The organism is Cellvibrio sp. UBA7671 (assembly GCA_002483145.1).
In the GTDB taxonomy this organism is placed as follows: domain Bacteria; phylum Pseudomonadota; class Gammaproteobacteria; order Pseudomonadales; family Cellvibrionaceae; genus Cellvibrio; species Cellvibrio fibrivorans.
Genome location: DLHJ01000001.1, coordinates 1 through 57,671, shown reverse-complemented (window position 1 = coordinate 57,671; position 57,671 = coordinate 1). Strand labels below are relative to the sequence as shown.

Below are 57,671 nucleotides of genomic sequence, written 5' to 3'. Positions count from 1 at the left end.
ACCTGCATCCAGTACGCCCGCGTCCAGTTCATTGGCGTCCAGCTCGGTAGCACCGGCTCTGGTTCCGCCCGTTGTCTTGGTCGATAGCCAAATCAATGCCGCTGACGGCGATTATTTTGTCGCGAGTGGCGACGTATTAGTCGGCATGCCGGAAGGTGGCGGCAACACCAGCTTTACCGGCCAGTTGCTCAATCGCACCGGATTCGCCCTCTACACCTTTGCCAATGACACCGCCGGTGTATCCAACTGCAGCGGCAACTGCCTGGTGAACTGGCCACCGCTGTTGGCCAACCCGGGTGATCAAGCAAGCGCACCCTATTCGATAATCACCCGCAGCATGGGCACTGCCGGTACTGCATTGCAGTGGGCCTATCACGGCAAGCCACTCTACTTTTTCAAAAATGACACAGTTGCTGGCCAAACTGCCGGTAAAGCCATAGCCAACTGGTTACTCGCACGGCCGATGCCCACACAAATAGTGGCCAACGCCACCCTCGGTAGTCATCTCGCGGCTGCAGGCAGTGTGAAACTGGCGATGCCGGTTAACGGCGCCGAGCAGACCAGTACCGCCGAGCGCAATGGTTTTACCCTCTACACATTTGATAATGACACCGCCGGCGTCAGCAATTGTTCTGGTACCTGCCTCACCAACTGGCCGGCCTTGATTGCCCATGCCGGTGCTGTTGCGACTGCTCCTTACAGCTTGGTGCAACGCGCCAGTGGTGAAATGCAGTGGGCGCTGAATGGTATGCCGCTCTACTTTTTTGCGGGCGATACCCAAGCTGGCCAAACCAACGGCGAAGCGATTGGCAATAACTGGTTTGTCGCGCGCACACCAGCGGTTGCGGTAAACAACCATCCAACCAAAAACCGTCTGTTAGTTGCGCACGGCAATATCCTCAATGCCGCCGGTGCTGCCGATAATTCACGCCTCGATTTCACCCTCTACACCTTTGATGACGATACGCCCGGCGTCACTACCTGCTTCGGCGGTTGCCTGGCTGCCTGGCCCGCACTTTATGCTCCCGCAGATGCACAAGCCTTTGGTGATTTCAGCGTAATTACCCGCGATGCCACCACCAAACAATGGGCTTACAAAGGTTTGCCACTCTACTTCTATGTTGGCGATTCAAAGCCTGGTGATGTTGCCGGTGAATACACCGACTGGACCATCGCGCGGCCATAAAAAATCCGGGCGCTGCAGATGGTTTGCAGTGCCCGCTTTTCATTTCCGTTTTTATTTACGACGCAGATCAACAAAAAAGATGAGAGGACTGCATCATGAAAAGTTTTTTTTTATTACTGGCAATCACCGGCTTAACCGCCTGTGGTGCCGGTTCCGGTAAAGGATTAAATGATCAGGGTTTGCCCACTTCCAGCAGCAAGGGAAACAGCAGCGCAAGCAGCAGTAGCGCGTCAGAAAATGCGGTAACACTCGCACAATTACAGCAGAATATTTTTGGGGCCATTTGCACCAACTGCCACACAGGTGCCAATGCACCGCGTGGTTTGCGGTTGGATTCCGAAGAAAATTCCTATGCATTTTTAGTCAATCGCACAGCCGATGAAATTCCCACGCTTATGCGCGTCAATCCCGGGAAACCGGATAAGAGTTATTTGATAAAAAAATTGGAAGGCACTGCAGATATTGTCGGTGCGCGTATGCCACTCGGTGGCCCCTATTTATCGCAAGAGCAAATTGACCAGGTCCGCACTTGGATCGCCAATGGTGCACCGCGCAATGGCACAGGCTCAGCGACAACAAAAGTCGCGCGCGCCAGTGCGCAAAAAAGTGATTCACAAGTAACGGTGGATTTGCATTTCAGTCGCCCGCTGCAATTTGAAACACTTTCACCTGAAAGTATCGGCGTGTTTTATAACAACCTGGATGGACAAAAAACGGCAGCGGATTTTTCACTCTTGCTGATCGACCAGATTCTCTACATCACCGTCAGTGATATTCCACTACAGGCGATACAACTGGAAGTGCTGATCAACAACAGCGACTTATATCCACTGCTCGATCAGGAGCAACGTGTATTTGACGGCGACAGCGACGAAAACCAGGGCGGAGGCTACAGCTATGTTTATCCACTGTAAAAATTATTTTGTATTTTTAACTTGTGTGATGGGGCTGTTATTAATAAACACCGCTCACGCAGAACCCTATCTGGCGATAAAAAATAATACCCAATGCTCCACCTGCCATGTCAATCCTGCCGGTGGTGGAGCGCGCACGACTTACGGTGCCTACTACGGCACCCATGTATTGCCGCAAACCGCAGGTAGCCTGGATTTATTTGATGCCGGAAAATTCGGCGAGACTTTACGCATAGGTGCAGACTTGCGCACCAATTATTACCAGTCGGATCGCGATGAAGGTGAAGACACGCGCGGATTTGAAACCCAATCCGGCCAACTCTATGTAGTATTGCAACCCAAAGACTCGCGTTTTTCACTGTATATTGATGAGCAGATCGCACCCGGCGGTGCGTTAAATCGCGAAACATTTATTCTCACCAAACTTAACGGCAACCATTTTTTAAAAGCGGGGCGCATTATGTTGCCCTATGGTATTCGCCTGGAAGATGACAGCGCGTTTATCCGGCAGACAAGTGGATTTAATTTTGATACCGGCGACAACGGTGTGGAGTTAGGTTTGCAGTACACCAAAACCCTGTTTAATTTTGCGCTTAGCAATGGCAGCAGTGGCCTCAACAATGACGATAAGAACTTACAATTTTTATCGCGCGCGGAATATCTCGGTAACAACTGGCGTATTGGCGCAACTGCACTTTACAACGATGCCGAAGCTGGAGAGCGCACGCAAGCCAATCTATTTGGCGGTTTTGTGTGGCAGGGATTTGTTTTTCTTGCCGAGGCAGATCTGATTGAAGATGAGTCCATTGAAAACATTCCTGATGAATATCAAGAACAGCGAGTCGCGCTGCTGGAAGTGAATCGCGAAATCAGCAAAGGTTACAACATCAAACTCACGACTGAATATTTAGATCCAGATACAAATATCGATGAAAACCAGCGCGTGCGTCATTCATTGTTATTGGAATACACGCCCTTCGCCAATTTACAAATTCGCGGCGGTTTGCGTAAAGGCGATGATATTCCACAGCGGGATGCGGGCAATTACCTGGATTTTTTTGCTCAGTTGCATTTTTATTACTGAATGAAAACTTGTGTGTATACTCGTTCGCAAGCTCCGCTTGCAAACGAGTATACGGGGATAGCAGTGCAAAATTATCTATATTCGGGTTTGCGTCTGTTGCAATGGAAATGCCTGCGCTCCAATTCAACATTAACATGCCGGGCGAGCCCAAGATGTTGGGCAAACGTTATTACACCAAATCCAGCAAGACGCAACAACCGCACGATTATCCCTACAAATCCCACCGCGGTTAACAAGACTCCAACAATCATCACAATAAACGCCGTGAGCATTTGGTGTAGCGCTTCATGTTGACCGGACCTTAAAGGTTCGTCACTAAACCGGCTAAAAATTCGTTTAATTTCCAGATTATCCTTATCCATGATCCATCCTCGCAATTAAGAAAATGAAACCCGCAACTGCCTGCGAAATTCTCCATCCCGGGAGAAGCCCTATTAAGCTCAAGATCAATTTACGCCTGTAACAAGGGTTGCGTCTGTGAGAAATTACCAGCCATTTGTGTAGGATTTTTCCCCTTCAGTTACAGGAAAATGAATCTACACGACACTCAGGCTGGTTGGGTATGAAAGGACAATTGGAAATAGTAAACAGGAATTACAAATTAAACGAATAATCCAGATATACCTTGCGCACCGAACCTGAATTCCCTTCTGGTTCAAAATTGGCGAGGCGCAATGAGATGCTGTGTTTGCGCGCAGGTTTGTACACAAAATCCAGATCAAACTCGCGGCCGATATTAGTGCCGTCCAGATCATCTTTAAAAAAGTGATAGGAAGTTTCTACCCGCAGCGGCGACGCGCGCCATAACAATCCTAATGAAAAATTGCGTACACCAGTATCGGGGGTGTTGCCAATTTCATCCGCCCAGCCTTCAAAATCGTGATTGGAACCTAGTGGCGTTACAAATGCCGCGCCATCGTTTGCGCCAAGAATTTCATAGCGGGTACTGAGTTCCCAGGTGCTGATACCAAAACCGAGATCAACCAGATAATAAGGCAAGCTTTCCGCATTGAGTTCAAAACGATTTTGACGCGCCGCTTCAAGTTGTAGGCGATATTTTACAACGCTGGCTTTGTAGTTGAGTGTGTAGCTAGCACCAAACGTATTATTGGATACACTCGGCATATCGCGATTATCAATTCGATATCCATAGCCGACAACGCGGGTGTAATCCCATTCATTCCACTCGAGCCGCGCGAGATGGGAATGATGTTTGTGGTCACCAAGAAATGCAGCAGGGCGCCATGCATTTTCATAATCGTGCTCGCGCCCCGAATTATTTTCATCCGCATCATCGCCATAAATTCGGTTGGCATTGGCGATATAGCCGTAAGTCATATTGGAATTGCTCGCGAGTTTGAATTTAGCGAGCACTGCATCAAAGGTCTGTTCGTTTTGCCAAAAACCATTGCCGCCGATAAAACGCTGGTTGTCAAAATTGATGCGCTGGCGACCGAGATGGATATTGGCTGCATCCAGATCGAGCGATAAAAAAGCCTGATTGATTTCAACGCCTTGCGGGTCGGGAATTAATGATTCATCATTAAAACGCTCACCATCGCTGTGATCATCTTTTAAGGCTGTTCCGATTGCATCGACTTCCAGTGTCGAATTCAATAACTCGCTCCAGGCAGACTCAACATTCGCGCGCAACAATAATGATGCTGCCTGGCCAGAGTTGTCGGCATCTACATGGGCATAGCGTGCGCGGCTGCCCCAATCAAATTCGTGTTCACCGAGCGCAAGTGTGCAGGGCGATAATGTGAGCGCTGTTAAACCCGCTGCTAATAATTTCACGTGTTTCCAATCCTTTTTTATTGCCAGTCTTCGGCATTGCCGTCATGTAAAAAAGTTACGCCTTTGAGTTTGTCCATTTCTTCATAGAGTGGATCAGGCATAGGGTTTTGGCGCGCGTCCATGTAAGTCATGGCGGGCAGGTGGTAAATATCCACATGTTCCATCACATTATTAAACATGTAGATTTTTTCCAGCGCGGGTAAATCCTTATAAGTGAACTGCACAATCTGGTTGTCGTTAATTTTGAGCAGTTTGAGTTTGGGTAAACCGGCCAACTCCAGTGCCGTCATTTTATTGCCAAAAATATACAACTCTTCCAGTGTCGGTAATTCACTGAAGGCAACTTTGGTGATTTTATTTTTAGCGAGATTGATATGGCGGAGGTTCGGTAATTTTCCGATGCTCGCTCCAGTGAGCTGGTTATTGTAGAGCGATAGTTTTTGCAGCTGCGGGAATTGGTCAATACCTTCAAGCGAAGCGATATTTTTTGAGTGGCATTCGACAGCGGTGATATCGGCAAGGCTCTGCCAATTTTTTTTCGCTGCCAATTCCTGCACGCATTGTTTGAAATTGGCATCTTGCAAAGGAATCTCCAGCGCTTGGGTAACAGCGCTGGCGAGCAACAACAGTAAACCGCAACAGAGTTTTTTCGTCATGGCATAGGTTCGCAGGTGAGATGGATGCGGCGCATTATATGGCCTTCTTCACCTGTGCGAGGAGAACGCAAACACCTTTTGCCAAGACGACGTCACTGGGTTCATCCAAAGGTGAACCTCCTACGTCTTCCTCCGTCAGGATCAAATGTGAGGAATCTTTAATCAGCCGCCACTGTGGGACTGTGAGTGGCAATTGCTGGATATCGGTTTGCGCAAATACGCCGAGCGGCCGGATTTGGCCATCGCGTTTGGAAACCGCCCAGAGCTGCAGGTTTTTATCATCCGCAATCTCCACCGCCTCCCATTTCAACCAAAGCTGCGCGCCGCCAGTAGCGGTGAGTACAGTCAGTTGTGGCGCACCTGTGTCGTCAGTAAGTACGGCTACATAATCGGCATTGGGTTGTTGCAGTGGGTCGCGCGCCATCAGTAGCCAAATACACACTGCGAGCATCACAGTCGCAAATGCGGAGACACTGGGCCAGAGCCAGGTAAATCTGGATGGCCTCGTATCAGCCGGGCGCGTTTGCTGTTGTAGACGCGCCTCAATACCGCGCCAGACTTCCGGGTCGGGTTTGATGCCTTGTTGTTCATCGCTAAGGCTCATGAGCTGCTCTTCCCAGAAGCTGACCTCTGCCTGCAGAGCGGTATCGCTGCGCAGGCGCTGTTCGCATTGCTCGCGTTCGGCACCGCGCAGTACGCCGGTGACATAGTCGAACGCGAGGCTCTTGTTGTCCAAAGGTGGCTCTGGTGTTTGGCTTCCAGACGCACTTATTTGCTTTCTAGGCATAGTCTCAACCTTTCAGCGCCGCGATGCAGCCAGGATTTAACGGTGTTGGTATTGGTGGCAAATTGCTGCGCGATCTCTTCGCGCGAGTAGCCATATAAATAGGCTAGCTCGATACTGCGTTTGATGTTGTCGCCCAGAGTGGTCAAACACTGGTGTAAGTGGAACCGCAGCTGGCTGGCGCCAACACTGTGCTCGGGTTCATCGCCGCCGGGTATATCTTCTATCCCATCAGGATGGGCGATAAATTTAGCGCTAATCCGCTGCTCTAATGCGAGCCGATCCAGCGCCCGGTAGCGCGCAATGCTGGCCATCCAGGTCAGCGGCTTGGCGAGGTGCGGCCGGTAGCTGGCCGCGTTATTCCAGATCTGCAAAAACGCTTCCTGCAATACCTCGTTAGTCAGCTCTTTGGATTTCAGGATGCGCCAGGCGATAGCATTCAGGTAGGGGCTCACCCGCTCAAACAGCGTTTTGAGCGCGGCTTGATCGCGTAGCGCGCAACGGGCGATGAGGTTGATCAGCTCATCGTCCTGATTTTCAATCGGGCTAGTCATCTCGGGATTCTTTCCTTATTCGGGGTGTTTGATCCCATCTACGGTTCAAGGGTCAAAAAGTTGCAGGTGTCATATCAAACTTTAAGTGCCACTTCAGGTTTTCTGCACGCCATTTTAGGTTTAGTGCGCACCACTTCAGGTTTTCTGCTCAAACTGGTGCGACCAAGTTTGGCAATTTGGGGAGTATAAGCTCGTGGCAGGCCGCAGTCGCCACGGTCTACTACAGACAAAAGCGTTTTTAATAATTGCCTCTAATAATTAATGATAAAGGTATTCGCTATGTTCAAACTCAGTCGCTATACCGGCGTGCTCTTTGCGTTCGCCACCCTGATCGGTTTCACTGCTACCAGCCCTGCCGCCGCCAAACCTTATAAAGCTGCGGAAATCTACTCGAAGCAAACCTACAAATACGGCCGCTATGAAATGCGTATGCGTGTCGCCAAGGGCAGCGGTGTGTTGTCCACTTTCTTCACTTACAAAAATGGCTCCGAGCAACCGGGCGTATTTTGGGAGGAGATCGATATCGAGATCTTCGGTAAGAACAATGCCACCCAATGGCAGAGCAATGTGATTATCGGCACCAACCGCCCCACCACCAAAACCGAAGGCGTACATACCACTCCCTTCTCCATGGGCGACGGCTACCACACCTATGTGCTGGAATGGACGCCTAATTACATCGCCTGGTATGTAGATGGCACCCAAACTCGGCGCATTACTGGCGGACAATTTGTCACCAGCCTGACTAGTCCGCAAGACCTGCGCTTTAACCTTTGGGCAGCAAATATCGCTGAGTGGGTTGGCCCTTGGAATGACAGCATCCTGCCGGTGTACCAATTCGTAAACTATATTGAATACAAACCTTATGTGGCGGCGACCAACAGTTTCGGCACCGGTTGGCGCGATGACTTCAACAGTTTTGACACCAACCGCTGGAACAAAGCCAACTGGACCTTCGGTGAAAACCTCGCCGATTTCGATCCAAATAACGTGGTAGTGAAAAACGGCACGCTGGTTCTCGCACTGACACGCGAAGGCCAGACCGGTTATACCGGCACTCCTCCAGTCGATGGCGGCACGAGTGGTGGTGGCAGTAGCAGCAGTGCGCCCGCGACCTCTATCACCATCCAGGCAGAAAGTTTTAATGAAGTGGGCGGCAGCGTCACCGTCTCTGGTGGCACCGTGGGTTATATCGATGCGGGTGAATGGTTCAAATACAACAATGTGAATATTCCGCAAACCGGCACTTACAAAGTGGAATACCGCGTGGCCTCAGCGCTCACAACAGCGCAATTTACCTTGGATCGCAACGGCGTAGGTTTGGGCACCATCAGTGTACCCAACACCGGCGGCTGGGGTACCTACCAGACGATCAGCCACAATATTTACCTGAACGCCGGTGTACAAAGTTTGGCGATTTACGCCAACAGCGGTGGCTTTAATATTGATTGGATCAAGTTAACTAAAATTTAAAATATTCGTCACTACTGCGAACGCAGGAGTACAGCGGGTTGTTGTGGATCCCGCGTTCGCGGGGATGACGACTGAGATGTTTCAGCCTTTGGGGGTTGCGGGTACCTTGCCTGCACTCCCGTTTTTATTTTTTCTCGTCTATTTATTTTTACTACTTTTTAAAACTGTTTTTGTCACTGAGGTAAAAGTTATGCGTCGTTTGTTGTGTGTATTCACTGCGATCACTCTGGGATTGGTTGCCCAGTTTGTTAATGCCAAAGCCTACAAAGGCGCGGAAATTTATTCCAGCGACAGCTATTTATATGGCCGCTATGAAATACGCATGCGCGTGGCCAATGCCAGCGGTGTGTTATCGACTTTCTTTACTTACAAAAATGGTTCGGAAGTGGGCAATACCTTTTGGGAAGAAATTGATATTGAAGTATTTGGAAAAGAAAATGCGACCAAGTGGCAGAGCAATATTATTCTCGGCAGCTCGCGCCCGACCATTCACACCGAACAAGTTCATACTGCCCCGGCGTCGCTCGCGGATGCTTACCACACTTATGTCGTTGAGTGGACGCCAGATTACGTCGCCTGGTTTGTGGATGGCGTAGAAGCGCGTCGCATTACCGGTACCAGCACAGTGACTAGCCTCACTAATCCACAATCATTGCGTTTTAATATCTGGTCATCCGAATCAGTGCCTTGGGTAGGCGCCTGGGACGATGCAGTATTACCAGTTTATCAATTTGTAAATTACATCGACTACAAAGCTTACAATGCAACTACCAAAACATTTGAGGGTGGCTGGCGCGATGATTTCAACAATTTTGATAGCGCTCGCTGGGGCAAAGCCAATTGGAGTTTTGATACCAACCGCGTGGATTTTGCACCAGAGAACGTAGTAGTAAAAGATGGCATTTTGGTTCTCGCATTAACCAAAGAAAACGCCACCGGCTTTAGTGGTACACCACCAGCGGATGCGCCTGGCAGCAGTTCAAGTGCGAGTTCCGTTGCGGTTTCAAGTTCAGCGGCAAGCTCGATAGCCGCTTCAAGTGCTGCGCCTAGTTCAATCGCCGCGAGCAGCATTGCAGCGGCGAGTTCTACTGCAGTAGCAATGTCATCAGTAGCAACTTCCAAAGCAACTAGCGGGGGTGGTTCGGGTGGTGGCGGTGCGGTGAATTTATTATGGTTAGTATTACTAGGTGGATTGGCACTCGTAGGTCGCAACAATAAATAAACATCTGGACTCCTGCGTTCAGGAGTGACGAAACATTTGCCATTCAACTGTATTTTTTGTCATACCCGCGAACGCGGGTATCCATATTTATTCGGCAGCGGATGTTTGTTTTCTAAACTCCGCCGCTGACATCCCGGTATAGCGTTTAAAAAACCGGTGAAATGACGACTTACTGTTAAACCCGGACTCCAGCAAAATATCCAGGATCGTCATCTCTGCATATTGCGGATCAACCAGCATCTGCTTGGCGCGATTCACGCGATACTCATTCACAAATTCAAAAAAATTCGTATTGAATTCTTTATTGATGATGCTGGATACCTCGCGAAAATGAATGCCCACCTGCCGCGCAAAGTCTTCAATATTCAAATTCTGTTTCAAATACAGCTGTTGCTTCTCCATGGTATTGCGAATGCGCGCAATGGCATCGGGCGATATTTCTGCCGGCGCAACTACTTCTTTTTCTTTGAGCTTTTCTTTGGTTTCCAGTAATTGATGTGCATACAACAAACTGTACACAAACAGTGCGTTCACCAACACAAAGGTAATGTAGTTGTCGAAAATGCCAAAACTATCGGCGATAGAAAAACTCACTGTCTGCCCGAGCAAATGCACGACGAGCGACCAGAACCAATTGAGTGCAAAACCCAATGTCAGTAGTAGCAACCAATAGGGACCTTGCAAACTCAAACTGGAATAAAATTGTTTTAGCTGCTGTTTGTAGCGATAAATTTCCAGCGCTGCCGCAAAGGCATACACCACCGGTAAAATTTTCAGGTAATGCCATAAGTAATTCGTAAGTTGAATGGAATATTCTGTGTGACTAGCAGACTGAAAGCGCAAACGGTCGCTATCCAAACCACCCCATAGCACCCATCCGACAACCGCGAATAAATTCAATAAATGCAGTGCATCTTTTGCACGCAACGAAAAGTTCGCCCGCGTAATCGCCACCACATACAAATACAGACACACACTTTTACCGACAACCGCCGTCACCAATCCCAGTGACAGCGCCATTTTAGCCATGTCGCTGTGCAAGCCAATATAGTCGTTCCACAACAACAAATTACACAGCGCACTGGCGCCCACGCACACAAAAAATCCCGACAACAACTGCGAGGCAATCGCCTTTTGTTTGGATAACAGCCACTGGAAAATCACCAGCAGCACGCAGACTGCCAGAGTGAGTACGAGGATAAGGTCGTGGATATTGAAGATGGGGGTTTTCATGGGTTGGTGCGGGTCTTTTTTATTGTAGGAAGGTAAAGTCTAGCAGAGAACCGGTTTCCATTTGGGACGGGGACTCTTATTCCGAAATCATCGCCCCGCCAACAACTTCAACCCGATAATCCCCGCAATAATCAGCACAAAACACAACAGTCGCAAAATGCTCGCATCTTCATTCAATGCAATGATGCCGTAAGCCGCTGTGCCGACCGCACCTATACCAACCCAAATCGCGTAGGCAGTTCCTATCGGTAAAGTGCGTACCGACAGGGATAACAAATACATACTGGCAGCGATAAATAGCAAGCAAAACAGGCTCGGCCAGAGCTTGGTAAAACCGTCCGTTTTTGGCATAGCAGCTGCGTAAAAAATCTCACACAAACCCGCGGCCAACAAATAAATCCAGCCCATTAATTCCCCCTCGAAAACATGTCAGGCGTCCCACTTCAAGAAACCGGGGTGGGACTTATATCCAAAACAGAGCACTTATTACCTAAATCGCAAATTGGCAGGATTTCTATAGTAAATAAGTTTAATTTGGCGCCAAAATAATGAAAATTGCGCCTATTTATTACCCAAAAGCGTGCCTATGATTGTTTTACGCGCTTTGTGATACCCGCCCCACCTCACAAAAGCGAAACAGGATGTGAACAAAAAATCTAATAAAGCTCTACATTCCCATGAGGATAACAACTATGCGTCACGCTTTTTCACTGCTTATAAAACAATCCAAACTTCCGCTACTCAGCTCAGCCTTGCTAGGGCTGTGTGCATTACCGGCGCAAGCGGTCGTATTCCAAGCGGAAGATTACAGTAGCTACTACGACACGTCTGCAGGTAACTCAGGCGGTAAATATCGCTCCGATAACGTCGATATTGAAAACACAAACGATACTACCGGCGGCACTTATAACGTTGGTTGGATAGAGCCAAACGAGTGGCTCGCTTACTCCAATCTGGTGATTCCCACTACTGGCAGCTACACCATCAAGATGCGCGTTGTGAGCCCCGCAGGTGCAACCGCAGCGGTCGACTTGAACGGCGGCAGCATCCCCTTGGGTGACATGGTTATTCCAGCCGCAGGTAACTGGACCAATTGGACCACTGTCACCAAAACAGTAAATCTCAATGCAGGCACCTACAGCCTGGGTGTTTTTTCCAAATCAACGGGGTGGAATTTTAATTGGATTGAAGTGGTGGCCAACAGCGCGCCACCTTCAAACTTACCTACCGCTTACCCGGGCTACACCGGAGTTTATTCTGGCTATACCCTGAAGTTGGATGAACGTTTTAATAGTCTGAACACGGCCATTTGGGCCAAAGGTGATGGCGCTGTTGGTGGCGAATCCATCTGCCGCTTCCAACCCCAAGGTGTGCAAGTCGTTAACGGGAATCTGGAATTGGTCATCCGCAATCAATATGTGGCAGGTAGCTATTCATACGACCACAAAGCTGAAAAAGGTGCTTACAACTATTCCTGTGGCGAATTACGCACAGTTCCATCGAAACGAATCAAATATGGTCGCATTGAAACACGTATGAAGGCGCCGGCGAGAAATGTTGCTACTGGCTACATCTCTTCGCTCTTCACCTACAAACACGAGGGCTCGCCCAGAGAGTGGGAAGAGATTGATGTTGAATTGGAAGGTGGTCGTCCCGATAAATTCCAAGCCAACTTAATTTACGGTGTGAACGTTGTCGATTGGAATGGCACTCGTCAATGGGGTGCATGGGAACATAAAATCGACATAGCACCTGCTGACCAATGGCGAGTCTATGCCATTGAATGGACGCCTTCTGCAATTAAATGGTATGTGGATGGTGTGTTGCTGAAAACCCTGGATCAAAACTGGATTGACTGTAATCCATCCTGTGTAGCGCCCCAAGTGTCTTACACGCCGATCCCGGACAATTTGACTGAATTGATGATGAATTTCTGGATCCCGAATGACGGCATTCAAAACGTTTTCGGTGGAAACAAATACGGCAACGTTTATCCAATGGTAACGCAATACGACTGGATTAGAATTTATCAGTTGAACACCCATCCGCTAACCAACTGGTAGCATTCACGTTTGGTAAAAACTGCACCTAAAAACCACCAGCGATGGTGGTTTTTTTATGGACCACGGTTTATTTGCCGCCTCCCACACATGTCTTTTTGCTCAATAAAAGACTTGCCCACTCTATGAACAATACATACACTTATCCATATATATGTAATTTCATATGTAGACGTCTGGAGACTAGTCGCGTTATGAATCCCGCTGAATTTAGCAAAGCTATAGCTGACCCCACCCGCGCGCGCATTGCACTGTTGGTCACGCGCGAAAAAGAGCTATGCGTTTGCGAACTCACCTGCGCGCTCGATGAAATCCAACCCAAAATTTCCCGCCATTTGGCGCTGCTGCGTGAATCCGGTTTACTGGCAGATCGCCGCAAAGGGCAGTGGGTGTATTACCGTTTGCACCCGGAATTACCCGTGTGGGTGACTAAAACCCTGAAGACAATGCTTGATGCCAATCAGGATTGGCTGGAGGAAAATCACCAGCGTTTGTGTGCGATGGAAGACCGGCCCAATCGTTGTTGTTAAACAATTAATATCAAATAAATTTTTTTGCGAGAAAGAACATGAAAAAAATCAAAATCGGTATCAATGGTTTTGGCCGTATTGGTCGCCTGGCATTGCGCGCGAGTTGGCACTGGCCGGAATTTGAATTTGTACATATTAATGATCCAGCAGGTGATGCAGCCACTTTTGCACATTTGCTTAAATTCGATTCCGTACAAGGCCAATGGGCGCCAGACACGAGCGCGGTTGAAAATGTAATTTATATTGATGGTAAATCCATTGCATTTAGTCGCAACAAAACAATTGCAGAAACCGATTGGAGCGGTTGCGATCTGGTGATTGAAGCCAGTGGAAAAATGCGCGAGGTAAAATTGCTGCAAGCCTATCTGGATCAGGGTGTAAAACGCGTGGTAGTGAGTGCGCCAGTAAAAGAGCCGGGTGTATTAAATGTGGTGATGGGTGTTAATCAGCATTTATTTGATCCAGCTGCGCACCGGATTGTTACAGCAGCCTCTTGCACCACAAATTGCCTCGCACCAGTCGTTAAAGTCATTCACGAGAATCTCGGAATCAAACACGGTGCTATTACTACAATTCACGACTTAACCAATACCCAATCAATCCTCGACCAACCGCATAAAGATTTGCGCCGCGCACGGGCATCCCATTCCAATTTAATTCCCACCAGCACCGGTTCTGCGACTGCTATTGCTGAAATATTTCCCGAACTGCGCGGCAAATTAAATGGGCATGCGGTGCGCGTGCCATTGGCCACAGGTTCACTCACCGATTGCGTATTTGAAGTGGAGCGCACCACCACAGTTGATGAAGTAAATGCACTGTTAAAAACCGCGAGCGAAACTTACCTGAAAGATATTCTTGGCTATGAGACTCGTCCGTTAGTCTCCAGTGATTTTTGTGGCAATCCACTGTCATCGATTATCGATGCACTTTCTACTATGGTGGTTAACGGCAGCTTGGTAAAAATTTATGCCTGGTATGACAATGAATGGGGCTATGCGAATCGCACGGCGGAGTTAGCAAAATTGGTTGGTTTGGAAAATTAACTTTATCGTTTGCAATGAGATTGCGTGTTGGGCATCGCTGCGCTCAGCCTACGCGGCCCGGCCCAACCTACGGAGCACCTTGTGAGCTAGCATGAATCAATCATCGGCAATAAAACAATACGCAATTGTCACTGGCAATTATTGGGCATTTACGCTCACTGACGGCGCGCTGCGTATGCTGGTGGTGTTGCACTTTCACCAACTCGGTTACAGCCCGTTGCAAATTGCAGCGCTGTTTTTGTTTTATGAGATTTTCGGGATAGTCACTAATTTATTCGGTGGTTATCTGGGTGCGCGGATTGGTTTGAATCGCACAATGAATATCGGCTTGGGGTTGCAGGTTATTGCGCTGGCAATGCTCACTGTACCCACACATTGGCTCAGCGTGCCGTTAGTGATGGGCGCGCAGGCGCTATCAGGTGTCGCCAAAGATTTAAATAAAATGAGTGCCAAAAGTGCGATTAAATTATTGGTACCGGGTGACCAGCAGGGAAGATTATTTAAATGGATTGCGTTGCTAACGGGTTCTAAAAACGCTTTAAAAGGTGTGGGATTTTTTCTCGGCGGTGCGCTACTTGCACTTTTGAGCTTTAAAGGCGCAGTATTAGCGATGGCTGCTGCGCTAGCCTTGGTATGGATTGCCAGCGTGATCTTACTAAAACAGGATTTAGGTAAAACCAAAAACAAACCGAAATTCAATGAGTTATTTTCCAAAAGTCGTGCGATTAATATTTTATCGGCTGCGCGGCTATTTTTATTCGGTGCGCGCGATGTCTGGTTTGTGGTGGCACTGCCGGTTTTTTTAAGCAGTCAGTTAGGTTGGAATTTTTGGTGGGTAGGTGGCTTTCTCGCCAGCTGGGTAATTGGTTACGGTATCGTGCAATCTTTTGCCCCCAAGATTATTGGCACCTTCTCTTCTAGTAAATCGGAAGCAGCTCCGGGCGGTAGCGCAGCGCTCGCTTGGGCAATAGTGCTAACCTTGGTTACAGCGCTTATGGCATTCGCATTTTCAGCACCTTTACCTGTAGCAAAGGTATTAATCATCGGGCTGCTAGTTTTTGGTGTGGTATTTGCGATTAACTCATCGCTGCACAGCTATCTGATTGTTAGCTATGCTAAAGATGACGGTGTTTCACTTGATGTTGGCTTTTATTATATGGCCAACGCCATGGGGCGATTAGTCGGCACTTTATTATCAGGTTATGTCTATCAAACCGGTGGCATGATTGCGTGCCTTTGGGTAACTACCGGATTTTTAGCCATCGTCTGTGTGATCTCGCTGTTGCTACCAAAAACACATTCGCGTACTTCATAGGCGACATTCTATTTTCATTTTTCGCAGGCAATCGACCCAACCATGTTGTTATCCATATTATCGATCCTGTTTTTAGTCACTACCGCCGTGCTTATTCATTTTGAAGCATTGAATTTATTAACGGGTACAATTTCTAAAATCAAAGCCTCGCCCCGCTTGAGTATTTTAATCGGTATATTGGGTTGTCTTTGTGCGCATCTGTTGGAAGTTACACTGTTTGCTGGTGGTTTTTATTTTTTAATTCAACAGGAATCGCTTGGTAGTTTATTGGGCGGCGATATTCAGGGCCACGGCTTATTTGGTACACCCAGCACCGGTTTTATAGATAGCCTTTATTTTTCTCTTACCTGTTATACCTCGCTCGGTTTTGGTGACCTGGCGCCCACCGGATGGCTGCGTTTTTTGGCCGGCATTGAAGCCCTGACGGGCTTGTTACTGATTGCCTGGACTGCGTCCTTTATGTATTTGGAAATGCAGAAACACTGGAAAGTAAAATAATAGAGGAAGGTAAAATAAAGTGAACGATAAAAAGGTTTGCAAGACAAATTGCGACTCCGCCGCTGATCTATTAAATCGTGCCTGCTTTTGCAAAACCCTGAATCGCGCTGAACTGCTGGTGAGTTTGCAGGCGCAGGCATTGCCAGCTGAAGTATTGCAGCACCTTGAACAATTATTTTCCCACACGGCAGTATTTATCTCCCCTACACAATGGCAGCAACTGCAGCGGCTGGTGCATGCAATAACGCGCGTTACTTCCTTGAGTGCTTACCAACAAGCGGCATTAGCCAAGGCTCCCGCCATCGCTCAACGTGCATCACTCGTCTCTGGCGTATTTATGGGCTTTGATTTTCATTTAAATGAAAGCGGGCCACAGGTTATTGAAATCAATACCAACGCTGGTGGTGGTTTTTTAAATGCGATATTGCTCAGTGCACAAACTGCTTGTTGCAATGCGGCGGGAACTTTTCCACAGCTTCTGCAGCCGCAAGTTGAGTCTGAATTTGTAGCCATGTTTAAACGCGAATGGCAGTTGGCGCGTGGTGATCAAACGCTGCGCTGCATTGCACTGGTAGACGAAAATCCCAGCGCCCAATTTCTCTATCCGGAATTTTTATTGGCGCAAAGTGTATTTGAGCGCGCGGGAATTAAAACCCTGATTGTCGATCCGCGCGAACTCAGCTTGGTTGATGGCAAGTTGTTTTATCAACAACAAATGATTGATCTGGTTTACAACCGTCTCACAGATTTTTCTCTTACACAGCCGGGCAACGCCGTGTTGCGGTCTGCTTATGAAAACAATGCCATAGTGCTTACCCCCAACCCGCGTCACCACGCACTTTATGCCGACAAACGCAATTTGGTTTTGCTCAGTGATGAAAAAAATCTCAGGGAGTTCGGCACAAGTGATGACGATATCAAAACCCTGCTCGCCGGAATTCCCCGCACCCAATTAGTCAGTGCCGATAATGCCGAACATTTATGGCAGGAGCGCAAACACTTATTTTTTAAACCTGCGACTGGCTATGGCAGCAAAGCGGCCTATCGCGGCGACAAAATTACCAAACGCGTATGGGATGAAATCCTGCAGGGTGATTATGTCGCCCAACAACAAGTCCCACCAAGCGAGCGCGGAATTTTGGTGGATGAACAAGAGATCGCCTTAAAGATGGATATTCGCGCCTACGTTTATGCCGGTGAAATTCAATTATTGGCAGCGCGTTTGTATCAAGGCCAGACGACGAATTTCCGTACGCAAGGTGGAGGCTTTGCGCCGGTGTTTGTGGCGGAGTAGTTATTTTTTAAGCAGACCGTTATGCTTGCATCAATTTCATCCCAAACCTAAACCAAAAAACGGCCATGCCCAAACTCTCCCCCCATTATGCCTTTCTGGCACTAGCCTTCTGGTTGCTTAGCAACTGGGCGGGAGCACATGGGCATTTTTGTTTTGATGGGCAGGAGCCGCCGGTGTCGGTGCATATGCATTTGGATGGCCATGAGGTGCATGATCATCACCCGGATGAAGTGCATCAGGATGCTGATATTGAGTTGACCCAGTCAGCATTGGCGAAGCTGAGCAAAATTGATTTGGGATTGATATTGCTGGCTGCGTTAGCGCTGGCGTTATTGATCCTGCCTACACCCGTTTATACCAGCGCTTACCGCTCGTTTTATCCCCGCGTTTTCCTCTATTGGCGACCTTTACTGCGCGCACCGCCCGTTCCTGTCTGAGTGTTTGATCGTATTGGGCGCGTGTGACTGCGCCTTGATAAAACCTCTGTGCCCCTTGGGCACATTTGACAGGATCTACCATGAACAAATTTTCGTTTGCGCTGCCTTTGTTGGTCAGTGCTTTGGCATGCACCGCAGTAGCGGACGGCATTAGCCTGCAAGATGCACTCAGCGCCAGCTTGCAATACAACCCGCAATTGGCGGGCTACCAATTTCGCCGCGCTGCCTTGGCTGGTGAACAAGCTACCGCCGCATTGCGACCGGAGATGCGCCTGCATTCTGAATTGGAAAATGTCGCCGGTTCGGGTGATTTTTCCGGTGCAGATGGCGCCGAGCTGACGCTCTCGTTTGCTTCGGTAATCGAGTTGGGCGACCAGCGCGATGCACGCCTAGGTGTCGTCACCGCACGTCAACAGCAACTGGCGACCGAGCAGCGGGTGGCGGTATTGGATCTGGTCGCGGCGGTGAATTACCGTTTTATCGCCCTGATTGCGGCGCAAGAGCAAGTGCAAGTGCAAAAGCAGGCGCAGCAACTTGCCCAGTCATTAGTGACCAGCTTAAGCAAACGTGTCCAAGCCGGTCGTGCACCACAGGAGGAGTTGTTGCGCGCCCGTGCCGCGCAAGCCAAAGCGGCGCTGGATGTCGATCGAGCCCGCCAGAAAATTCAACTGGAAGCACTAAAACTCAGCGCTTACTGGGCGGATAGCACGCCGGATTTTACCCGCGCCGAGGGTGATTTGTTTGCGCTTACTAACGTCGAACCCCTTGCCGATTGGCAAACTCGCCTCGCGCAAAACCCAGATTTGCTCTTGCTCGCCGAGGAGACACGCCTGCGCGCCGCGGAGTTGCGCAAAGCGGAAGCCGAAGGGCAAATGACCTTGGGATGGAGTGCCGGCGTGCGCCAGTTGCAGATGAGTGAGGATACCGCGCTGGTCGCGGGCATCAATATTCCACTCGCCAGCGGCAAACGCGCGAGCGGCGCGATCAGTAAAGCGCGCGCCGAGCAAGATGCCGCCACATTCGCTGCCGATAGCGCCAAAGTCCAACTGGAAGCCCGCTTAAACCAAACTTACAGCGCCCATACCCAAGCGCTTGCCGAGCTGCACAGCCTGCGCGACCAAATCCTGCCGTTGCTGCAAGACGCCAACCGCGCTACCGCCGCCGCTTTCGACCAGGGGCGCTACAGCTCACTCGAACTGGCACTCGCCCAGCGCGAATTGCTTGAAGCCCGCGCCGCCTTGATCGACGCCGCCCTGCGCGCCCATGAAACCCGCATTGAACTGGAGCGGCTCACCGCATCAGCCCCTGAAACGGAGATTGCCCAATGAATTCTTTTATCAAAACCCTGTTATTAATTGCGAGCCTCGGCCTGTCAGCAAACCTATTGGCATCGGGCGATCATGACCACGGCCACGATGAACATGACGAACACCACGAAGAGGAGCCGCAAAAGGGTGTCCATAACGGCCGCTTGCTGGAAGACGGTGACTTTGTGGTCGAGCTGGCGATTTTTGAACAAGACGTACCGCCTGAATATCGCGCCTGGGCAAGTATGGATGGCAAACCCTTAAAGTCTGGCGACTGGAAACTGGAAGTACAGCTCACCCGCTTGGGCGGTGAAGTAAATACATTTGCGTTCAAGGCCGAACAGGATTTTCTGCGCGGCCAGGGTGTAGTGGAAGAACCCCACTCATTTGATGTGAAAGTCACCGCAACCTACCAAAACCAACAGCACCAGTGGACTTATCCCTCCTACGAAGGGCGCGTCACCATGGAAGACGAAGTTGCAGCAGCCTCGGGTTTAACCAAGGCCATTGCGGGAGAGGGCGTGTTGCAGGAGCGCATCAAACTTTACGGCACCATAGTCGCCGACCCGCTGCGCGTGAGCCACATTCAAGCGCGTTACCCCGGTTTGATCCGCTCGGTAAAACCGACCATAGGCGCGCGCGTAAAAGCGGGCGATGTATTGGCGACAGTTGAATCCAACGAGAGCCTGCGCGAATATCCGCTGCTGGCGCCGATTGATGGGGTGGTAGTCGAACGCCATTCCAATGCAGGTGAATTCACCGCTGATCGCGTGTTATTTACCTTGCTGGATGAGCGCGTATTAGAGCTGCATTTGCAGGCGTTCCCGACCGATGCCAGCAAAATCAAAACCGGCCAAGCCATCACTATCAACGCTAACGGCCAACAAGCGCATACTAAAACGGAATACATCACTCCGCGCCATGGCGAAACTCCCACCCTGGAAGTCCACGCGCCAGTCGATAACAGCAACAATCTTTGGGTGCCCAATCAAGCGGTGGAAGGCTGGGTTGATATCGCCCAAACTCCAGTGCCGCTTATGGTCGATAACCGCGCCCTGCAATCCTTCCGCGATTGGCAGGTGGTGTTTATCCAAATTGGCGAGACTTACGAAATCCGCCCGCTCGAATTGGGGCGCACTGATGGCCAATTCACTGAAGTGCTCAGCGGTTTAAACGCGGGCGATAGCTACGTGGTGGAAAACTCCTTTTTGCTCAAGGCTGATCTGGAGAAATCCGGCGCCTCTCACGATCACTAAGGGGCGGCATCATGATTGAATCGATTTTACGCGCGGCGATCACGCGCCGCTGGCTGGTGCTCGCCGCTGTGCTCGCACTGATTATCCTCGGCCTGTGGAATTACCAGCGGCTGCCAATTGATGCAGTGCCCGATATCACCAACGTGCAGGTACAAATCAATACCGAAGCATCCGGTTACTCGCCGCTGGAAACCGAACAGCGCATCACCTATCCGGTAGAAACCGCGCTCGCCGGTTTGCCCAAACTCGCTTACACCCGCTCAATTTCGCGCTACGGTTTATCGCAAGTCACCGTGGTATTTGATGAAGGTACGGATATTTATTTTGCGCGCAATTTAATTAATGAGCGCCTCGGCCAAATTAAAAGTGCACTGCCCGACGAGATAGAACCGGTGATGGGTCCTATCGCCACCGGTCTCGGCGAAATTTTTATGTATACGGTCGAAGCAAGCGATCCTGCGCAATTTGATGCAATGGCATTGCGTGAATTGCAGGATTGGGTAATCCGCCCGCAATTAATGCAAGTCAAAGGCGTGGTAGAAATAAACGCGATTGGCGGCTACACGCGGCAATATCACATCACCCCCGAGCCAACGAAATTGATGCAGTTTGGGCTGACCATGGAGGACCTGGCCGTCGCACTGAAAAACAATAACGACAATCGCGGCGCCGGTTATCTGGAACGCAGCGGCCAACAATTATTGGTACGCACACCAGGGCAATTAACCAGCATTGCGGATATCGAAAATTTAATTGTGAGCAACCCCAAAGGCGTCGCGGTGCGCATTAGTGATCTCGCGCAAGTGGCGATCGGCAAAGAATTGCGCACCGGTGCGGCAACACAAAACGGGCGTGAAACGGTGCTCGGCACTGCGCTAATGTTAAAAGGTGAAAACTCACGCACTGTTGCACGTGCGCTGGCGATTAAATTGGAAGAGATTAATCGCTCACTTCCTGAAGGTGTAAAGGCAGTTGCGGTTTATGACCGTACACAACTGGTCGATAAAACCATCAGCACCGTACAAAAAAATCTGCTTGAAGGCGCATTACTGGTAATCGCCGTTTTATTTTTATTGCTCGGCAATTTGCGCGCAGCATTAATTACCGCGGCGGTAATTCCCATCACCATGTTGATGACGATTACCGGTATGGTGGAAGCCGGTGTGTCTGCCAACCTGATGAGTTTGGGCGCGTTGGATTTTGGTTTAATTGTGGACGGCGCCGTGATTATTGTAGAGAACTGCATTCGCCGGTTGGGCGAAGCACAACGAAACGGCAACCTTGAATTAAAAGAGCGTTTGCAACTCACCTATGAAGCCACCAGCGAAGTGATTCGCCCGAGCTTATTTGGTGTGGGCATTATTACGCTGGTGTACTTACCGATTTTTACGCTCACCGGTGTGGAGGGGAAAATGTTTCACCCTATGGCGATCACTGTAGTGATTGCCTTAACCGCCGCGTTAATTCTGTCACTCACTTTTGTGCCAGCTGCAATTGCATTAATCATGAACGGCAAAATCGCCGAACATGAAAACCGTTTTATGCAAGCGGCAAAAAAACTCTATCAACCACTATTGCTGGGCGCCTTTAGACAACGCAGCCTGGTATTGGGTGGTTCTGTTGTGTTGGTGATATTCAGCATCTGGCTTTCCACGCGTTTGGGTTCGGAATTTATTCCGCAACTGGATGAAGGTGATATCGCCCTGCATGCACTGCGCATTCCCGGTACCGGTTTGGATCAAGCCGTGGGTATGCAAACCTTGCTCGAAGCGCGCATCAAACAATTTCCGGAAGTGGATAAAGTCTTTGCCAAGATCGGCACCGCCGATATCGCCACTGACCCCATGCCACCTTCGGTTGCCGATAACTATGTGATTTTTAAACCGCGCAGTGAATGGCCTAACCCGAGTCGCGAAAAATCAGATTTGGTGGAAGCGATTGAAACTGCCGTGCGCGAATTGCCCGGCAATAATTACGAATTCACGCAGCCGATCCAGATGCGTTTTAACGAACTCATTTCCGGTGTGCGTTCGGATTTAGGTATCAAAGTGATTGGCGATGATTTGGAGCAACTGCAAACATCTGCAGCGGAAATTTTGGAAGTGCTGGAAAAAATTCCCGGCGCAGCCGATGCACGGATGGAACAGGTGACTGGCTTGCCCGTATTAACCGTCACACCAAAGCGCGACCAACTTGCCGCCTATGGATTATCCGTTAATGAATTGCAGGATTTAGTCGCCACTGCAATTGCCGGTGAAAGCGCAGGATTAATTTACGAAGGCGACCGCCGTTTTGAATTAGTTGTACGCTTGCCAGAAAAATTGCGCAACGATTTATCGGCATTGGAACGCTTACCTGTTCCGATAAAAACCGAACCGGGTTTTGTTCCTCTAAATGAAGTCGCCAGCATTGAACTTGTATCCGCACCCAATCAAGTTAGCCGGGAAAATGGCAAACGGCTAGTCATCGTCACCGCCAATGTACGCGGCCGCGATTTGGGTTCTTTTGTGAACGAAGTGCAAACGCGCATCGCAAGCGAGGTGAAATTACCCGCCGGTTATTGGCTGGATTACGGCGGCACCTTTGAGCAATTAGAATCCGCAAGCAAACGTTTAGCGATTGTCGTACCACTCACATTGTTAATGGTGATCGCATTATTAGTGATGGCATTTGGTTCGATTAAAGACGCACTGATTATTTTCACCGGCGTCCCGCTCGCACTTACCGGTGGCGTACTCGCACTCTGGCTGCGCGATATGCCCATGTCCATGTCCGCCGGTGTCGGCTTTATTGCACTGTCCGGCATAGCAGTCTTAAATGGTTTGGTAATGCTCGCATTTATCCGCCAGCTTTATCTTGAACATGGCGATTTAATGAGTGCGATAATTCACGGTGCACTCACACGATTGCGTCCCGTATTAATGACCGCATTAGTTGCCAGTTTGGGCTTTGTGCCTATGGCATTTAACGTGGGAATTGGAGCGGAAGTGCAGCGGCCATTGGCGACTGTTGTAATAGGCGGGATTATTTCATCGACGTTGCTCACGTTGTTGGTATTGCCGGTACTGTATGGTTTAGTGCACGGTAAAAAAAAATAAATGAATAGGAGTTGGGGCGCGCGTTTCGCTTTCTGAGCTGGTGAGCTCCAACTCCATATTCACAACACTGCCCCAGATGTACCAGTCACTAGTCGTTTTTAATCCGGACTAGTGACTGGCGGATAAACAATTGTGCATGCCGCTTGTTTTTTCATAAAACTAACAAAATCTTCCGGGGAAATCGGTTTACTAAAGTAGTAGCCTTGGGATTGGTCGCAGTTGTGATCACGTAAAAACGCTTCCTGCTCTTTGGTTTCCACGCCTTCTGCAATAACGGTCAAACTCAAAGTTCTGCCCATGGCGATAATCGCTTCAGTAATGGCGCGATCTTCGCGGTTTTGGGGGATATCGCGGATAAAAGAGCTGTCCACTTTTAAGGTATCAATAGGGAAGCGTTTTATTTGTGCGAGCGATGAATAACCCACACCAAAATCATCAATTGCCAAGCGCACACCCAATGCTTTGATTGCGGTGAGGATGCGAATTGCGCGCTCTGCATCCTGCATCACCATACCTTCGGTAATTTCCATTTCCAGCAATGCTGGCTGCATGCCCGATTCGTTTAAGGCATCGGCAACATCCTGAATTAAATGCTCATCGAAAAACTGCCGCACGGATAAATTCACGGCCATGCACAGCGGCGGTAAGCCTTGTTTTAACCAGGCGACATTTTGTGCGCAGGCAGTTTTTAATACCCAGCGGCCGATTAATACAATCAAACCGGTTTCTTCCGCTAGCGGGATAAATTGTGCGGGCGAAATGACACCAAGGTCTGGATGTTGCCAGCGCACTAATGCCTCAACTCCCGCAATTTCGCCGGTTTGCAAATTGCGTTTTGCCTGGTAGTGCAAGAAAAATTCATTGCGCTCAAGCGCCATGCGCAAATTATTTTCCAGCACCAAACGCTCCAATGAGCGGGCTTCTATATCGGGGGAATAGAATTGGTAATTGTTTTTGCCTTCTTCTTTCGCGCGGTACATGGCGATGTCGGCATTTTTCATCAGGGTTTGTTCGTCTCTTCCATCATCCGGATAAACACAAATGCCGATGCTGGCAGTCACGCGACATTCCTGGCCATTGATATCCATGGGCTCAAGTGATGCAGACAAAATTTTCTGTGCAACAGTGGCTATTTGCTCGGCATTTTCCGGTTCAGGCAACATAACGACAAATTCGTCGCCACCGAGACGCCCGACGACATCACTGGCACGCAAACATTGCTTCAGGCGTGCTGCCATTTCGCACAGTAAAAAGTCACCCGCTTCATGGCCAAGTGTGTCATTAATATTTTTGAACCTGTCCAGATCAATAAAAAATACAGCGAGTTTGCGATGATAGCGGTGCGCTGACTCAATCGCTAAATTCAATATCTGGCTAAACATAAAACGATTGGGCAGCGAGGTTAAACTATCGTGCGTAGCCAAAAAGTGAATGTGTTGTTCGGAGCGTTTGCGATCGCTGATGTCGCGCCCAATGCCGCGATAGCCACGAAAATTTCCGTCCTCATCGAAGGCGGGCAGACCAGTCAAACTAATGAAATACGTTTTGCCGTTGTCCGCCACGCGCCGCAGTTCCAAATCGCGAAACGGCTTGCGCTCGGCTACGTGGTCGTCGTATTCAATCCAGGATTCGGATAGGAGTGCAGTGCCGGGTAACTCCTTTAAACTTTTGCCGAGAACTTCATCGCGCGTGTAACTGGATTTGTTGTTCGGGTCTTCGATATCAGTAAACTGCAAATCGGCATCTTGTTCCCAATACCAATCAGACGATAATTCGATCAGGCTGCGGAACCGTTCTTCACTTTCGCGCATTGCGCGCTCTGCGCGGCGGCGTAAGGTGATGTCGCGGCCGATACCGACCAGCGCGACGGTTTCGCCTTTGTCGTTGCGTACAGGCAGCTTGGTGGTGAGAAACCAGCGCATATTGCCGGTCTCTTTGTTGACGGCCAGCTCCTCCCGGTTAACCAATCCTTCACCGGTGCGAACAATGGTTTGTTCATCGTCAAAAAAATTCTGCGCCATCTCTTGAGGGAAAAAATCAAAATCATCTTTGCCAATCAAATTTTCCGGCGTAGTGCCCATGCCTCTGGCAACCGCTTCATTTGCTAACAAAAATTTGCTGTTAAGGTCTTTGGCAAAAATACTGTCGGGTACTGCATCAACCAGTGTGCGCATCAGGTTGCGCTCTTGCTCAAGGGTAGCGCTGATCGTGCTCAGCTCGGCGGTGCGCTCGGCCACCCGATTTTCCAATTCAGCATTCAGATCACGCGCATTGAACTCGGCTTGTTTAATTTGGGTAATATCGCGTGTAATACCGATAATTCCGATAATCTCGCCGTTATCATCGCGCAGTGGAACCTTGGTTGTAGAATGCCAGCGCGACTCACCGGTTTTAAAGTTTGTCAGCAGTTCCTCGCGCCCCACCAGTGGTTGGCCTGAGCGCATCACCAATTGATCATCGTCGGAATAGGCTTGCGCAGCCGCCGGTGGGTTAAGATCGAAATCGGTTTTGCCTAAAATACTGTCTGCAGATTCCGCACCGGTCATATTGACCAAGGCCAAATTGGCATAGATAAACCGGCCTTGTTCGTCCTTGGCATAGATGAGATCGAGCATGTTGTCGCCGAGGGTGCGAAGTAAAAAGCGTTCCATAGGAAAGTCTTATATTGTTGGTGGAGGTCTTGCTTATGGCGCAGGTTTCATTAGAGGTCAGTATAGGCGGCGGTTGAAGCTGACGAGAAAAATAACACTAATAAACATTGGCTGCGGTCGCATTTGTCGGCTTATTGACGACCGCAGGGGGATCCTGTGGGCGGGTGTTCATGCAGCGGTTTTTTTGGCGACGGATCGCTAAGTGTTATTTGGCAAGCATCTTCATTGGAAAACTTCACGTTGAAATATTCAGGAGCAAATGATGGGCGCCCATTGCTGTAACCACGATCATCAACAACCCGCCAAACCCAATCCCAAATACCGCCGCATTTTGTGGATCGCGTTAGTCGTCAACTTCGCTATGTTTGCGATTGAAATTATTTTCAGCCTGCAGTCCAAATCGGTTTCGCTACTCGCCGACTCCATCGACTTTCTCGGCGACTCTGCCAACTACGCCATCAGCCTTTGGGTATTGGCGATGAGCGTGCAAACCCGCGCAAAGGCATCATTATTTAAAGCCGCATCAATGGCATTATTTGGCGTTGTTGTTTTAGTGCATGCAATTTGGAATGCAATTACCGGTGTGATTCCCGATGCAGAAACCATGAGTCTGGTTGGCCTGCTGGCACTCGTGGCCAATTTGAGCGTGGCATGGCTGCTCTATGCCTATCGCAATGGCGACAGCAATATGCGCAGTGTGTGGTTGTGTACACGCAATGATGCATTGGGGAATATCGCGGTGATCGTTGCGGCTATCGGTGTATTTGGAACGGGCACTGCGTGGCCGGATTTAATTGTGGCAAGCATCATGGCGTCACTGGCATTGACGGCGGCTTGGCAGGTGGCGAAACAAGCTCAGCGCGAGCTGGCCCAGTAAAAGTATTAATTTCATATATAAAAATAATTCCATGTTTCAAAATGAAACAGCTTCCCAATTGTATTGCCAGGAGTAACTTCTGCCTGTTTCCAAATCACTCATTAAATCCTATTTGTAATATTTTAATGGTCTTTTAGTCAAAGCAACCCTTAGTATTTCTTCAGCCGCTTGCGCGGCCGGTGCTGACCGCTTTGAGCTCGCACTCTCCCCCCTTGGGCGAGTTCCTGGCGGTTGCGCCTCTCATCCTGACTTAGGCTTCGGGCAACCGGAGAGACGTATCACCTGCAGTAGTGTCAGAGCACATCAATCCCTAAGGAAATAATAAAGATGAAATCCTTTTTCTCTTCCATCGTTCTATTACTCGCGTTTTGTATTGCGCCTTTTTCCCAGGCACAAAGCTGTGGCAGCGGCGGCGGTGCGACTGTCTGTTTGACGGCCACCGGCACTGCCAACAATATCGGCCTGAGCTGGACGGTTAGCGGCACCATCAGTAGCGTGCAGGTTTACCGCGATACCGACAGCAACCCGAGCGGCCGCATCCGCATTGCGACCGTTAGTGCATCCACCAAAACCTATACCGACTCCACCGCCGTAGCGGGAACGCCATACTGGTATTGGATTAAATTTACCGCAGCCGGCACCAGCTACAGCTCCAATGTCGCATCAGCGACACGTACTGCGTCTACCGCTGCAATGCGCAATCTCACCAGCGTACAACTGGCAGCCCTAATGGGCGCAGGTTGGAATTTGGGTAACTCGCTCGAAGCGATTGGCAGTGAAACCGCCTGGGGCAACCCTGCTACCACCCAAACCATGATCAATGCCGTGAAGGCGGCCGGTTTCAAAACCATCCGTATCCCTGTGTCCTGGAGTCAATACGCCGATGCCAATTACAACATCAGCAGCACCTGGATGGCCCGCGTTAAACAAGTGGTTGATTATTCAAAAAGCGCCGGCCTCTATGTGATCATCAATATCCACTGGGATGGCGGTTGGATGCAGCCCAAGTACGCCAATCAAACAGCCGTGAATAGCCGCATCACCAAATTGTGGACGCAAATCGCCAATCAATTTAAAAACTATGACGATTACTTATTATTTGCGGGCACCAACGAGGTGATGGTGGATGGAGATTACGGTACGCCCACCACGGAATACTACACGGTGCAAAACAGTTTTAATCAGACGTTCGTCAACGCGGTGCGCGCAACCGGTGGCAACAATGCGGTGCGTCATTTGATCGTGCAGGGTTTCAATACCAATATCGATCACACCATCAGCTTCGCCACTATTCCGAGCGATTCAGCGAGCAAACGTTTGATGATGGAGGTGCACTTTTACGATCCCTACAATTTCACGCTCAATGAAAACAGTGTTATCTGGCAGTGGGGTAAAAATGCGACCAGTGCGGCAAATGTGGAAGCCTGGGCAAACGAAGCTTATGTTGATGCGCAATTCCAACGCATGAAAACCAAATTTGTCGATAACGGCGTGGCGGTTATTCTGGGTGAGTTCGGTGCAATTTCACGCACCAATATTCCCGCCGCAGAAAGTTATCGTGTCTATTGGAATCAATACATTACCCGCGCGGCGTACACACGCGGATTGGTACCCATCTATTGGGACAACGGCTACACCGCCAACGGCGGCATGGGTCTATTTGATCGCTACAGTGGCAATCAGGTTTATCCAACGCTGATTAGCACAATCGTGAATGCGGCCAAATAAGCTTGAGGTGCGATGATCCAAACAAAAACGCCCTGCAAATGCAGGGCGTTTTTGTATCGCACTGGCTGCACCAGGCAGCCCAGGCAATTATGCCGCCTTACGACGACGAGTCAGACCCAGACCCAACAGACCCAGACCCAACAACATCAGAGAAGAGGTCTCTGGAACGTCGGTAGTGCCATTGAAGGTGAAGTCATCCAGAGCCCAGTGACTACCGTTGTTGAAGATTTGGATAGAGTCAATACCAGCCCAATCCAGGCTGATCCAGAGCGGAGTTTGGTTATTGATGGTGTAGCTGCTGCTAGTAAAAATTTGCACGCCATCGTTGAAACCGGCAAAGCTTACGTTCTGGGTAGAATCCCAGGCAGCAGTCAAATAAGCACCGTTAAAGGTGAAGGTGTCAGTGCCCAACCAGTTAATCTTGGCACCTGAAGTACCGTAGTAGTTAAAAATGGTATTGCCTGGAGACACAGTGCCGTTGTCGTAGCCAGAGCCAGGGTGGAAGCCTTCACCAATAGCACCCAGGTTGGTAGAACCTGCCTGCCAGTCAAAGCCGCCGTAACCGAATGGAACTTGTTCGGTACCGCCAGCCAAATCATCAAAATTCAATACAGTTGCAGAAACAGAAGAAGCTGCGAAAGCCAAAGTAGCAGCCAACATGAAACGTTTCATAATCGATCCTTAGGTAGGGTAATGAGAAATTATTTTTTTGTTGCATATAAGAATAAGCAAAAGGTGATCCAGTTCTCTTTTTTTAAGTAAAATCAATGATTTGCGCGCCAAGCACAATTCTGAATTGTAAATTTTTTCGACATTGATCGACTTTAGGCCTGGCAGTATGCTGACCCATCCTTATTATTCACAAGCTTGATAAATATGACCGATCCTTTCCAGGCTGCCGCGCTGGACGAATACCAAAAGGCCACCGCCCAACTGGAGTCGAGAAGAGACCCGGCGACGGCGCTGCAAAAATCTTACACCCGCTACGACACTCTCATCGCGCGCGCGATGGAGGCATCGCCGATCAAACCGGCGTGCAAAGCGGGCTGCGCATTTTGTTGTCACTACAAGGTGGAAGTGCGTGCGCATGAAATATTGCTGATCAAAGATTACATGAACAAAACATGGAGTGAAGAAAAAATCACGGCGGTGCTGGCCGACGTGGAAGCCAATGCGGCGATCATTCGCACTCTCTCACCCGAGCAGCATCTGGTGACTAATATCCAGTGCGCTTTGCTACAGGACAACCAGTGCAGTATTTATCCCGTGCGCCCGTTTCGCTGCCGCAATTTTCATTCGACCGATGCAAATGCTTGCGAGCAATCCCACGGTGACCCGGGCAATATGGATATTGCTACGGGTATGATTGAGGACATCGCCATGCTCGCCGATGCTCATACGCAAGGGTTTGAAGCTGCAGCCGAACATACGGGTCGCGACAACCGGGTTTACGATTTCAGTACCGCACTGCTGGAGGCGTTCAGCGACAAGAGCGCGACCAAACGCCACCAGCGTGGTAAAAAGACCTTTCAACAGGCAATCGAAGTGATTCTGTGAAATAGCCAATCCCCTATTCCCAAATTTGCTACGTCACCAGGTCTACAACAGATCAAGTGCTATAGTGAAGCTGTCTTTTGTGTCTAACGACGGGAATCCCTTATGTCTGAGGCTGTGCCCCTTTTATTTCGTCGCCCGCGCGCGCTAGCGCTGCTGGTGCTGGCGATTTGCCTCAGCCTATCGACAGTGGTGATTTGGCAATTGGAGCAAAATCAGCGCCATGCCAAACGCGCCGATGTGGAAAACCTCGCGCAAAACCACACTTTTTTGGTGCGCGATAGCCTTGATCAGGCGCTGACACTCAATTATTCCTTCGCTGCGATGGTGCGTTTGGGGCAAGGATCCACCGGCCGCTTTGAAGATGCTGCCCGTGAACTATTGCCCTACTTTGACAGTGTTTCTCACGTGAGCCTCGCCCCCGGCGGTATTATCACGCGGGTGTATCCTTTGGAGGGCAATGAAAAATCCGTCGGTCTCAATTTGCTGGAGGACTCCTTCCAAAACAAAGAAGCCCTGCGTGCGCGCGATACCGGCAAGCTGACCCTCGCTGGCCCGGTCAATCTGGTGCAAGGTGGTTTGGGTGCGGTGGCGCGTTTGCCCGTATTTTTGGAAGATCAGGGCGGTCGTCATTTTTGGGGTTTTACGCTGGTGGTGATCCGTATCAATCGCCTGCTGGAAACCGCCAACCTGACCCAGCTTAATGATCAAGGAATGGCTTACCAACTTTGGCGCACAAATCCTGATACCGGTGTGAAGGACACTATCGCGGCCAACGCTCCTGAACAGCTGAACAACCCGGTGCACAAGTCCTTTGCAGTACCTAACGGCACCTGGACACTCAGTGTCGCGCCCATCGAGGGCTGGATTAACGGTTGGCGGCTGTGCGGTGAAGCACTGGTGGCGTTGATACTCAGCCTGCTGCTCGCGTATCTGGCCCGATTGATGGTTATGCTGCAAAGGCAGCACCTGAGTTTGCAGGATGCGGTTAGTGAGCAAACGCGCGAATTACTGGTTGCGCGCGCACACTTGCAAGCCACGCTTGATGCGATCCCGGATCTCTTGTTTGATATAGACCTGAACGGCATTATTCACAGCTATCACACCAACCAACCTGATTTGCTCACGGTTCCACCCACTAAGTTTTTGGGTAAAAGTTTCCATCTGTTTTTGCCTGAGGACGCCTGCATCGCTGTTCACGAAGCATTGGATGAAGCCTTGGAAAAAGGTGTGTCCTCGGGTAAGTGCTATTCGATTATGATCCCGCGTGGCCCAGCTACGTTTGAGCTGTCGGTATCGCGCAAAGCGGATGACCACTCTGGCGTTCCGCGTTTTTTAGTGCTCAGCCGCGACATCACCCAGCGCAAGGAAAACGAAGCGCGGATTAACAATCTGGCGTTTTTTGATTCGCTCACGCAATTGCCCAATCGTCGCCTGCTGTACGAGCGTCTTGGGCATGCAATTGCCACCAGCCGACACCAACAGAGTTTGGGGGCGCTTTTGTTTATTGATCTCGACGATTTCAAAACGCTCAACGACAACCGCGGTCACCACATTGGCGATTTATTATTGATTGCTGTCGCTGAGCGCTTGAAGCAGGCCCTGCGCCGCCAGGACACAGTCGCGCGTCTGGGCGGAGATGAGTTTCTGGTGGTGCTTGAAGGGCTTGATCAGGAGCGCAATTCCGCCGCCTCACAAGCGCAACAAATTGCCGAAAAAATTCTCGCCAGTCTTAACAACGCCTATCAATTGGAAGGCCAGGATTATTTCAATTCGCCCAGTATCGGCCTGTGCTTGTTTGGCGATCAGGATGTAGCGATTGATGATTTGCTCAAACAAGCTGACCAAGCCATGTACCACGCCAAGGCTGCGGGACGGAATACCTTACGTTTTTTCGATCCGGAAATGCAGGCAGTTACCGCACAGCGTTTTGCGCTGCAAAATGAAATTCGCGAAGCACTGCAACAGCGCCAATTCCAGCTTTACTATCAGCCGCAAATGAATCATGTCGGAAAAGTGGTGGGCGCAGAGGCATTAATTCGCTGGATACATCCGCAGCGCGGCATGATCCCCCCACTGGACTTTATTCCGCTGGCAGAAGAGTCCGGATTAATCCTTGCGCTCGGCAACTGGATTTTTGCCACCGCTTGCGCGCAATTGGTTGAGTGGAGCAAATCAACAGTAACGGCGGATATTGTGCTCTCGGTCAATGTCAGTGCACGGCAATTTCAACACCCGGATTTTGTTGCGCAACTGCTATTAATTATCCATGGCAGCGGAATTAATCCGCACAGACTTAAGCTCGAACTCACCGAAAGCATGCTGGTGGCCAACCAGCACGACATCATCACTAAAATGGATGCGCTCAAAACCCACGGCATTAAATTTTCACTCGACGATTTTGGCACCGGTTATTCGTCGCTTTCCTATTTAAAACGTCTGCCGATTAGCGAATTGAAAATCGATAAATCCTTCGTCAACGACATATTGTCCGATACTAATGGTGCCGCTATCGCGCGCATGATTATTCGCCTCGCACAAAGCATGGAATTAACGGTAATCGCGGAAGGGGTAGAAACCAAAGCGCAGCGCGATTGGCTGGAAAGTGAGGGCTGCTTTAGATATCAGGGTTATTATTTTGGTAGGCCAGTGGCTATTGAGAATTTTCCATTGCCTACTGAATAAATTTTGGTGGTACATAAGCCCTGCAATTGCAGGGCTGAGTCTTTTATTCCGCTGGAATCAATCCTAAATTTTTCACAATTTGCGCGGTCGGTTCGGTCTGGTTCATTGTGTAAAAGTGCAGGCCGGGCGCTTCGTTTTCCAGCATGACTTCGCACAGCTCTGTTACCAACTCTATGCCGAACGATTTTAAGCTGGCTTCATCGTCGCCGTAATTTTCCAATGCTTTGCGCAACCAGCGCGGAATTTCTGCGCCACAAGCATCGGAGAAGCGGGTCAAATTTTTGTAATTGATGATCGGCATAATACCGGGATAAATTGGCTGGGTAATTCCCGCTTTCTGGCATTGATCAACAAAATAAAAATACGAATCTGGATTAAAAAAGTATTGGGTGATGGCGCTGTTAGCACCCGCATCAAATTTACCTTTCAAGTAACCCACATCGTCGCTGTAGCTTTTGGCTTGCGGATGAATTTCCGGATAGGCTGCCACTTCCAAATGAAAGTGATCGCCAAAGTGTTTGCGAATAAACGCCACTAATTCATTGGCGTAAACCAACTGATAAGCGCCGCCTACACCGGAAGGCATATCGCCACGCAAGGCAACGATGCGATCGACACCCGCGTTCTTGTATTCCTGAATTAAGGTTTTAATGGTTTCTTCATCGTCGCCACCAAAAGACAAATGCGGCGCTATGCTGACGCCATCGGCTTTGAATTGGGTGACTATGCCTTTGGTGTTGTCGCGGGTTGAACCACCAGCACCGTAGGTGACGGAGAAAAAATCCGGCGCAAAGGCATTTAATTGGTCGCGTACTTTGATGAGTTTTTCTTTCCCTTCAGTGGTTTTTGGTGGAAAGAATTCAAAACTTAAACGCGGTTGTGAGTCGTTCATGATATTTCCTGATGTCGCGGGCGATATGCTTATCGCCCGCGCAAATAAAATTAATATTTGTAAGATTCCGGCTTGAATGGGCCTTCTACTTCCACGCCAATATATTCAGCTTGTTGTGAGGTAAGTTTGGTAATCACACCACCGAAGCCTTCCACCATATCTTTAGCGACTTCTTCGTCGAGTTTTTTCGGCAGTACACGCACGTACAAATGTTCTGCTTTTTGCTCTGCTGGCAAATCGGCAAATTTGCGCTCGTACAAATACATTTGCGCGAGAACCTGGTTGGCGAAAGAGCCATCCATAATGCGCGATGGGTGACCGGTTGCGTTGCCCAAATTTACCAGGCGGCCTTCCGACAAAATAATCAAATGATCGTTGGTGGCTTTATCGCGATACACTTTATGCACTTGTGGTTTAACTTCTTCCCATTCCCAATTTTTGCGCATAAATGCAGTGTCAATTTCGCTGTCAAAGTGGCCGATATTACACACCACTGCATTGCGTTTTAAGGCGCGCAACATGGCTGAGTCACAAACATTGACGTTGCCAGTGGTGGTGACTACCAAATCGGTAGTGCCGAGCACGATGTGATTAATGTCTTCGTATTTGCCGGTGTTGATGCCATCGTTGTAAGGCGATACAACTTCAAAACCATCCATGCACGCTTGCATGGCACAGATAGGATCGATTTCAGTAATTTTTACAATCATACCTTCCTGGCGCAGTGACGCGGCAGAACCTTTACCCACATCGCCGTACCCCACTACCAATGCTTTTTTACCCATCAGCAAATGGTCAGTCCCGCGTTTAATTGCATCGCTCAAGCTGTGACGGCAACCATATTTGTTGTCGTTTTTGCTTTTGGTCACTGCGTCGTTCACGTTGATGGCGGGCACTTTTAATTGGCCTTTTTTCAACATGTCGAGCAGGCGGTGAACACCGGTGGTGGTCTCTTCTGAAATGCCGTGGATTTTATCGAGCATCTGCGGATACTTTTCATGCACTATCTGTGTTACATCGCCGCCGTCATCGAGAATCATATTGGCCGCCCATGGCTTGCCATCTTTGTTGATGGTTTGCTCGATGCACCACCAGAATTCTTCTTCAGTTTCACCTTTCCACGCAAATACCGGAATGCCGGCAGCCGCGATTGCAGCTGCAGCGTGATCTTGCGTGGAGAAAATATTGCACGATGACCAGCGCACTTCTGCACCCAGATCCACCAATGTTTCAATTAATACTGCGGTTTGGATGGTCATATGGATACAGCCAATAATTTTTGCATCGGCCAGTGGCTTACTCGCTGCATATTTGCGGCGCAGTGCCATCAATGCGGGCATTTCACCTTCGGCGATTTCAATTTCTTTGCGGCCCCAGTTTGCGAGGGACATATCGGCAACTTTGTAGTCGGTGAAGCTCATAATAAATTCCTGATTAATCAACAAATGGTTGATATTTTATTCCGTCATTCCTGCGAACGCAGGAATCCATTTTTACAAGAGCTGGATCCCCGCGTGTGCGGGGATGACGATGGGTTATAAATCAATTTTTACAGCGCTTTCTTCAATGCATCCGCTTTATCGGTTTTCTCCCAAGTAAAATCGGGCAGCTCGCGACCGAAGTGACCGTAGGCCGCAGTCTGGCGATAAATCGGGCGTTTCAAATCGAGCATTTGGATCAGGCCGCGCGGACGCAAATCAAAATGTTCGCGGATTAAATCAATAATTGCGCTGTCGGCAATTTTGCCAGTACCAAAGGTGTTAATTGAAATTGACGTGGGTTCTGCAACACCAATCGCATAACTCACTTGAATTTCACATTTGTCCGCCAACCCAGCGGCGACAATATTTTTAGCAACATAGCGGCCAGCATAAGCAGCAGAGCGATCAACTTTTGATGGATCTTTACCAGAGAAAGCGCCGCCACCGTGACGAGCCATGCCGCCGTAGGAATCCACAATAATTTTGCGCCCTGTCAAACCGCAATCACCTACTGGGCCGCCGATAATAAATTGACCGGTAGGGTTGATGTGGTATTGCGTATCTTTGTGCAACCATTCAGCAGGTAATACGTGCGCAATAATTAATTCGCGCACAGCTTCGTGAATTTCTGATTGTTTTACACTGGGGCTGTGTTGGGTTGAGAGAACCACTGCATCAACTGCAACGGGTTTACCATTCTCATAACGCAATGTTACCTGGCTTTTTGCATCGGGGCGCAACCAAGGCAACACGCCGCTCTTGCGCAGTTGTGCTTGTTTTTCTACCAAGCGGTGCGCATAAAAAATCGGTGCGGGCATTAATACTGCCGTTTCATTGGTAGCATAACCAAACATTAAACCCTGGTCGCCAGCACCCAAATCTTTATCGTCTGCCTCATCCACACCCATGGCGATGTCAGCAGATTGTTTGCCGATTGCATTTAATACTGCGCAGCTTGCGCCATCAAAGCCGACATCGCTTGAGTTGTAGCCGATATCCAAAATTACCTGGCGAATCAAATCTTCCAGATCGACGTAAGTGGATGTGCGCACCTCACCGGCGACAATCGCCATGCCGGTTTTTACCAGCGTTTCTACTGCTACGCGCGCATTGGGGTCATCTTTTAAAATTGCATCGAGTACGGCATCAGAAATCTGATCCGCTAATTTATCGGGATGGCCTTCAGAAACGGATTCGGAGGTAAAGACGGAATATTCGGACATGATTTTTCCTTGCAAATAATATTAAAGAAATTTGTAGCCCCTATGGAGTGAAGCGTAATACGGGGTTGTTATTCACATCATCAATCGTTCCCGTATTTCGTTACACTCCATACGAGTTACGTATTAAATTATTAAAAAGTTAAAAATTCATCGGTTTAAAAAATTGTCGTAACTGAATCTGGAATCCGTTGCGCAACGCAAAATAAACGCTCTGTCCTTCATCTAACTTTGCTGCCTGCGCCCAGCGAGAAAAATCCTGTGGTTCAAAACCCTGCCATAAATCGCCGCAGGCTTCGCGCGCCCATGCTTGTTCGTGGCGACAGAGGTCGCAGATCAGTAATGCACCGCCAGGTGCCAACACATTGCTTAAATCCTGAAAAATATCCGCGGGCGATGGTGTGTGGTGCAGCACCATATTCACCAATATGCAATCGGCCAACACTTTATGGCCGAGTAAACTTTGTGTGTCGCCGTGGATAAATTCGATATTGCGCAAGTTTTTTTCGCCGGCAAAGGCGCGCGCTTTGTCGAGCATGTTGGCAGCATTATCGAGTGCAATCACGTGGTTAAATTGTTGTGCAATCACTGCCAGAAATTCACCTTCACCCGGACCAATTTCGAGCGCGAGTTTTTTATCGCGCAGGGCAGTGTTGTTGAGTAATTGTGTCATCTGCTCGGCGTAGACGGGGTAGCTGGCGATCAAATCTTGTTGTGCGCGAAATTTATCGGCGTTCTCGCTAAAAAATTGTTGTGCGGCCTGGCTGCGTTCTTGCTGCAATTCGCGGATAGGTTCACGCAGGTGATCGGCAATTGGCAGGGTATCCACAGTCGCAAACAATTGTTGCTGTAATGCAGCGAGCGGATGATCTGGCGCTAAATAAGCGCGGCGGTAAAAAATGGAATTGGCTTCGCGCCGCGAACTCAGTAAACCGGCGTTGTTGAGCACTTTAAGGTGATGGCTCATGCCCGACTGCTTGATCGAAAAAATCCGGCACAGCTCCAATACCCCGAACGAATCCTGGCTGAGTACGCGCAAGATTTCCAGACGCAGCGGATCGCCCGCCGCCTTGAGCAGGTTGGCGAGTGGACTGAGCGGGGTTTCCAATTCGACGACATCGGTCAGAACGGGAAGCGCGTTTGGGTCGTTGGGCAGGGGTTGGTTCATGGTGTGATCAAGTGGTGACAAGTGCTGAGCAGTCTAGCAGCCCAAAAAACCTATATCAAAATATTTTGATATAGGTTTTAGGCTTTTTTGTGAGGATTTGTTCTGAATGGATGCTTTTTCGATCTGTAGTGCCCCGTTTATGGATTAATTGTGCCGATCAGGTCGCTTATTCCTTTACGGACGGCGCTTGCTGGGCGAAAATGCCTGCCCATTTTGTCAGTGGCCGCTCGTTGTATCTTGAGCGACCACTCCCAGCGACGGCGGCTGGAACCCAATGACACAAAAGCCCATCAGAGGCCTGTAATAAGTGGCAATTGCCCATTAGTGCTTTGCAACCCCAGGGTGCCCTGAACCGCATAGGTGGTCAGGCAAACCGCGCCCACCACAACAGCAATCAACTTATCTTAGGAGCCTTGAGTTTCATGCCAACTCGCCAACATCTTGCCAATGCCATCCGTGTCCTTTCGATGGATGCCGTACAAAAAGCCAATTCAGGCCACCCGGGCGCCCCCATGGGCATGGCGGATATCGCCGAAGTTCTCTGGAATGACTTTTTAAAACACAACCCCCAGAACCCTGATTGGGCTGATCGCGACCGCTTTGTATTATCAAACGGTCACGGCTCCATGCTGATTTACTCGCTGTTGCACCTGAGCGGCTACGCTGTGTCGATGGAAGACCTGCAGCAGTTCCGCCAATTGCATTCCAATACCCCTGGCCATCCTGAGCGCGGCTATACCCCGGGTGTTGAAACTACCACCGGTCCGCTGGGCCAGGGTATTGCCAACGCTGTTGGTTTTGCGCTGGCAGAAAAAGTACTCGCGGCGCAATTCAACCGCGACAGTCATGACCTGGTTAATCACTTCACCTACTGTTTCCTCGGCGATGGCTGCATGATGGAAGGTGTTTCCCATGAGGCCTGTTCGCTGGCCGGCACTCTGGGCTTGGGTAAACTTATCGCCTTCTACGATGACAATGGCATCTCTATTGATGGCCATGTTGAAGGCTGGTTTACCGATGACACGGCAAAACGTTTTGAAGCCTACGGCTGGCAAGTCATCCGTTCCGTGAATGGACATGACCCGGTTGAAATCAAAACTGCAATTGAAACGGCGCGTGCTGAGACACAAAAGCCAACGTTGATCATCACAAAAACCGTTATCGGTTTCGGTTCACCTAACAAACAAGGTTCACACGATTGCCACGGCTCACCACTCGGTTTGGAAGAAGTGGCGTTGGTACGTAAAACCCTGAAATGGGAATACGAGCCATTTGTGGTTCCAGCCGATGTGTATGAAGGATGGGATGCAAAAGCCAAAGGCGCTGCGGCAGAAAAATCCTGGAGCGAAAAGTTTGCGGCTTATAAAGCAGCCTATCCGGAATTGGCTGCCGAATTTGATCGCCGTGTAATCAAGGGTGAATTGCCAGCGGACTTCGCTGCAAAAGCGGAAGCTCTTATTGCCGAGACCCAAGCCAAAGGCGAAAAAATTGCGAGCCGTAAGGCATCGCAAAACACCATCGCGTCTTTTGTTGAATGGTTGCCTGAAATCCTCGGCGGTTCTGCCGATCTCGCTGGCTCCAACCTGACGTTGGTGAAAAAATCCAAAGGCGTGGAAGCGGGCGATGCAAGCGGTAACTATGTGTATTACGGTGTGCGCGAATTTGGTATGAGCGCGATCATGAACGGTGTTTCTGCTCACGGTGGATTTATTCCTTACGGCGCAACCTTCCTGATGTTCCAACAATACGCTGCTAACGCCGTGCGTATGTCAGCGCTGATGAAATTGCGCAACGTGTTCGTTTATACCCACGACTCAATCGGTCAAGGCGAAGACGGTCCGACTCACCAGCCAATCGAAGTGCTCGGCACTTTGCGTTTGACGCCAAACCTGGAAACCTGGCGCCCGGCGGATAGCACTGAATCGGTTGTCGCCTGGAAAGCCGCGGTTGAGCGTAAAGACGGTCCTGCGGCGTTGGTGTTCAGCCGTCAAAACCTGGATTTCTTCGCGCGTGCTCCCGAGCAAGTTGCCAACATCGCCAAAGGCGGTTACGTGCTGGTTGATTCCGTAGGCGAGCCAGAAGCCATCCTGATCGCTACCGGTTCAGAAGTGGGTGTTACTGTGAAAGCCGCAGAAGCGCTGAAAGCAAAAGGCAAAAACATCCGTGTTGTGTCTATGCCTTCGACTTCTGTGTTTGATCAACAAGATGTTGCCTACAAAGAATCAGTATTGCCTATTAGCGTAGGTGCACGCGTTGCCGTTGAAACTGCACACGCCGATTTCTGGTACAAATATGTCGGCTTCGATGGCCGCATCATCGGCATGACCACGTTCGGTGAATCAGCGCCGGGCAATAAACTGCTCGAACACTTCGGCTTCACTGTCGATAACATCGTCAGCACTGTTGAAGAATTGTTGGAAGACTAAGTAAGAAAAAAACACCCGGCGCGAGTCGGGTGTTTTGTTTTATCGCAGTATTTTTTTGAATTATTCACATTCATGTGAAGTATAAAAAGGCATTTGGTTTTATTCGGAGCTTCTTCGTAAAGGTGAAAAACATGACCGTAAAATTAATGAAAGACCAGGATCTCGCTGGCAAGCGGGTATTGATTCGTCAGGATCTGAACGTGCCGTTGGAAGATGGCCGCATCACGTCTGCTGTGCGTATTGATGCATCTATTCCGACTATCAAGGAAGCCTTGGCGAAAGGCGCAAAAGTGATGGTGATGTCGCATCTCGGTCGTCCCGATGAAGGTGTTTACGATGAAGCTGCTTCGCTTGCTCCTGTTGCAAAATACCTGAGTGAAAAATTGGGTCGCAATGTGCCGCTCGTTAAAAACTGGGTCGACGGTTTTGCGATGGAAGGCGATTTGGTGTTGCTCGAAAATGTGCGCTTCAATGTGGGCGAAGGCAAAAATTCTGATGAGCTGTCGAAAAAAATGGCGGCCTTGTGCGATGTGTTTGTAATGGATGCTTTTGGCACCGCGCACCGCGCGCAAGCATCAACACACGGTGTTGCGAAGTTCGCACCTATCGCCTGTGCAGGTCCACTGCTCTCAGCGGAATTGGAGGCCTTGGCAAAAGTATTGGATAAACCAGCGCGTCCATTGGTTGCTATCGTTGGTGGCTCAAAAGTCTCAACCAAATTGAGCGTGTTGGATGCGCTGTCGAAAATCGCAGACATCCTGGTTGTTGGCGGTGGTATCTCCAATACTTTCGTGGCAGCTGCAGGCAATCAAGTTGGCAATTCACTGTACGAAAAAGATTTGATCCCTGAAGCACAGCGTCTGTGCAAAACGACTGAAGTGGTTTTTGCGACTGATGTACGTGTCACCAAAGAAGGTTTCAAATCCTGGAATCACAACTCAGTCGCGACGGTTAAAAAGCCAAGCGAAATTCAGGCTGATGAAGAAATTATCGACTACGGCCCTGAAACTGCAGCACGCGTTGCAGAAATTATCAAAAACGCTAAAACCGTATTGTGGAATGGCCCTTGCGGCGTATTCGAATTCGATGCGTTCGCCAAAGGTACTGAAACCATTTCACGCGCAATTGCTGAGAGCGATGCATTCTCTGTTGCGGGTGGCGGCGATACGCTGGCGGCAATCGACAAGTGGAACCTGGCTGACAAAATTTCGTACGTGTCTACCGGTGGTGGTGCTTTCCTTGAATTCGTTGAAGGTAAAGTATTGCCTGCAGTAGCCATTCTGGAAGAGCGCGCCAAAGGCTAATCACCTGCAGCTGCAAAAAAGGCGATCTTCGGATCGCCTTTTTTATTTCCAGTGTGCTGTCCCACTTTCGCAGCTGCCTAAAGTGAGGGTAACCAAACCGTAAATCGGCTAAAGGTGGGACGACAACCCAGCGCCCAAGGACGATTCTGTTCTCCTGCTGCATCCATCATTGGTTATGCAGATAACAATAAAATAGTGGGAGATAACAAGATGAAAAAATATCTGGCAACAGCAATGTCTGCGCTCTTGGTTGCAAGTTGTTATGTACAGGCCGATAGCGCCCATTACCCCAAAATTCCGGTCGCTGAATATCAGGATAAAGTGAAGGCTTCATGGTTAGGCCAAATTATTGGCAATACCTATGGGCTCTCCTACGAGTTCAAATTTATTGACCAGCCGGGGCCCAACAAATTTCCTTATGGTTTTGGCGAATACCTTGCGAAAGTAAAAGAGGTCAATGGCGCGTTTTCTGATGACGATACGGATATCGAATACATGTATTTGTTGCAGATGGAAAAGCACGGCAGTACGCCGTCTTATTCAGCGCTGGCGAATGCATGGCAAGATCACGTGCGTGAAAAAGTCTGGGTGGCCAATCGGCAGGCGGTGGCATTAATGCATGCTGGATATTCGCCGCCGCTCACCGGGCACAAAACATTAAATCCGCAGTGGTTTCAAATTGATCCGCAATTGGTTAATGAAATTTGGGCAGTGACTGCGCCGGGCATGATGAATTATGCCGCTGCAAAAACCCGCTGGGCTGGGCGTATTACCAGCGACGATTTTGGTATTGATCCCGCCGTTATGTACGGCGCTATGTTTTCCGCCGCGTTTTTTGAGCGCGATATTGAGCGCTTGATTGCCGCAGGTTTGGCAGCGCTACCGACGCAGAGCCGGTTTGCGGCGATAGTGCGGCATATGCAACAGCTGCACAAAAAATATCCCGATGATTGGCAAAAAGCGCGTGCGGTAATGGCAGAGCATTATTATCGCGCATTCGATTACAACAAAAATGCCTGGTTGGTGGTTGATGCGAATTTAAACGGCGCCTGTGCCATTCTCGCACTTTTATACGGCGAAGGGGATTTTCAAAAGACGCTCGATATGGCAAGTGCAATGGGTTTTGATGCAGACAATCAAGCAGCCAGTATGAGTGGTTTATTGGGAATTGTTGGCGGCACAGCGATATTGCCGAAAAATTTATTGTTCCCCATCCCGGAGTTAAACTGGAGTCAGCCCTATAATGATCGTTATATTAATGTCAGCCGGGTTGGCCTGCCCGATGCGCGCATTAGTGAATTGGTTGCGCGCATGGCACACGAAGGGGAAAAAATTATTCTGGCGCATGGTGGAAAAAAGATTGTTGAGAAGGGCGTTGAATACTATGTAATTAATACCGACGCGAAATTTTCCGCACCGCTGGAGCTACCTTCTGCGCCCGTGTTGTTTGCTGAGCAAGATCAAATGTTTTCGTTTGATACTGGTGTCGATATTTCCGCGAGCGATGAAAAATTAACACTGCTCAGTAGTGCGCTACCCTCGGGATTGCAATTGCGCTCCGGTGTCATCTCGGGCGTGCCAAAAGCCTCCGGATTGTATCGATTTAACTTGCGTTTGGCGCGCGGGCAAAAAACCATTGAGCACGAATACGTTATCGAGGTGCACACCCGTAATCTTGCCGCTGCGGCAACTGAGGTTTTGCACAATATAAATGATCCACAAAAAGGAGAATCGCTTGCGCAAATACTACGCGATGGCCAGCTCGAAACAACTTATTACAGCACTGAAAATGCGGTGACAAACAAGCAGGATTTTTACGGCTTTAGCTGGGAGCAACCACAAACTATTTCGGTACTGCGCTTTAATCCTGGTACGCCCAAAGAATTTGCCGGCTGGTTTACGTCGTTGCAGGTGCAATATCTGGATAATGCGGGTGAGTGGCAAAATGTACAGCAACTGCAGATAGCACCATCAATAAATTTTGATAATTCCCAATGGTTAAAAGGGATTGGTATAAATCACACGCTTTCATTCGCACCAGTTACGACAAAATCGATTCGAATTATTGGTGCTGCAGGTGGTGTTGAACGCGATAGTTTTAACGGCGGCGGTCGCGAGTTTTTCACAGGGATTAGTGAATTGAGTGTGCACGAACGCTAAGCTGCAGTTGTGTTGGAAAAACGGGAATAAAAAAATGCCGGTATCAAACAATACCGGCATTTTTATTTATAACGCTTTAATTTGTAAGATCTGCAGAAACATTAATCGCGTTTGGTGGCGGTTTGGAATAGACGCTGTTTGTCGCGCGCCCAATCGCGTTCTTTTTCAGTTTCGCGTTTATCGTGCAGTTGTTTACCCTTGGCGATGGCGATTTCCAATTTAATCAAATGTTCTTTCCAGTAGAGCGCGGTGGGCACTACTGTGTAGCCTTTTTGTTCTACCGCTTCTTGCAGGCGACTAATCTCGCGGCGATTGAGCAGCAGTTTGCGGTTGCGAAAAGGGTCAGTCACAAAATGCGTGGACGCGCTTAGCAGCGGTTGGATTTGGGCAGCTTGCAACCAGGCCTCGTTATTTTTAAACACCACGTAGCAATCAGTGATATTGCCTTTACCCGCGCGCAGGCTTTTGACTTCCCAACCGGTGAGTGCAATGCCCGCTTCAAAACGGTCGTGCAGTTCGTAATCGAACTTGGCTTTTTTGTTGAGGGCGATAGTGCTGCCTTGGTTTTTTTGCGTTTTTTTGGCCATGAACTCAATACTACTCAGGGTATGTCGTCAAACGGGCGGGCATTATATCGGCAAAGCCCGCGCTCTGTCTTGATATAGGCTTGCTGTCTTGAGCAGAGCCTATGGCATGGGCTTATACGGTTGCGCCAATCTAGGTACAATTCACCGTCGAATATTATTCTAGCGCGCTATGTCTGGTGCGATCTGTGCTTAACCAACAATAACGATGCCCAATCAGGGTTAATAGAGGAGCAGCGCGTGAAGCCACTTAAACAACACACTATTTGGGGATTGCGCGGCAGCTTTATTTTGGCCGCGACTGGCTCCGCTGTGGGGTTGGGTAATATCTGGAAGTTTCCCTATATCACCGGTGAGAACGGCGGCGGTGCCTTTGTATTGATGTATTTGTTCTGTATCGCACTGATTGGTATTCCAATCATGATGGCGGAGATTTTAATGGGCCGCCGAGCGCGCGCCAACCCGATTATGGCAACGGCTGAACTCTGCGAGCACGCCGGAGCTAGCAAGGGCTGGACGACTATAGGTTGGATGGGGGTGCTGGCAGGGCTGCTGATTTTATCCTTCTACTCGGTGATTGCGGGCTGGACCCTCGAGTATGCACTGGCGGCTTTGGATGGAAAATTTGCCGGGCTGACGGGTGAGACATCGCAAGCCCTGTTCGATGGTTTGCTTGCCGACAGCGATCTGATGCTGCAGTGGCACTCATTATTTATCGCGATGACTATCGCGGTACTGGCGCTCGGCGTTACGCGTGGCCTTGAGTCGGCCGTGCGCTGGATGATGCCCTTGCTGTTTGTGCTGTTGCTGATCCTGTTGGGTTACGCCATTAAAGAAGGTGAGTTTGTCACCTCGCTGCGTTTTATGTTCAGTTTTAAACTGGAGGATTTGTCCTGGGAGGGCGCGCAGATTGCCATGGGTCACTCCTTCTTTACCCTCAGCCTGGGTATGGGCGCGATCATGGCCTACGGCGCTTATATGCCGAGCAGCCAATCGGTGGGCAAGACGGTAGTGATAGTCGCGATCCTGGATACCCTCGTGGCCTTGGTCGCCGGTGTCGCTATCTTTGCCTTTGTGTTTGCCACCCCCGGTATTAGTCCCGGCGCCGGGCCCGGCTTGATGTTTGTGACCTTGCCAGTCGCCTTTGGCAATATGGGCGCAGGTCTGATAATCGGTTCGGTATTTTTTGTGATGGTGATTCTGGCGGCCTGGACATCAACTATTTCGCTGCTGGAACCCGGTGTCGCCTACTTGAATGAGCGTTTTGGGCTGCACCGGATTTTCGCGAGCCTATTGCTGGGGACGATTTCCTGGTTTATCGGTCTGGGCTCAGTCTATTCATTTAATGATTGGTCGGAGCTGCAGTTTTTATGGGGCAAGAATTATTTTGACAGCATGGACTTTATCGCTACCAATATTATGCTGCCGCTCGGCGGAGTATTGATCGCGCTGTTTACCGGCTGGAAACTGCGCGATGAGATTATCCTGCACGATTTAAAATTTGAATCCGCCCTGGTGTTTCGCCTCTGGCGCCCGGTGCTGAAATTTATTTCGCCCATCGCGGTGTTGGTAATTTTGTACAACGGGATTTTTCCCGTATTGCGTGCGGTGTTGGTAGAGTAAATCGTGGTGGAGTAAAAAGTGGCTCATCGGGTAGAGAGATCGGCGTTGGTGAATTATTCCGCGTCACAAATGTTTGAGTTGATCAACGATATTGAAGCCTATCCGCAATTTATGGATGGCTGTGTTGGGGCGACAATTTTGGCGCGTGGCGATGATTGGCTAGAGGCGCGCCTGGAGCTGAGTAAAGCGGGTGTAAGCCAGAGTTTTGTCACGCGCAACCAGTTGCAGCCGCCCCACAGCATGAGCATGAATCTGGTCGATGGCCCGTTTAAGTACTTGCGCGGCGTCTGGCGTTTTACACCCTTGGGCGAGCAGGCGTGCAAGGTGACTTTTGAGTTGGAATTTGAATTGCAAAACCGTCTCTTGGGTATGGCGGTGGGCAAGTTGTTTGAAGGGGTGAGCAATAAACAAGTAGATGCGCTCTGTGCGCGCGCCAAGCAGGTTTACCAGTAATTCTTTTTGTAGTTTATTTTCGATTTCTTTTATTTTGATGGACAGACAGCATGGCCGATTTTGATCTTATCCGGGTAGAAGTGGCTTACGCCTTGCCGCACAAACAAAAAATTATCGCACTTTTGGTTGAGCCGGGTACCACGGCGTTGAGTGCGGTACAGCGCTCCAAAATTGCCGATCACTTTCCTGATCTGGATATTGCCACTGCCAAGATGGGTATTTTTGGACAGTCTCTGGGTACCAAGGGTATGGACAGCGCCGATAAGCATGTCCTGCATGCCGGTGACCGCGTCGAGATCTATCGCCCGCTCGCCTCTGACCCGAAAGACGCACGGCGCAAACGGGCGGAAAAAGCCGATAGCGCTAAACCTGACGCTGCACTTAACGAAACAGATAATTCTGCTACTGATTAATCCCTCCTCCATCTCTCTCCTTGTGTGTTCCCCCGGTTGATCAGTTGATCAACCGGATAGCCGACCTGCTCCGTTAAAAATTTGCACTACACTGGGGTAATACTGCGTCTTTGCTGGTGCCCGGCAGTCGCTATAACAACATGCTTGAGAGACTTCATGTCGCTGAATTACAAACGCCTTTACCGCTGGCTGCCCTGGCTTTCTGCTCTGGGTTTAGCGGCTGTATTTGTGTTGTTTATGTTGGCCGATCTACGTGTTCATCAGCAGGTATGGCATGAGCGCCTGAGCTGGAATACCCAAACCCAAAAAAACCATCTGGAAACCTCGGGACGCGACCTGACCCAACAGGCCATGTTATTGGCGCAGCTGATTGGTGGCGATCATCAGGTTATCGACAAATTGCGCGGGGCGCATCAGGTATTTGTTGCCGAAGAGGGCACTAGTGGTGCCGAACATTTGCGTCAGCTCAGGCAGGAACTGCGAGTGCATCTACACGATTACTGGAGTGGGATGGAAGCGCTGGGCGTGCGGCAATTGAGTGTGTATTTTGCCCCGGGTGCGGTGAATTTTTTGCGCATGCATCGCCCCGATCGCTACGGTGACAGTTTAAGCGGTTTGCGCCCGCTCATCACTAATGCCTTTACTTCCGGTGTGCCCACCTGGGGTGTTGATGTCGCCCGTCAGGGGAGTGGTTATCGGGCCATTCTGCCGGTCACTGCCAAGGCTGATAAAACCGGTGGAGTGATTGCAGTGCTGGAAGTGGGTATGTCATCGCTGCCACAGAAGACTGAAGAATTGCAGTCAGACATTCAGATGGCGGTATTTCTGCGCAAGGCGGCGGTTGAGCAAATACTCTGGGAGCAGACCCGGCAGGAGCTCAACCAGCAGAACCCGACCACGGTGGATGACTGGCGTCTGGAGGACACGACTGACCCGCAACTCCATAACTGGTGGAGCCGGGGCATGATCCCTATCAACCAGCAGGGGCAATTGCTGCACAACGAAGGTAGGACTTACGTCGCCTCCTGGTGGCCGCTGCAGCAGTCGGGGCTGCCAGTGCAGCAATCGGGTTTGGCGATGCTGGTTTGGAACGACATCACCCCGGCCTATGAAGATTATTTATCTATCCGCCAGCGGGTGATCGCCAAGTGGATGACGGCACTGGTGTGCGCACTTTTGCTGCTGATGGCTTTCATCCGCTTCAATCGCCGGTATTTGCGCAGCCTGGTGGAGCAGCACGGCGAACAGCTGCGCGGAGAGCACGCGGTCAGTGAGCAGGCGCGTCAGCGTTTGGCTCTGGCGCTGCGCTCCAGTGACTCGGGCTTTTGGGAGTGGGACATAGCGAACGACAAAGCCCGCTTCTCACCCGAATGGCGGCAACTATGCGGCATTGGGCCCGAGTCGCCCAACTCGCTTGATCTGGACGAGTGGATGAGCCGCGTCCACCCCGCCGACAAACGTATGAGTTACAGCGACATTATTCGCCATATAAAAGGCGAAACGCCCATGTACGAAAATGAATACCGGCTCAAAATCCACGATGGCAGCTACAAGTGGATTCTCACCCGCGGCAAAGTAGTGGAGTGGACTGAGAGTGGCAAAGCGGCGCTGATGTTGGGGGTCTACACCGATATTACCGAGCGCAAAAATACCGAGCTGATCAGTATTCGCCAGCAGGCTGCGCTCCACTCGCTCAATGAAATTGCCTCGCTCTCAGCCGTTGACCCGGATGAACAATTGCGTCGTGCACTCAGTTTAGGCGCGCGCTATCTGGGATTGAGCAACGCCATCATCAGCCAGATTAACGGCGATGAATTTCGTATCCATGTGCAGTTTTCCGCTCAGGGGCAGCGCGATGCTCCGCTCGTCAGCCCGCTTGCTAAAACCTACTGTAGCCTCACGGTAAACCAGCAGGATGTAGTGGCGGAAGATGATATTCCGGCGAGCAACTTTCGCCAGCACCCCGCGTATCTGTTGACCCAAGTTGAGACTTATATAGGTGCCCCTTTGTGGGTGGGTGGTAAGATTTACGGCACCCTCTGCTTCAACTCGCGCAAAACCCGCCATCACCAGTACGATGCACTCGACAAGGACTTTGTGCGCCTGCTGGCGCGCTGGATCAGTTCGGTGGTTGAACGCTGGCAACAGGATGCCGAGAAAAAAGACATTTTGCAGCGCTTCCAAAAACTCAGCGAGCGCTTGCCCGGCTTCCTCTACCAATTCCAGCTGCGCCCCGATGGCAGTTCATTTTTTCCCTACGCCAGCCCCGGGATCAAAAACATTTACGACGTGAGCCCGGACGATGTGGCGATATCGGCGAATAAAGTCTTTGGCGTGATTCATCCGGATGATGTGGGCTGGGTGGGCGAAAGCGTCTCCTATTCCGCCGCCCACCTCACGCCCTGGGTGGCTACTGTGCGCATTAACCATCCACAGCGCGGCATGATTTGGACACACATAGAATCGATCCCGGAAAAACTGGAAGACGGCAGCGTACTCTGGCATGGCTATGTCTCCGACATCACACCGCTTAAACAAACGGAATCGCAGTTGAAGGAAACCAACTCACTGCGCAAAGCGATCCTTGATGCTGCCAGTGTGGCGATAATTTCAACCGACCCCACCGGCACGATCAAAACCTTCAATCATGGTGCGGAGATGATGTTGGGCTATAGCGCTGACGACATCATTGATAAACAAACGCCTGCGCTTATCCATCTGTCCGATGAGGTTATCGCCCGCGCGCAGCATTTGACGTGTGAGTTGGGTTATGAAGTCAAACCCGGGTTTGATGTGTTTATCGCCAAGGCGCGCGAGGGCAGCGACGATGAAAACGAATGGCACTATGTGCGCAAAGATGGCAGCCAATTTCCGGTGCTGCTGACGGTGTCGGCGCTGCGCGATGCGGAGGGGGAGATTACCGGCTACTTGGGGATTGCGCGCGATATCAGCGAAATAAAACGCATTGATCAAATGAAAAATGAATTTATTTCCACCGTCAGCCATGAGCTGCGTACACCGCTGACCGCGATCAGCGGCGCATTGGGGATTTTAGTGAATGGCCTCGCGGGAACTTTACCCGACTCGTCGGCGCGTATGATCCAGATTGCGCACAATAATTCGCAGCGCTTGATCCATCTGGTCAATGATTTGCTCGATATGGAAAAATTGGTTGCGGGCAAAATGCATTTTGATATTCAACAACAAATGTTACTGCCGCTGATCCGGCAAAGTATCGAATCCAATGCGGCTTTTGCCCAGCAATACGGCGTCACTTATAAATTACTACCCGGCAGCGATGTAAAAGTATCTGTCGATCATCAGCGCTTGTTGCAAGTGCTTGCCAATTATTTGTCCAACGCTGCGAAATTTTCACCGCTCAATGATGTGGTGACTATCCAGCTGGATATTCACTTCGGCAGCGTGCGTGTCACCGTCACCGATAAAGGCCCTGGTGTGCCCGATAATTTCCGATCGCGCCTGTTTCAAAAATTCTCCCAAGCCGATTCATCGGATACCCGTCAAAAAGGCGGAACCGGTTTGGGGCTTGCGATCTGCAAAGAAATTATTGAACGCATGGGCGGGGCGGTGGGGGTGGAATCCACACCAGGCAAAGGCGCCAGTTTTTATTTTGATTTACCCTGCGAAGATACAACGCAAAAAATTCCATCCACACGTCTGGATCCGCAAAAAATAAAACCGCACTTACTGGTAGTGGAAGATGATGCTGAAACTGCCGAGGTGTTAGTTACGGCACTATCTGCACAAAAATACGATGTCGATTGCGCTACGACCGGGCAGTCGGCGTTGGAGCATTTACAATTGCGCGATTACGATTTGGTCACACTCGATTTGCAGCTGCCGGATATGAATGGGATTGCGATAGTGGAGCACATTCGCCAGCAGGAATCCCATCAGCGCACGGGCGCGAAAAAATTGCCGATTATTATTATCACCGGAGCGATTGATGAGGGTAAGAAAAGCCAGCCGCCACTTCATTCGAGTAGCGACATTTTCTGGTTACAAAAGCCGTTGATTAGTGGGCAGCTCGAGCAAATCATTGCCCGCGCTTTAGAGAAAAAAACATTAAGTTCTGAAGGAGAGGTGCAATGAAAGCGCCGCTACCCAATAACGAAAAAGAGCGGCTCGCCCATTTGTATCGGCTCGATATTCTGGATACCCGACGCGAGCAGAGTTTTGATGCAATCGCACAGTTGGCGATGAATTTGTGCGAGGTTCCTATTGCTGTAGTGTCCCTTGTGGATAGTGACCGCCAATGGTTTAAGAGCTGTCTTGGTTTGGACGCAATGGAAACACCGCGCGACGTGGCATTTTGTGCTCATGCCATTTTGCGCCCCGATGATGTATTGGTTGTTGAGGACGCAACACTTGATCCTCGTTTTAGTGACAATTCCTTGGTGTTGGGGGAGCCGTATATACGTTTTTATGCTGGCGCTCCACTGGTTACGGAATCGGGCAATGCACTGGGAACGCTGTGCGTTATCGATTACGTGCCGCGCCAATTGAGTCCCATTCAATTAAGCTCCCTTCAGCTACTCGCTGGCCAAGTCATGCAACTGCTTCGTTTTCGCGAGAGCAACATGGCTTTGGAGCGCGAGCGGGAAAATTTGGACTTGGTTATTCAGGGTACCAATATTGGTACCTGGCAGTGGAATGTACAAACGGGTGAAACGATATTTAACGAGCGTTGGGCTGAGATTGTCGGTTACACCCTTGCCGAGTTAATACCGGTTTCCATTGATACGTGGCTAGATCTGGCGCACCCGGAGGATCTAAAAAAATCCGGCGAACTTATTGAGCAGCATTTGCGCGGCGAGTTGGAGTTTTACGATTGTAAATGCCGTATGCGCCATAAAGATGGTTACTGGGTATGGGTTCATGATCGCGGGCGCGTGTCGCGCCGGGATGACAACGGGAACCCCCTGTGGATGTCTGGCACGCATGCGGATATCAGTGAACTACAGTCTTCACAGCAACAATTGCGTAATAGCGAAGAGCGGCTGCAAAGCATGTTGAGCAACTTCCCTGGTGCCGCCTACCGTTGTGAGAACGATCCTGACTGGACAATGTTGTATCTGAGTGCTGCCGTAAAACAGCTGACGGGTTACAGTGCCACTGAATTTACACGTTCTGATTCACCGCGCAGTTTCACCGAATTAACGCATCCGGATGATGTACCATGGATAGCAGAGAGAGTCGGTGCTGCGCTCTCTGCCAAAGAGCCATTTGAGCTGTTATTTCGCCTACGTCATGCTGACGGCCATTGGTTATGGGTGCAGGAACTGGGGCGGGGAATTTACGATGAAAGTGGCCATTTAAAATATATCGATGGCTTTATTTGGGATGTAACCCAAGCGGAGATGGCGAATAAAGCTATTAAGTTAAACGAGCAAAAATTATCTACACTCTACAATCAGGCGTCCATTGGTATCGCATTAAATGCTGTCGATGGTGGCCGCTATCTGGAGTGCAATCCCGAGTTGTGTCGCCTCACCGGCTACACAGAAGCCGAACTAATAGCGATTAGTTATTGGGATTTAACCCCCGCGCACTATCAACTCCAGGAGTACCAGCAACTTGAGAGTTTACATGTCAGTGGCCGTTACGGTCCCTACGAAAAAGAATACCGGCATCGCGATGGACACCTGATTCCGGTATTACTAAATGGAGTGCTGATAGAAGGGCCTGATGGTGAGCGGAAAATTTGGTCTTTCATTCAAGATATCACTGAGCGTAAACGTATAGATCAGATGAAGAATGAGTTTGTGTCTGCAGTTAGCCATGAACTGCGTACCCCGCTTACTTCGATCGCAGGCTCACTCGCGCTAGTGACGAGTGGGGCTTTGGGTGAGATACCTGACAAGATACAGAGCATGCTTGGGATAGCCCACAAAAATGCCAAGCGCCTGACATTGCTAATCAATGATTTGCTCGATATGGAAAAAATCCTCGCGGGGAAAATGGAGTTCGACCTTCATGAGCAATCACTGTTATCAATTTTAGAGGCCTCGCTTGAAAGCAATAAAGCCTATGCCGATTCTTACGACATCACGTTAGTGTTGCAATTAGAAGTGAATGACTTGCGCGCGCGGGTTGATGCTCAACGCTTGCAGCAAGTGTTGACCAATTTTATATCCAACGCCGTAAAGTTTTCTCCCAAAGAAGGGCAGGTGGAAATTCGCCTGTCGCAACAGGGCGATCAGGCTGTAATCGAAGTGGTGGATCATGGCCCCGGTATCAGTGATGAGTTTCGCTCACGCATCTTTCAAAAGTTTTCGCAGGCAGACTCTTCTGATTCTCGTCAGCGAGGTGGGACTGGCTTGGGGCTGTCCATCAGCAAGGCTTTCGTTGAGCGAATGAATGGCAATATTGGATTTGAATCAGAACCCGGTCAGGGCGCCACTTTTTTTGCGCGTTTTCCAATCGTGAATACGATCGGGTAGCAACACAAAAACCCATGTTAACTACATTAATCAGGTAACTTTAATGGATCATGAATTAACCCGCATTTTGTACGTTGAAGATGACCCGGATATTCAGGCCATCGCCGTAATGGTATTGGAAACTATCAATGGATTTACACTCGAAGCCTGCAACTGCGGCAGCGATGCCTTGGCGAAAGCTGTGCAGTTCAAACCTGACTTGGTATTGCTGGATGTGATGATGCCGGGGATGGATGGCCCGGAAACGCTTAAGGGGTTGCGCGCGTTTCCCGAATTGGCGACGACACCGGTAGTATTTATGACCGCGAAGGTGCAGCCGCAGGAAGTGGAGGGTTATCTCAATTTGGGAGCGGTAGGCGTTATCGCCAAACCTTTTGACCCTATGACGCTGGCGCAGGAGCTGCGCGATATCTGGTTAAGACAATAGAGGGCGGGCAACACAGTGATTTTCTAACTAATGCCCGACCACAGCATATCGAGATTTTTAAAGCCCCAGTCGTCGGGCGATTCGCGCCCGATAATTTTTTCTTTACCCACCAGTTTGGCCAGATCCAGTGTTTCCTGGATGATCGGCATTTTGGTTTTGGCCGAGTAAAACACTTTTACACGCGGGCTGAGCAGCGATGTTTCATGCTGCTCTACAACGACCGCGAGCCGCCCGCTTTCCAGGCGCACCAGTGAACCTGTGGGGTAAATACCTACGGTTTTGACGAAAGCCTGGAATACAGCTTCATCAAAATGCCCCTTGCTCCACTCGGCCATTTTGCGAATTGAATCGGCGGGTGCCCAACCTTTTTTGTAAGGCCGATTGGATGTAATTGCATCATAGACATCGCAGACCGCACCCATTTTGGCATAGAGGCTGATGGTCTCGCCCTTGAGTCCGTGTGGGTAGCCGGTGCCGTCCATTTTTTCATGGTGATGCAGGCAGACGTCCAGCACCATAGGGCTGACCTGATAGCTTTCAATTAAAATTTTGGCGCCCACTTCCGGGTGCGATTTCACAATAGCGAATTCACTGTCGGTAAGTTTGCCCGGCTTGTTAAGCACTTTCATAGGAATGCCGACTTTGCCAATATCGTGCAACAGTCCGGCGAAACCGGCTTCGCGCACCATTTCCTCTTCAAGGTTTAATTGGCGTGCAAGGGCAATCATCAGCGCACACACCGCAACCGAGTGCATATAAGTATATTCATCGGCAGTTTTCAGCCGCGCCAAGCTGATCAATGCGTGCGGTTGGCGCATAACGGAATTGGAAATCTCTTCTACCAATGCTTTTGCTTGCTCGATTTGAATCGCTTTGCCCATGCGGGCATCGCTAAACATTTCAATCACAGCTTCTTTGGCTTTGGCGCAGAGTTTGGCGGCAGTTTGTATTTCATCTTCAAGCGATATTTTTTCTCTGCCCTGGGTGTTTTCCGCCTCAAGCAATACCGCTTCGGTTTCTTGTGCGACTTCTTCTTCTGTTTTTCCTGGGACTGCTTTATCTAAATCGGCACCCTGGGTGACATCAATCCACAGCTCTTTAATCCCACTGGCCTGAATTGCCTGCAGGTCTTTTTCGTCGGTGAGCAAAAACTTGGTTTTCCAAAAGGGATGCTCCATCCAGGAACCGCAAAATTCACAAATGAACATGCCGAGCTGGATATCTTTGACTGCGATTCGTTTGAGCATGTGGTTCCAAATAGCTGACAGCGGAGATAGGGGTTAAGTCTGTTCTGGTGAGTATAGACGGGGATTTTTTGTCGGGCGGAGCGAGGCGGTAATAAATTTTTTGTGGTGCAAAAAAGCGCGTTGGCGTTATTCCATTTGATTGGCCAAACGCCGGATTCACACCTATTATTCACACTAGACTGCGGAAAATCCCGGTATGGTAGATGCCGAAAGGTCTTGCGCAAAAACGACAATAAAATTTCCCCTGTCTCCCAGGCATCGGTTACCCATGGATAAAAATGCTGAAATTGCGCTAAAACTTCAGGCATTACGCGACGATTATGCGGCGCGCTTACCTGCCGAAATCCAGTCGTTGCGAGATCTGGTTAGCGACTTGGCGCAGCCCGAATTCCAGCGCGATGCACTCGAGAAACTCAATCAGAAATTGCACAAACTGGCGGGTTCGGCAGGCAGTTTTGGTTTTCCCGACCTCGGCAAACAAGCAAAGAAACTGGAGCTGCAAACACAGACATGGCTGGCGGCTAATCAGTTGGATATGGGTATGTTGCGCGTCTTTGCGGTTGCCGTTGCCGCACTGGATGGGCAGGCACAGGGCGATAGCGCCAAAAAGATTCCACTGGTATCGCAAAGTGCCCCGTTGAAGACCAATACCCTGATTTACGTGCTAGAAGACGACCCTGATGTCGCCGACGAAGTTTGCATGACCCTGCGTCACTTCGGTCATCAAGTCGTGCACTTTTCCACTATCGCCGCTGCCGAGGTTGAAGTACTGCGACGCCCGCCGGATTTTATGATCTGCGACATTGTGTTCACTGAAGAGGGGCGTGAAACCCCTGAGGCGGTCGCGATTTTACAGCAGAATTTACCCACGCCTGTGCCGGTGATTTTTGTGTCTACCCGCACGGATTTTGAGGCTTATCACGCGGCCGTGCGCGCGGGTGCGGTGGGTTATTTTGTGAAGCCGCTGGATATCATCCGCTTGGTCGACTGCTTTGAATACTATCTCGATCGCCATCGTAGCGCGCCTTACAGGGTATTGATTATCGATGATGACATGGCGCTGGCCGAGCACTATAAATTGGTGCTGAACTCCGCCGATATCCGTGCCGAGGTGAGCAATAACCCCAATGAAATTTTTGAGGTGTTGCAGGATTTTCACCCGGAACTCATTTTGCTTGACATCAACATGCCCGGCTGCAACGGCATTGAATTGGCACAGGTCATTCGTCTCAATCAGGATTGGCTGCGCGTCCCTATCACCTACCTGTCTTCGGAACAGGATGTGGAGAAGCGCGCCGTGGCCATGGGGCGCGCGGGCGATGATTTTTTAAGTAAGCCACTGGGCGATCGTGAACTTATCACTGCTGTGTCCGTGCGAGCAGCGCGCAGCCGCCAGTTGAGTGATGCTCTGGACCGTGACAGCCTGACTGGCCTGTTGAAACATTCGCGCATTAAAGAACAGGTGGATGCCGAGTTAAGCCGTGCCGTGCGCAGCGAAGAAAATTTAAGTGTGGTGATGCTTGATCTCGACCACTTCAAGCAAGTCAATGATACCTACGGCCATCCGGCGGGCGACAAGGTGATCAAGGCAATTGCACATCTATTGCGCCAGCGCTTGCGCAAAACCGATGCGGTGGGGCGCTATGGAGGCGAGGAATTTGTCGCAGTGTTGCCGCGCTGCAGCCGTGAAGAGGCGCAAGTGTTGATGGAAGATGTGCGCCAGCGTCTGCGCGATATCAGTTTTACGGTTGACCAGCGCACCTTTAATGTCACGCTCAGTGCGGGTATCGCCGCTTATCGGCCGGGCGTAGAGCGCGCTGAACAATTGCTGCAAGAGGCTGATGCGGCGCTCTATCGCGCCAAAGCTGAGGGACGCAACCGCATCTGCCTGAGTCGATAATCGCCACTGTGAAAACAGTGTGATCAAAAATAAAACGCCCGGATTGACCGGGCGTTGTTATTAACCGAGAGTGCTTTTTGCGATTATTCGAGCTCTTCCGGATCAGGTACTTCCGGTGGTGTGCTGTCTTCAGTAGGCACAGGTACATCGCGGTTCATATCATCCAGATATTTCTCCGATTTCTCTCCTGTAAGTGGAGCTTTACCCGGCAAGTAATCGCCCTCTGTTTTTACCAACTTGTCGTTTTCAAAATAGACAGTGTAAAGGTATTGAGTGATCCCACCCTGTGACCCACGACGTACACTGTAAGGATAATCCCAACGGTCATCATTAAATGTATCGGGCAGTAAGGTGTTGCCGAGTACAAAGCGTACCTGCCGTTTGGACATGCCCAGCTTTAGTTGCTCTACCATCTCTTGCGTGATGATGTGACCCTGTTGAATACCGACTTTATAAACACCGGGAAAGCGGAAGCTGGAGCAAGCGGTGAGGCTGGAGACTAAGACCACGGCCAGAAAAACACGGCTGGCTAATTTCATACAAGGGCTTCCACTAACGAAAATGAACGCGGATAATACCCGAACCACAGGAACACTGAGAAGGGTTTGGGGGAAATAATGGCAGACGGTAACCACGAACTGCGCAAAGCGGGTCTTAAAGTGACCTTGCC

At 49.9% G+C, this 57,671-nt stretch carries 45 protein-coding genes (1 of these 45 running past the window's edge); 29 read left to right on the top strand and 16 right to left on the bottom strand.

Features of this window, described 5'->3' with window-relative positions; all coding sequences use genetic code 11:
• The 3 genes from B4E62_RS00225 to B4E62_RS00215 form a co-directional block, all read left to right on the top strand.
• On the top strand, positions 1 to 1,186 hold the 3' portion of the coding sequence (locus tag B4E62_RS00225) for a hypothetical protein (protein ID WP_331350617.1). Its footprint begins 215 nt before the window's first position; 1,186 of the gene's 1,401 nt are visible here — the last part of the coding sequence; its start codon lies off the left edge, out of view; it ends in the stop codon at positions 1,184 to 1,186.
• Between the two features lie 95 nt (positions 1,187 to 1,281).
• Complete coding sequence (locus B4E62_RS00220) at positions 1,282 to 2,100, top strand: hypothetical protein (protein ID WP_331350616.1); 819 nt, start codon at positions 1,282 to 1,284, stop codon at positions 2,098 to 2,100.
• Positions 2,084 to 3,184 (top strand): hypothetical protein, encoded by a 1,101-nt coding sequence (locus B4E62_RS00215; RefSeq protein ID WP_331350615.1) that lies wholly within the window; start codon positions 2,084 to 2,086, stop codon positions 3,182 to 3,184. The genes B4E62_RS00220 and B4E62_RS00215 overlap by 17 nt, the downstream gene beginning before the upstream one ends.
• 71 nt (positions 3,185 to 3,255) lie before the next feature.
• Here B4E62_RS00215 and B4E62_RS00210 read toward each other — a convergent pair whose 3' ends face one another.
• The 5 genes from B4E62_RS00210 to B4E62_RS00190 all read right to left on the bottom strand — a co-directional run bounded on the left by B4E62_RS00210 (position 3,256) and on the right by B4E62_RS00190 (position 6,975).
• Positions 3,256 to 3,546: a hypothetical protein gene (locus tag B4E62_RS00210; protein WP_310074673.1), complete on the bottom strand. Its 291-nt coding sequence runs from the start codon at positions 3,544 to 3,546 to the stop codon at positions 3,256 to 3,258.
• Between the two features lie 232 nt (positions 3,547 to 3,778).
• The gene (locus tag B4E62_RS00205) at positions 3,779 to 4,981 is read right to left on the bottom strand and encodes an alginate export family protein (RefSeq protein WP_331350614.1); all 1,203 of its coding nucleotides are present in this window, start codon (positions 4,979 to 4,981) and stop codon (positions 3,779 to 3,781) included.
• A 17-nt stretch (positions 4,982 to 4,998) separates the two neighbouring features.
• Positions 4,999 to 5,637, bottom strand: coding sequence for a leucine-rich repeat domain-containing protein (locus tag B4E62_RS00200; RefSeq protein ID WP_331350613.1), 639 nt, complete (start codon positions 5,635 to 5,637; stop codon positions 4,999 to 5,001).
• Positions 5,638 to 5,671: 34 nt separating this feature from the next.
• Positions 5,672 to 6,424 (bottom strand): anti-sigma factor, encoded by a 753-nt coding sequence (locus B4E62_RS00195; protein ID WP_331350612.1) that lies wholly within the window; start codon positions 6,422 to 6,424, stop codon positions 5,672 to 5,674.
• Entirely contained in the window at positions 6,406 to 6,975 is a 570-nt protein-coding gene (locus tag B4E62_RS00190; RefSeq protein ID WP_331350611.1) for an RNA polymerase sigma factor, read from the bottom strand. Before B4E62_RS00190 ends, B4E62_RS00195 begins: the two co-directional genes overlap by 19 nt.
• Positions 6,976 to 7,254: 279 nt before the next feature.
• Between B4E62_RS00190 and B4E62_RS00185 the strand changes: the two genes are divergently transcribed.
• Together B4E62_RS00185 and B4E62_RS00180 are read left to right on the top strand one after the other, a co-directional pair.
• The gene (locus tag B4E62_RS00185; RefSeq protein WP_331350610.1) at positions 7,255 to 8,448 is read left to right on the top strand and encodes a family 16 glycosylhydrolase; all 1,194 of its coding nucleotides are present in this window, start codon (positions 7,255 to 7,257) and stop codon (positions 8,446 to 8,448) included.
• Positions 8,449 to 8,638: 190 nt separating this feature from the next.
• Positions 8,639 to 9,670, top strand: a complete 1,032-nt coding sequence (locus B4E62_RS00180; protein WP_331350609.1) for a family 16 glycosylhydrolase — start codon at positions 8,639 to 8,641, stop codon at positions 9,668 to 9,670.
• Between the two features lie 87 nt (positions 9,671 to 9,757).
• Here B4E62_RS00180 and B4E62_RS00175 read toward each other — a convergent pair whose 3' ends face one another.
• Positions 9,758 to 10,903, bottom strand: a complete 1,146-nt coding sequence (locus B4E62_RS00175; protein ID WP_331350608.1) for an AraC family transcriptional regulator — start codon at positions 10,901 to 10,903, stop codon at positions 9,758 to 9,760.
• Between the two features lie 87 nt (positions 10,904 to 10,990).
• On the bottom strand, positions 10,991 to 11,311 hold the full coding sequence (locus tag B4E62_RS00170; protein WP_331350607.1) for a multidrug efflux SMR transporter: 321 nt from the start codon (positions 11,309 to 11,311) through the stop codon (positions 10,991 to 10,993).
• Between the two features lie 284 nt (positions 11,312 to 11,595).
• Between B4E62_RS00170 and B4E62_RS00165 the strand changes: the two genes are divergently transcribed.
• The 10 genes from B4E62_RS00165 to B4E62_RS00120 all read left to right on the top strand — a co-directional run bounded on the left by B4E62_RS00165 (position 11,596) and on the right by B4E62_RS00120 (position 23,744).
• Entirely contained in the window at positions 11,596 to 12,966 is a 1,371-nt protein-coding gene (locus tag B4E62_RS00165) for a family 16 glycosylhydrolase (protein WP_331350606.1), read from the top strand.
• A 191-nt stretch (positions 12,967 to 13,157) separates the two neighbouring features.
• Positions 13,158 to 13,493, top strand: a complete 336-nt coding sequence (locus B4E62_RS00160; protein ID WP_331350605.1) for a metalloregulator ArsR/SmtB family transcription factor — start codon at positions 13,158 to 13,160, stop codon at positions 13,491 to 13,493.
• 38 nt (positions 13,494 to 13,531) lie between these two features.
• Complete coding sequence (locus B4E62_RS00155; protein ID WP_331350604.1) at positions 13,532 to 14,539, top strand: ArsJ-associated glyceraldehyde-3-phosphate dehydrogenase; 1,008 nt, start codon at positions 13,532 to 13,534, stop codon at positions 14,537 to 14,539.
• A 91-nt stretch (positions 14,540 to 14,630) separates the two neighbouring features.
• Positions 14,631 to 15,854, top strand: coding sequence for an organoarsenical effux MFS transporter ArsJ (arsJ, locus tag B4E62_RS00150; protein ID WP_331350603.1), 1,224 nt, complete (start codon positions 14,631 to 14,633; stop codon positions 15,852 to 15,854).
• 42 nt (positions 15,855 to 15,896) lie between these two features.
• On the top strand, positions 15,897 to 16,352 hold the full coding sequence (locus B4E62_RS00145) for a potassium channel family protein (protein ID WP_310074643.1): 456 nt from the start codon (positions 15,897 to 15,899) through the stop codon (positions 16,350 to 16,352).
• Between the two features lie 19 nt (positions 16,353 to 16,371).
• Positions 16,372 to 17,646 carry a hypothetical protein gene (locus tag B4E62_RS00140; protein WP_331350602.1) on the top strand — a complete coding sequence of 425 codons (1,275 nt, stop codon included), beginning with the start codon at positions 16,372 to 16,374 and terminating at the stop codon, positions 17,644 to 17,646.
• Positions 17,647 to 17,711: 65 nt separating this feature from the next.
• Positions 17,712 to 18,083: a hypothetical protein gene (locus B4E62_RS00135; RefSeq protein ID WP_331350601.1), complete on the top strand. Its 372-nt coding sequence runs from the start codon at positions 17,712 to 17,714 to the stop codon at positions 18,081 to 18,083.
• 80 nt (positions 18,084 to 18,163) lie between these two features.
• Positions 18,164 to 19,411 (top strand): TolC family protein, encoded by a 1,248-nt coding sequence (locus B4E62_RS00130; protein WP_331350600.1) that lies wholly within the window; start codon positions 18,164 to 18,166, stop codon positions 19,409 to 19,411.
• Positions 19,408 to 20,646 (top strand): efflux RND transporter periplasmic adaptor subunit, encoded by a 1,239-nt coding sequence (locus B4E62_RS00125; RefSeq protein WP_331350599.1) that lies wholly within the window; start codon positions 19,408 to 19,410, stop codon positions 20,644 to 20,646. Before B4E62_RS00130 ends, B4E62_RS00125 begins: the two co-directional genes overlap by 4 nt.
• A gap of 11 nt (positions 20,647 to 20,657) precedes the next feature.
• Positions 20,658 to 23,744, top strand: coding sequence for a CusA/CzcA family heavy metal efflux RND transporter (locus tag B4E62_RS00120; protein WP_331350598.1), 3,087 nt, complete (start codon positions 20,658 to 20,660; stop codon positions 23,742 to 23,744).
• 98 nt (positions 23,745 to 23,842) lie between these two features.
• On the opposite strand, the gene B4E62_RS00115 is transcribed toward B4E62_RS00120, so the two are convergent.
• Complete coding sequence (locus B4E62_RS00115) at positions 23,843 to 26,395, bottom strand: sensor domain-containing protein (RefSeq protein WP_331350597.1); 2,553 nt, start codon at positions 26,393 to 26,395, stop codon at positions 23,843 to 23,845.
• 259 nt (positions 26,396 to 26,654) lie between these two features.
• Here B4E62_RS00115 and B4E62_RS00110 point away from each other — a divergent pair, with 259 nt between their 5' ends.
• Entirely contained in the window at positions 26,655 to 27,272 is a 618-nt protein-coding gene (locus B4E62_RS00110; protein WP_331350596.1) for a cation diffusion facilitator family transporter, read from the top strand.
• A gap of 327 nt (positions 27,273 to 27,599) precedes the next feature.
• Positions 27,600 to 29,000, top strand: a complete 1,401-nt coding sequence (locus B4E62_RS00105; protein WP_331350595.1) for a glycoside hydrolase family 5 protein — start codon at positions 27,600 to 27,602, stop codon at positions 28,998 to 29,000.
• Positions 29,001 to 29,087: 87 nt separating this feature from the next.
• Here the strand turns inward: B4E62_RS00105 and B4E62_RS00100 are convergent, their stop codons facing one another.
• Positions 29,088 to 29,672: a PEP-CTERM sorting domain-containing protein gene (locus tag B4E62_RS00100; RefSeq protein WP_310074629.1), complete on the bottom strand. Its 585-nt coding sequence runs from the start codon at positions 29,670 to 29,672 to the stop codon at positions 29,088 to 29,090.
• Between the two features lie 204 nt (positions 29,673 to 29,876).
• On the opposite strand from B4E62_RS00100, the gene B4E62_RS00095 reads away from it, so the two are divergent.
• Positions 29,877 to 30,557 (top strand): YkgJ family cysteine cluster protein, encoded by a 681-nt coding sequence (locus tag B4E62_RS00095; protein WP_331350594.1) that lies wholly within the window; start codon positions 29,877 to 29,879, stop codon positions 30,555 to 30,557.
• 102 nt (positions 30,558 to 30,659) lie between these two features.
• A complete protein-coding gene (locus B4E62_RS00090; RefSeq protein ID WP_310074627.1) occupies positions 30,660 to 33,239 on the top strand; it encodes a bifunctional diguanylate cyclase/phosphodiesterase in 2,580 nt (859 codons plus the stop codon).
• Positions 33,240 to 33,282: 43 nt separating this feature from the next.
• Here the strand turns inward: B4E62_RS00090 and metF are convergent, their stop codons facing one another.
• The 4 genes from metF to B4E62_RS00070 form a co-directional block, all read right to left on the bottom strand.
• The gene (gene metF / locus B4E62_RS00085) at positions 33,283 to 34,131 is read right to left on the bottom strand and encodes a methylenetetrahydrofolate reductase [NAD(P)H] (RefSeq protein ID WP_310074626.1); all 849 of its coding nucleotides are present in this window, start codon (positions 34,129 to 34,131) and stop codon (positions 33,283 to 33,285) included.
• 50 nt (positions 34,132 to 34,181) lie between these two features.
• Positions 34,182 to 35,552 (bottom strand): adenosylhomocysteinase, encoded by a 1,371-nt coding sequence (gene ahcY / locus B4E62_RS00080; RefSeq protein ID WP_331350593.1) that lies wholly within the window; start codon positions 35,550 to 35,552, stop codon positions 34,182 to 34,184.
• A 128-nt stretch (positions 35,553 to 35,680) separates the two neighbouring features.
• Positions 35,681 to 36,835, bottom strand: coding sequence for a methionine adenosyltransferase (gene metK / locus B4E62_RS00075; protein WP_310074623.1), 1,155 nt, complete (start codon positions 36,833 to 36,835; stop codon positions 35,681 to 35,683).
• A 139-nt stretch (positions 36,836 to 36,974) separates the two neighbouring features.
• On the bottom strand, positions 36,975 to 38,000 hold the full coding sequence (locus B4E62_RS00070; protein ID WP_331350592.1) for a metalloregulator ArsR/SmtB family transcription factor: 1,026 nt from the start codon (positions 37,998 to 38,000) through the stop codon (positions 36,975 to 36,977).
• A gap of 422 nt (positions 38,001 to 38,422) precedes the next feature.
• On the opposite strand from B4E62_RS00070, the gene tkt reads away from it, so the two are divergent.
• From tkt to B4E62_RS00055, 3 genes are all read left to right on the top strand, one after another.
• Entirely contained in the window at positions 38,423 to 40,426 is a 2,004-nt protein-coding gene (gene tkt / locus B4E62_RS00065) for a transketolase (RefSeq protein ID WP_331350591.1), read from the top strand.
• Positions 40,427 to 40,557: 131 nt separating this feature from the next.
• Positions 40,558 to 41,730, top strand: a complete 1,173-nt coding sequence (locus B4E62_RS00060; RefSeq protein ID WP_310074620.1) for a phosphoglycerate kinase — start codon at positions 40,558 to 40,560, stop codon at positions 41,728 to 41,730.
• Positions 41,731 to 41,940: 210 nt separating this feature from the next.
• A complete protein-coding gene (locus B4E62_RS00055; protein ID WP_331350590.1) occupies positions 41,941 to 43,890 on the top strand; it encodes an ADP-ribosylglycohydrolase family protein in 1,950 nt (649 codons plus the stop codon).
• A 101-nt stretch (positions 43,891 to 43,991) separates the two neighbouring features.
• Here B4E62_RS00055 and smpB read toward each other — a convergent pair whose 3' ends face one another.
• Complete coding sequence (smpB, locus tag B4E62_RS00050; RefSeq protein ID WP_331350589.1) at positions 43,992 to 44,477, bottom strand: SsrA-binding protein SmpB; 486 nt, start codon at positions 44,475 to 44,477, stop codon at positions 43,992 to 43,994.
• Between the two features lie 237 nt (positions 44,478 to 44,714).
• Between smpB and B4E62_RS00045 the strand changes: the two genes are divergently transcribed.
• From B4E62_RS00045 to B4E62_RS00020, 6 genes are all read left to right on the top strand, one after another.
• Entirely contained in the window at positions 44,715 to 46,097 is a 1,383-nt protein-coding gene (locus B4E62_RS00045) for a sodium-dependent transporter (RefSeq protein WP_331350588.1), read from the top strand.
• Positions 46,098 to 46,115: 18 nt separating this feature from the next.
• Positions 46,116 to 46,550, top strand: coding sequence for a type II toxin-antitoxin system RatA family toxin (locus B4E62_RS00040; protein ID WP_310074612.1), 435 nt, complete (start codon positions 46,116 to 46,118; stop codon positions 46,548 to 46,550).
• Positions 46,551 to 46,600: 50 nt separating this feature from the next.
• Positions 46,601 to 46,963: an RnfH family protein gene (locus B4E62_RS00035; RefSeq protein WP_310074610.1), complete on the top strand. Its 363-nt coding sequence runs from the start codon at positions 46,601 to 46,603 to the stop codon at positions 46,961 to 46,963.
• A 156-nt stretch (positions 46,964 to 47,119) separates the two neighbouring features.
• Complete coding sequence (locus B4E62_RS00030; RefSeq protein ID WP_331350587.1) at positions 47,120 to 51,076, top strand: PAS domain S-box protein; 3,957 nt, start codon at positions 47,120 to 47,122, stop codon at positions 51,074 to 51,076.
• Positions 51,073 to 53,427 (top strand): PAS domain-containing protein, encoded by a 2,355-nt coding sequence (locus B4E62_RS00025; protein WP_331350586.1) that lies wholly within the window; start codon positions 51,073 to 51,075, stop codon positions 53,425 to 53,427. The genes B4E62_RS00030 and B4E62_RS00025 overlap by 4 nt, the downstream gene beginning before the upstream one ends.
• A 43-nt stretch (positions 53,428 to 53,470) precedes the next feature.
• Complete coding sequence (locus B4E62_RS00020) at positions 53,471 to 53,854, top strand: response regulator (RefSeq protein WP_310074604.1); 384 nt, start codon at positions 53,471 to 53,473, stop codon at positions 53,852 to 53,854.
• 23 nt (positions 53,855 to 53,877) lie between these two features.
• Here B4E62_RS00020 and B4E62_RS00015 read toward each other — a convergent pair whose 3' ends face one another.
• Positions 53,878 to 55,101, bottom strand: a complete 1,224-nt coding sequence (locus B4E62_RS00015; RefSeq protein WP_310074603.1) for an HD-GYP domain-containing protein — start codon at positions 55,099 to 55,101, stop codon at positions 53,878 to 53,880.
• 268 nt (positions 55,102 to 55,369) lie between these two features.
• Between B4E62_RS00015 and B4E62_RS00010 the strand changes: the two genes are divergently transcribed.
• A complete protein-coding gene (locus B4E62_RS00010) occupies positions 55,370 to 57,001 on the top strand; it encodes a diguanylate cyclase (protein ID WP_331350585.1) in 1,632 nt (543 codons plus the stop codon).
• Between the two features lie 83 nt (positions 57,002 to 57,084).
• Here B4E62_RS00010 and B4E62_RS00005 read toward each other — a convergent pair whose 3' ends face one another.
• On the bottom strand, positions 57,085 to 57,540 hold the full coding sequence (locus tag B4E62_RS00005) for an outer membrane protein assembly factor BamE (RefSeq protein WP_331350584.1): 456 nt from the start codon (positions 57,538 to 57,540) through the stop codon (positions 57,085 to 57,087).
• Positions 57,541 to 57,671 lie beyond the last annotated feature (131 nt).

Bases quoted from the DNA above. Each gene is read 5' to 3' on its own strand.
- B4E62_RS00220 (WP_331350616.1), top strand. From the start codon at position 1,282: ATGAAAAGTTTTTTTTTATTACTGGCAATCACCGGCTTAACCGCCTGT.
- B4E62_RS00215 (WP_331350615.1), top strand. From the start codon at position 2,084: ATGTTTATCCACTGTAAAAATTATTTTGTATTTTTAACTTGTGTGATG.
- B4E62_RS00210 (WP_310074673.1), bottom strand. From the start codon at position 3,546: ATGGATAAGGATAATCTGGAAATTAAACGAATTTTTAGCCGGTTTAGT.
- B4E62_RS00200 (WP_331350613.1), bottom strand. From the start codon at position 5,637: ATGACGAAAAAACTCTGTTGCGGTTTACTGTTGTTGCTCGCCAGCGCT.
- B4E62_RS00195 (WP_331350612.1), bottom strand. From the start codon at position 6,424: ATGCCTAGAAAGCAAATAAGTGCGTCTGGAAGCCAAACACCAGAGCCA.
- B4E62_RS00190 (WP_331350611.1), bottom strand. From the start codon at position 6,975: ATGACTAGCCCGATTGAAAATCAGGACGATGAGCTGATCAACCTCATC.
- B4E62_RS00185 (WP_331350610.1), top strand. From the start codon at position 7,255: ATGTTCAAACTCAGTCGCTATACCGGCGTGCTCTTTGCGTTCGCCACC.
- B4E62_RS00180 (WP_331350609.1), top strand. From the start codon at position 8,639: ATGCGTCGTTTGTTGTGTGTATTCACTGCGATCACTCTGGGATTGGTT.
- B4E62_RS00175 (WP_331350608.1), bottom strand. From the start codon at position 10,903: ATGAAAACCCCCATCTTCAATATCCACGACCTTATCCTCGTACTCACT.
- B4E62_RS00170 (WP_331350607.1), bottom strand. From the start codon at position 11,311: ATGGGCTGGATTTATTTGTTGGCCGCGGGTTTGTGTGAGATTTTTTAC.
- B4E62_RS00165 (WP_331350606.1), top strand. From the start codon at position 11,596: ATGCGTCACGCTTTTTCACTGCTTATAAAACAATCCAAACTTCCGCTA.
- B4E62_RS00160 (WP_331350605.1), top strand. From the start codon at position 13,158: ATGAATCCCGCTGAATTTAGCAAAGCTATAGCTGACCCCACCCGCGCG.
- B4E62_RS00155 (WP_331350604.1), top strand. From the start codon at position 13,532: ATGAAAAAAATCAAAATCGGTATCAATGGTTTTGGCCGTATTGGTCGC.
- arsJ (WP_331350603.1), top strand. From the start codon at position 14,631: ATGAATCAATCATCGGCAATAAAACAATACGCAATTGTCACTGGCAAT.
- B4E62_RS00145 (WP_310074643.1), top strand. From the start codon at position 15,897: ATGTTGTTATCCATATTATCGATCCTGTTTTTAGTCACTACCGCCGTG.
- B4E62_RS00135 (WP_331350601.1), top strand. From the start codon at position 17,712: ATGCCCAAACTCTCCCCCCATTATGCCTTTCTGGCACTAGCCTTCTGG.
- B4E62_RS00130 (WP_331350600.1), top strand. From the start codon at position 18,164: ATGAACAAATTTTCGTTTGCGCTGCCTTTGTTGGTCAGTGCTTTGGCA.
- B4E62_RS00125 (WP_331350599.1), top strand. From the start codon at position 19,408: ATGAATTCTTTTATCAAAACCCTGTTATTAATTGCGAGCCTCGGCCTG.
- B4E62_RS00120 (WP_331350598.1), top strand. From the start codon at position 20,658: ATGATTGAATCGATTTTACGCGCGGCGATCACGCGCCGCTGGCTGGTG.
- B4E62_RS00115 (WP_331350597.1), bottom strand. From the start codon at position 26,395: ATGGAACGCTTTTTACTTCGCACCCTCGGCGACAACATGCTCGATCTC.
- B4E62_RS00110 (WP_331350596.1), top strand. From the start codon at position 26,655: ATGATGGGCGCCCATTGCTGTAACCACGATCATCAACAACCCGCCAAA.
- B4E62_RS00105 (WP_331350595.1), top strand. From the start codon at position 27,600: ATGAAATCCTTTTTCTCTTCCATCGTTCTATTACTCGCGTTTTGTATT.
- B4E62_RS00100 (WP_310074629.1), bottom strand. From the start codon at position 29,672: ATGAAACGTTTCATGTTGGCTGCTACTTTGGCTTTCGCAGCTTCTTCT.
- B4E62_RS00095 (WP_331350594.1), top strand. From the start codon at position 29,877: ATGACCGATCCTTTCCAGGCTGCCGCGCTGGACGAATACCAAAAGGCC.
- B4E62_RS00090 (WP_310074627.1), top strand. From the start codon at position 30,660: ATGTCTGAGGCTGTGCCCCTTTTATTTCGTCGCCCGCGCGCGCTAGCG.
- metF (WP_310074626.1), bottom strand. From the start codon at position 34,131: ATGAACGACTCACAACCGCGTTTAAGTTTTGAATTCTTTCCACCAAAA.
- ahcY (WP_331350593.1), bottom strand. From the start codon at position 35,552: ATGAGCTTCACCGACTACAAAGTTGCCGATATGTCCCTCGCAAACTGG.
- metK (WP_310074623.1), bottom strand. From the start codon at position 36,835: ATGTCCGAATATTCCGTCTTTACCTCCGAATCCGTTTCTGAAGGCCAT.
- B4E62_RS00070 (WP_331350592.1), bottom strand. From the start codon at position 38,000: ATGAACCAACCCCTGCCCAACGACCCAAACGCGCTTCCCGTTCTGACC.
- tkt (WP_331350591.1), top strand. From the start codon at position 38,423: ATGCCAACTCGCCAACATCTTGCCAATGCCATCCGTGTCCTTTCGATG.
- B4E62_RS00060 (WP_310074620.1), top strand. From the start codon at position 40,558: ATGACCGTAAAATTAATGAAAGACCAGGATCTCGCTGGCAAGCGGGTA.
- B4E62_RS00055 (WP_331350590.1), top strand. From the start codon at position 41,941: ATGAAAAAATATCTGGCAACAGCAATGTCTGCGCTCTTGGTTGCAAGT.
- smpB (WP_331350589.1), bottom strand. From the start codon at position 44,477: ATGGCCAAAAAAACGCAAAAAAACCAAGGCAGCACTATCGCCCTCAAC.
- B4E62_RS00035 (WP_310074610.1), top strand. From the start codon at position 46,601: ATGGCCGATTTTGATCTTATCCGGGTAGAAGTGGCTTACGCCTTGCCG.
- B4E62_RS00030 (WP_331350587.1), top strand. From the start codon at position 47,120: ATGTCGCTGAATTACAAACGCCTTTACCGCTGGCTGCCCTGGCTTTCT.
- B4E62_RS00025 (WP_331350586.1), top strand. From the start codon at position 51,073: ATGAAAGCGCCGCTACCCAATAACGAAAAAGAGCGGCTCGCCCATTTG.
- B4E62_RS00020 (WP_310074604.1), top strand. From the start codon at position 53,471: ATGGATCATGAATTAACCCGCATTTTGTACGTTGAAGATGACCCGGAT.
- B4E62_RS00015 (WP_310074603.1), bottom strand. From the start codon at position 55,101: ATGCTCAAACGAATCGCAGTCAAAGATATCCAGCTCGGCATGTTCATT.
- B4E62_RS00010 (WP_331350585.1), top strand. From the start codon at position 55,370: ATGGATAAAAATGCTGAAATTGCGCTAAAACTTCAGGCATTACGCGAC.
- B4E62_RS00005 (WP_331350584.1), bottom strand. From the start codon at position 57,540: ATGAAATTAGCCAGCCGTGTTTTTCTGGCCGTGGTCTTAGTCTCCAGC.